The sequence below is a fragment of the Marinobacter oulmenensis genome (assembly GCF_014201735.1).
In the GTDB taxonomy this organism is placed as follows: domain Bacteria; phylum Pseudomonadota; class Gammaproteobacteria; order Pseudomonadales; family Oleiphilaceae; genus Marinobacter; species Marinobacter oulmenensis.
This window is the reverse complement of record NZ_JACHFE010000003.1, coordinates 115,003-170,794: the sequence shown is the minus strand read 5'-3', so window position 1 is coordinate 170,794 and position 55,792 is coordinate 115,003. Positions and strand designations below refer to the sequence as shown.

Genomic DNA, 55,792 nt, shown 5'->3' with positions numbered 1-55,792 from the left:
CCGATTGCCGACATTGCCGTGGTCTGGGCCAAATCCGAGGCGCACGAAGGCAAGATCCGCGGGTTCATCGTGGAGCGGGGCACGGATGGTTTCACCACGCCGAAAATCGAAGGCAAGCTGAGCCTGCGAGCCTCCATCACTGGCGAGATCGTTCTGGATGAAGCCTTTGTTCCCGAGGAAAATCTGCTGCCCAACGTCAGCGGCCTGAAAGGTCCGTTTGGCTGTCTGAACAAGGCCCGTTACGGCATCGCCTGGGGCGCACTGGGTGCTGCAGAGTTCTGCTGGCACGCCGCCCGCCAATACACCCTCGACCGCAAACAGTTCGGTCGCCCGCTGGCCGCCAATCAGCTGATCCAGCTCAAGCTGGCCAACATGCAGACTGAAATTGCCCTGGCTTTCCAGTCCACCCTGCAGGTGGGCCGACTGATGGATGAGGATAACTGGACGCCGGAGATGGTATCGCTGATCAAACGCAACAGCTGTGGCAAGGCCCTGGATGTGGCACGCCTTGCCCGTGACATGCACGGTGGTAACGGAATCTCCGATGAATTTGGTGTGATGCGCCATATGGTGAATCTGGAAACCGTGAACACCTACGAAGGCACTCACGACGTCCATGCCCTGATCCTGGGCCGGGCGCAAACCGGCCTTCAGGCGTTCTTCTGATCACGGTGCAGGAAAGCGGGGCCCCGCCCCGCCTGGAGGACCACGATGAATAAGCCATTGGCGGGCATTCGGGTGCTGGACCTGTCCCGGATCCTGGCAGGCCCCTGGTGCACCCAGCATCTGGCGGATATGGGTGCGGACGTGATCAAGGTGGAGCATCCCGAGCGGGGGGACGATACCCGTGGCTGGGGGCCTCCCTATCTCGACGGCACTCAGGATGCGGCCTATTATCTGTCGGCCAACCGGGGCAAGCGCTCCATCGCTGTGGATATCGCCCAGATGGAAGGCCAGGCCCTGATTCGCGAGCTGGTCAGCAGCTGCGATGTGGTGCTGGAGAACTTCAAGGTGGGCGGGCTGAAGCGCTACGGACTGGACTATGAGAGCCTCAAAGAGGTCAAGCCGGACCTGATCTACTGCTCCATCACCGGTTTCGGGCAGAACGGCCCCTACTCCAAGCGCGCCGGCTACGATTTCCTGCTGCAGGGCATGGGCGGGCTGATGGACATCACCGGCCGCCCGGATGGCGAGCCGGGCGCAGAGCCGATGAAAGTCGGTGTTGCCGTTGTGGATCTGTTTACCGGTATGTACGCGGCCACGTCTATTCTGTCTGCGCTGCTGGGCCGGAACCAGACCGGTGAAGGCGCCTGGATTGATATCGCGCTGATGGATGTGCAGGTCAGCATGCTGGCCAATCAGGCCATGAACTACCTCACCTCAGGCCAGTCGCCGAAGCGGATGGGCAATTCCCATCCCAATATTGTGCCGTACCAGGCGTTCGCCACCGCCGATGGCCACATCATTCTGGCGGTCGGGAACGATGGCCAGTTCCAGCGCTTCTGCGAAGTGGCAGGCGTGCCTCTGCTGGCGTCCGATGAGCGCTTTGCCACCAATCGCAGCCGGGTACAGAACCGCAAGCTTCTGGTGCCGCAACTTGAAAGGCTGCTTGCCGAAAAACCGTCAGCATACTGGCTCGAGGCGCTGGAGCGTGAAGGTGTGCCCTGTGGTCCCATCAATACCATCGAACAGGTCTTTGAGGATCCCCAGGTCCAGTTCCGGGGCATGAAGATGCAGCTGTCTCATGCAGAGGCGGGGAGCGTGGATCTGGTCAGTAACCCCATTCGCTTCAATGACCAGTCCCTGAATGCCGACGCACCACCCCCGGGGCTGGGTGAACACACCCAGGCCGTGTTGTCAGAGCTGTTTCCGGACCGGGGTGATTATCTGGAAAAGCTTAAGAAACAGGGTGTTATTCGCTAGAAGTTGTCACTTTTTCAGGATCTTCTGAAGACGCTGCTCTCGTTTGGGGGTGGCGTTTTTTTTCGCCTGAGCATCCGTCTTCGATCTCTTCGTCTGCATTGTCTGATTAATGATTCAGATTTTTGGAAATTAAAAGTTACATTAAATGTATTGAAAAAAATACATCCAAGTGTATTCTGGGATTACTACAGATATGTAGCAATGGGAAGTCAGGAGGTCTACGTACGAGGGCCCGCCTGGCCTTCGCTGGCCGACTGACCTCCTAATCCAAAAATAACGGACATCCGGCAAGGCTGCCTTGAGGAGATATCATGAAAAGAAACGCACAACGCGCGCTGACGACTTTGTCCCTTGGAACCGCCACCCTGTTGATGGCATCGACGGCGAGCGCCATCGAGTTCAAGGTCAATGACACCGACGTAGACATCTACGGCTACGCCAAACTCGACATGATTTACGATGTTGATGCCAACCTGAACAACGCCATTATCCGTGGCAACATCCGCATGGATGATGAAGACGGCTCGGATGGCCACACCACGATGAGTGCCAACCAGAGCCGCATCGGCTTCACTACCAGGACAATGGTGGGCGGCGATGTCCTGAAAACCAACATTGAAGGGGATTTCTACGGCGGTGGCGGTTTCACCGGCGGCGGCGGTGAGTTCCGTCTGCGTCACGCCTATGGTGTCTGGAACGGTGTGCTGGCCGGTCAGACCTGGTCCAACTTTGGCAACATCCTGAGCCTGTTCCCGACCGTTGATTTCAATGGTCCGCTTGGTCAGGGCGGTGGTCGTCAGTCCCAGTTGCGTTACACCACCGGCGGGTTCTCCGTTTCTGCCGAAGATCCGAGCGAGGGTGGCGGCATTGTCAATTCCGAGAGCACCACCAAGCACCGGATTCCCGACCTCACTGTGCGTTACCAGGACCAGGCCGGTCCGGTGAACTATGCGGTGGCTGGCCTTGCGCGATTCTTGGAATACGATGCCGAGGGCAGCACGGTCTCCAACCCGAACATGTCTGACGACTCCGCGACAGCCTGGGGTGTCATGCTTGAAGCCAACACCCAATTGACCGACGGAATTACGCTCCGTGGCTCTGTCACCCACGGTGACGGCATTGGTGGTTACCTTTATCTGAGCCCGGCTCAGGCGGCGTATGTCGATGGCCAGGGTAACCTCGAAACCATCGAAGCGACTGGCGGCGGTGTCAGTATCAGCGTCAACGCGGGCCCGGGTGCCGTTAACTTCGGTTATGGAATGGTGGTCGCGGATCTGGACGATGCCTTTGATGAAGGTGGTGTGGCCGGTACGGCTGACGAGAAATACGCCAGTGCGTTCCTGAACTACATCTGGTCGCCGGTTGACCATGTGACCTACGGCCTGGAAGCCGGTCATCACACCGCCGAACAGGTGGATGGCCAGGACGGTGACGCCGTTCGCCTGCAGGCGATGGTTATGTACGATTTCTGATGTCAAAACAGGAATCCATGCAGTTCTTCTATTGAGTTGTTGCTCTGTACTTTGCCCCGGACTGTGTCCGGGGCTTTTTTCTGGTGGGTCTGAAAGAAAGGTGAGCGGGTTATGAAACTGAATCTCTCCTGGCGGAAGAAATTGAATGCACTCATGGTGGCAACGCCCATTGGCCTTGCCTGCATGGTCGCAGTGGTCATCTGGGGATTATCAACGGTCTCATCCTCCAATCGCGCCACTCATCAGGCCTACGAGTACAAAGACCTGTCCAGCACGTTGTTGCTGGAATGGAGCGCCGTCGAAAATGACATGGCAGGTATCAACCGGGAGGTGGCCAGCCAGGCTCGTGAAGAGTTGGCGACGATTTCCGATATGGCCGGTGAGCTGGTCGTCCAGGCCCAAACGCTGAACGACCCCGGTGTGTTGGCCAGTGCCGAATCGATTGCCGAGAATGTGGCTTCCTACGAGCGGCTGCGTATCGAGTGGCTGGACCAGTTGCAGGCGGTGGGGTTTTCCAGGGCTTCCGGGATACGGGGTTCGCTGGAAGAGGCCTTTGCGGAATTGAGCAATCTTTCAATCAGCGTGCTGGATGAGCCGGTCGATCTGCTGGTGAGCAATGCCCGGCAGTACGTTCAGACCCGCGATCCGGAGGCAGCCGACAAAACCCGTACAGCACTGGCCAGCCTGAGTGAACTGGTGAATGACTACGGCTGGAACGACAGCGTGATTGGTGAGGCGGTTGACCACTTTCGGACGGCCTTCGGCCAGATAGAGACCAGGCTGGTGGAGATTGTCAGTCTGGAGCAGTCACTGGTGGCAACCGGCAACCTGTTGCAGGCGGCGGTGCTTGAGCAGAATGAACGACTGCAGAACGGCCTGATCCAGGAGCGGATGGCCGCGGCTGAAGATGCTGAAAGTGTGGCGAAAGCGGCCAGTATCGGCTCCGCCCTGGTGTTTGGCCCGATCCTGATGGTGGCGCTGATCCTGATGTCCCGCACGCTGGTTCGCCGGCTGAATTCCGTGGTTAATCTGCTCGCCAACGTGGCAGAAGGTGACCTGACGCAACGCCTGTCCCTGGGCCGAAACCCCAATGATGAGTTCAACCGGCTCGGTTCCGCTGCCAACCATATGATTGAAAATATGGGCGAGCTCCTGGGCGAGTCGATCCGGAGCACCGAGGCACTGCTGGAAGTGCGATCACAACTGGCCCGGACAACGCAGCGGCTGAACAGCAGCAGTGAATCCGTCGAACAGCAGACCGAGCAGGCGGCCACGGCAACCCAGCAGATCTCGGTAACGATCAACGATGTGGCCCGCCGGACGGCCGAAGTGGGCGAGTCGATGCAGAGCACGAACCAGGCGGCGGAGCACGGCGAGACGACCATTGGTCAGAGCGTCTCGACCATGCGCCGACTGTCCGACCTGATCAAGACTTCCCACCAGCACGTGCAGTCTCTGAACCGTTCAAGCGAGCAGGTCACCGGTATCATCGATGTGATTGACGGGCTCGCTGAACAGACCAACCTGCTGGCCCTGAATGCGGCGATCGAGGCCGCCAGGGCGGGCGAGGCCGGCCGGGGCTTCTCCGTGGTGGCCGATGAAGTCCGGACCCTGGCCCAGAAAACCGTCAGCGCGACCAATAACATTTCCGGCATTATCACTGAGCTGAATCAGGTGACCGGCCAGATGGACCGGCAGATGGAAGACGGTGTGAAAGCGGCAGGCGAGACCACCGAGCAGGCCAACGAGGTCTCCAGCGCCATCACCCAGATCGTGACCTCGGTGCAAAGCCTGACGGCGGAAATGGACCAGGTGGTGGTGGCCGTGGAGGAAATCTCTGTGACTACCGAGGACATCGCCCAGAAAGTGGAGCTGGTCCGGGAACAGAGCGTGGAGTCCCGCTCCATCAGCCAGGAACTGGAGAACCAGAGCGAGCTGCTGTCCGGCCACGCCGAGCGGCTGCAGTCGAGCCATCGGCGGTTTCGGATCTGAGGGCGGCAGTGCTTTCAGGCGGCACTGGGCCTCATGGCCAGAAAGGCACTCTTTATGTGGTCTGACAGAACATCCGCCTCAGGCGAGGAGGCGTTTCGTACCAGTGCGATCTGGTATTTGGCCAGCGGCGGTAGTCCCTCCTTCTCAAGTTTTTTGAGCGGTGGCCTGATCAAGCTGACCGGGAAGGGGGTCACGGCCAGATCCGCCAGCATGGCCGCCTCCTGTGCCGCGGTGTTTTCGCAGGTGTAGGCGATTCGATAGGCCCGCCCGGCCTGATCCAGCGCATCCAGTGCGGCCCGCCGCCAGATGCAGCCGTGGTTTGCCAGTGCCAGTGGGATTGGGGATTGCTCAAAGGCGATACCCCCTTCCCGGCCGGCCCACACCAGAGGCTCGGTATGGATGATTTCTCCTCGGGCTTCCTGGCCTTCATTTCCGATAATGACCAGTGCCATGTCCAGGTCGCCGGAATCCATGCGATCAAGATTCTCCCGGCTTGAAGTGATGGTTACATCGACCTGAACACCGGGAAACGACCTCGCAAACTGAGCCAGTACACCGGGCAGTATGCGGGTTCCAATGTCGTCAGTGGTGCCGAAGCTGACCCTGCCGGTGACGGATGGCGACAGAAACTGCTGGACCGCTTCCTCGTTGAGTTTCAGTAGCCGGCGACTGTAACCCAGCAGAATCTCGCCCTCGGTGGTCAGACGTACCTGCCTGGATTCCCGAAGAAACACCAGCTTTCCGATCGTCTCCTCCAGTCTCTTGATCTGCATACTGAGCGCCGCGGGCGTGCGGTGAACCTGGGAAGCTGCCCGGGTGAAGCTGCCGCACTCCGCGATCGCGACAAATGTCCTCAGGACATCGGTGTCGAGCAGGGGGAGCCCGGAGGTTCTGATGTTCATCGTGTTCTGGGTCATTTTCTCTTCCCGTTAAGAAAAGCTGAATTCATAGATTAGTATGTTTAGCTTTTGTTATCAAATGCCGGGCCTCAGGATAGGGCCATCTGCCTGAGTGACCAGGGCAGTGTGTTCTTGACGAGAAACGTGGGGAGATCCGGGAGATAACGATGCGAGAAACCAATAACTTTCGTGGCCCTTATGTAAAGCCTGATTCGGTCAGGTTTCCGGTGGAGCCAAGAGTATTGATGCCGGCCATGCCGCCGCTGAAGTTGATGGCAATTTTTGAGTTCTGGGGGAAGGTCGTCGCGCGGCGGCATCATTTCCGCAGGCTGTTTTTGCCCCTGCTTAACGAGTCGGACGATCTGTTGGACGATATTGGCTACAGGAAAGAGGAGATCCTCTGGGCGCTGCGTCTGCCACTGAAGGTCGATGCGTTAAGGGCTTTGGAGGCCTGTCGGAAGGAGCGGATGCAGCGACAGAAGGAATGAGCGGTAATCGGTCATCGCACCTGAATGCCCATGAATTTGATGAGCTGGCATTCAGTGTTGCTTTGACACTGAGCACTGAAAGTAGCCATCCTGTTCAAGGATGGCTACTGCGACCATCATAGACTTTGGTTTCTCCTGTCGCCTGCCCGCTGAATGACAGCGGTCACGCAAATCCCATGAGTCCCGGAAGCCACAGCACGATGCCTGGCATCATGATCAGAACCGCGATGGTGATGACATCTGCGACGAAAAACGGGATACAACCGCGAAACACATCCTGCACCGAGCATTCCGGGCGTACCCCGGCTACGACAAAGCAGTTCAGGCCAATCGGGGGCGTTATCAGGCAGAGTTCCGCCATTTTCACCACAATGATGCCAAACCAGATGGCGCAGCCCACATCGGAGACCCCGAACGCGGATTCGGCCGCGGTAACGCCTACGCCGCCATTCAGCGCCATCACAGCAGGGAAGACAATGGGAAGTGTGAGCAGCAGCATGCCAATGGCGTCCATGAACATACCCAGGACCGCGTAAGCGCACAGAATCATTAGCAGGGTCAGCATTGGGCTATGGTCCAGGCTGACAATCCAGTCCGAGAAGGCGCTTGGCAGGTCGGCAAAGCCCAGGAACCGCACATAAATCAGTACCCCCCAGATGATCGCAAAGATCATGGCAGAGAGCTTTGCTGTCTCCATCAGTGAGGACTTGAGCTCTGTCCATCGGCTACCGTTATAAATCGCGATGCAGAAGATGATGAATGCGCCCAGTGCGCCTGCTTCGGTTGGCGTGCCTACGCCACCATAAATGCAGATCATGATAATGGCGATGACGGCGAAGATGGGCATGGCCCCCGGAAGCGATTCAAAGCGCTGTTTCCAGGTGAACCCCGTGACGGGCGGGCCAAAGTTTTTCCGGGTTTTGGCCAGAATGATGACCAGGCCACCGTAGATAATCGCCGATACAGCACCTGGCAGGAACCCGGCCATCAACAGCGCGCCCACATCCTGCTCGACAATAATGGCGTAGATGACGAGGATCGCGGACGGCGGAATCAGGGAGGCCAAGGTACCACCAGCGGCCACCACACCTGCCGCAAATCGTTTGTCGTATCCGAGCTTGAGCATTTCGGGAACGGCAATGCGTGCGAAGACAGCGGACGTTGCGACAGACGCGCCAGACACGGCCGCAAAGCCCGCGGTGGAAAACACCGTCGCGACGCCCATGCCCCCTGGCAGCCAGCCGACCCAGCGTTTGGCGGCTTCAAAAAGGGATTTCGTCAAGCCGGCGTGGTAGGCAAGAAAGCCGATCAGGATGAACGCTGGAATGAGGGATAGCGCCAGTGAAGCCGTTTTGGAGTGGGGAATGGTTCCGGCCATTTTCAGAGCCACCATGAAACCCCTCTCGAAACCAAACTTGGCACTGAAAATCCACAGAAGGCCCGCGAAGCCCGCAATGGCCGCTGCAAAGCCGACCCGCAGTCCCAGGACCACCAGCACGAGCATCGCCCCGGTTACCCAAAGGCCGATCTGGATGGTGTCCATCTCAGCCATTGCCTGGAATAAGTCCATCATTGAGAGTCCCCCTCATCATCCTGCCGCCCGGTAACCGCCTGCGCCTCTTTAACAGCCACCGTGCGGGGGGATTCGATCAGTGGAACGGCAACGGGTTGATCGCCGCCCTGGCGGAGCGCTCTGGCATAGCCCCAAATCTGAAGTACCAGCCGAAGGGCGAGGACCGCCAGTGAAAAAGAAACCACCAGCTTGGCAGGCCAGGTTGGGAGATTGATGTCCAGTGAGGAGTCCCCGATGGAGTAAGAACGCCAGAAATGCAGGTACGAGCCGTAGATCAGCACCAGGGTTACTAACAGCATGGCGCAAGAGGTCAGCAGTTCAGTGAACCACAGCCAGCGACCTTTTAACTGACCGACCACGATATCCATTCGAATGTGCCCACCGACTCGCTGGGTATAGGCGATCCCGAGAAGCGCAATGAACGGCATGGCCTGTTCGACCCAGTCGACATAACCGCTAATCGGTGATGAGAACAGCCATCGCCCAAGAATATTGACGGTGGCCATCAATACGAGCATGAAGATTGCCAAACCACTTGCCAGGTTGAGCAAAGACTCGAGGCGGAAGAAAAATCGATCGGATCGACTCAATAGAGAGTCATCCTCCAGCACGGTTGCAGCAGACATACCAATCTCTGTTTTTGTTAGTGATCTGTTGGCGGACGGGGGCGCTATTCACATTGGAAGACCGAAGTCATCCAGTGCCAATAACACCCGTCGCGCCCTTAATGTTCAGCAAACTGTTTTGCGGTGAATTCGAAAAGAGCCTGGGAATCGAATTGGTCAGCGTGCCTGTCGATCCAGCTCTGGCGAACAGTCTCCGCGAGTTCGTCCAATTCAGCGGTTTGCTCAGGAGTGAACGTCACTTTGGTGAGCCCCTGCTTTTCGACGGCCGCCTGGTATCGTGCTGTGGTGTTCTGCTCATAGTTCTGAACATAGAACTCGAGTGCCTCGTCCACGGACCCCAACAAGGCCTCGCGATAGGCCGGCTCCAGTGCTTCCAGGGCCTGGGTGTTAACGACAACAGGGCAGTTTGCGGAACCCAGGTTCAGGTTGGTGGTGTACCACTTACCCACCTTGTAGGAGTTGGTCGCAAGGTGCGCGTGGGGGGCGAAGGACGCAGCGTCAATAACGCCGGAGTCCATGGATTGCCTGACTTCAGAAAACGGCACCCCGGTCTTGACTGCCCCCAGCTTGCCGAGCACGCCCATGATGCCGCCCGGTCCGCGAACACGAAGACCGTCGAACCCGTCCAGGGAGGTGATCGGGTCACTCTTGCTGACAATGTTGTATTGGGGCAGTGGGGTTGGCATCAGAAGGGTGGCGTTCCACCGGGCCAGATCGGCCTTAACGATGGGGTGCTCATAAACGGCTTGATAAATGTCTGAAATTCGTGAAAGCGAGACGTCTTCGGCAAAAGGCAATTCGGTCACGGTAATCGTTGGATTCTTGTCGGCGTGATAAAACGAGCAGAACTGTGCCATTGAGAAAGCGCCGAAAGAGATGCCGTCCAGGTTTTCCCGGGCTTTGGAGAGCCCGCCGTAGGAGATGTTGAGGGTGAATTCGCCGTCTGTTTTCTGCTCAACAAGCTCGGCAAGCTTTTCCACGTTTTCTGTGAATGCCCTGCGCTTCCCCCAAAGGGAGACATTCCATTCCGTCGCGGCGTGTACTTCCGAGATCGCAAAACTCAGGAGTGCGGCTGATGCAATAGCGGTATTTCTTAGCTTATTCATGGTTCGGTCCTCGATTGTTTTTGTTTTGAACAAACGTGTTCATGGTTCAGTGATGGTGCTGCAACGGGCAGGCCAATATCGTTAAGCGCACACCAATAGTTGTGGTAATGAATTGTTTTAACTTGGCTTATTGGGTTTTCGGCCGTCTTCGGAAAACGTCTCTAAACGGTTTGGTTCGGCCGGGATGAGCGAAAATCCGCCGATGGGTGGGGCCTTGTAGGCCAAAATCCGCTGCCTGGGGTGAGTTGACCGCCCGCAGAGGGTGATCAAAGATGGGCGATTGCACGGCTTCATGAATAACCGGTGAATTCCATGACGCGCTCCCTCATGCGCTTTCGAGAGCATACTGTCTTCGACTCAGTGGTCCCTGGTTTGCAGGTTGTTGCCTTTTTGGTGCTCGTTATACTGCTTGTGCTCCTGAATCCTGCGCTCATGAGGATGGAGATTGAGAGCGCGAAACAGGACGCCGTGCAAAGGCTCAGCGTTTACAAGACCTCTCTGTCTGCGACGATTGATCGTCACCTTTACCTCCCGAAAATCCTGTCTTCGGATCCGAGAATTATCAGTGCATTAAGCCCAACGTCTTTAGAAAGGCCGGATCTGTATTCGGCGCCTTACTCGAACCTTCTCAAAACCATGAATAGGCAAGCGGAATCCGACCAGATTTTCGTGATGCGCCCCAGTGGTCTGACGCTATACTCCAGCAACTACCAGTCGTCAGACAGTTTCGTCGGTGAAAACTACAGCTACCGCCCCTATTTTCAGGATGCGATGGCGGGAAGGCTTGGCCTTTACTTCGCGGTAGGCGCGACCTCAGGCATCCCGGGATTTTTTCGCTCAGCGCCGGTTTATTCGGAGACGGATGACATTTTAGGCGTCATTGTCGTCAAGATTGACCTCAGTAAATTGGAGCATAGCTGGAACCAGTCCGGTGATTCTGTCTGGGTGACCGACGAGGAAGGCATCATTTTTTTGGCGTCGGATCCGAAGTTACACTATCGCTCCCTGGCCCCCTTGTCTGACGCCTTACGATCAGAACTGGAGACAACCCGTCAATATGGCGGGGACCCCGTTCGTCCTCTTGAGAGAGCAACCCAGTGGCAGTCCGATGACTGGTCTACCTTTCACCTCGGGGAGGCCGGTGCCCAGCTCGTTTTCGAAACGGCCATTGAGGGCTACCCGTGGAAGATGCACATGCGCATACCCTTGGCCCGGGTGACGTCTCAGGTGCGTTGGAAGCAGGGTGCGATCGGTATACTGTACGCCGCGTTTGTCGCCGGTATCCTGTTTTATCGAGAGCGTCGCAGACGTACCCTGGCCCAGGATGCCCTCGCGAAAATGACGGCCGCCCGGGAGTCCCATCAGCGTGCCATTATCCAGAATACCGATGTCGGCCTGCTGAATCTGGACGCCGATTTTCATCCCCTGTTTGTCAACGAGCGGGCTCAGGCATTGTTCTGTCTGGTTGGCGATGTCGACTCCGTCAGGCCTGACAGGTTGCTGGATCCCTGGGAGCCTGGCTATGCCGGTGGTGGTTCCTGCCGCGCCGAAGGCATCCGCTCGGATGGCACCCGTTTCCCGGTGTTTTACACCCTGAACCCCATCCATGTCGGGGACAGAAAAGAGTTTATTTTGACGGTTCAGGACATCACGGAACTCACCTCGGCACAGCGTGCTTTGCAGGAAATCAATCGGGACCTGGAACATCGGGTTGAGGAGCGAACCCGGGACCTGGAAGACGCCCAGGCCGCGCTGGCCCAGAACCAGAAGCTGGCTGCTCTGGGCCGAATGTCAGCGGCGCTTGCTCATGAAATCAATCAGCCCATTACGGCGTTATCGAATTATGTCGCCAGCAGCCAGATCCTGTTGGAACGTAACCGGCTGGACGATGTACACACTAATTTCCAGAAGATCGAGGATTTGCTGGCAAGGCTTTCCAGGCTTTCTCGTCAGCTCCGGATTTTTGCCGGCAAGCGGAATTCCGGCAGTGCGCCCATCTCGATGTTGGCACCGGTTCATTACGCCATTGAGCTGCTTAAAACACGGCTCGAGGAAGAGGTTATCCGCTTTGAGCTAATAGCCCAGAATGATTGCCGGGTACAGGCAAACACCATGGTGTTGGAGCAAATCGTCGTCAATCTGCTGACCAATGCTATTGATGCGGTGTCCGGTCAGGAAGACGGCAGGATCATCGTTCGGCTGGATTGCTCGGGCGCTCAACCAGACCAGGCCGTGTTAAGTATCGAAGATAATGGTCATGGCATGACGGAGGAGCAAATGAGCCAGGTTTTCGAACCGTTCTATACCACCAAACCCATGGGAAAAGGATTGGGGTTGGGACTGGCGATCAGCTACAGCCTGGCTCTCGATCTGGGGGGTGATTTGACGGTGCATAGCCGGCTTAACGAGGGAACGCGCTTCTCTTTGAGTTTACCAATAACAAGTGCAACGGAGTCCGGAGACAGCCATGAATAACATCATGCACGCCGTCGTGATTGATGATGAGCTTTCGGTATTGGAATCGTTGGAGCAGCGCTTGATGCTTGCTGACATCAACGTGCAGACGTTTACCGATGCCAGAGACGCCTTGCCGCTGCTGACCAGTGACTTTCAGGGCGTGGTGGTGAGCGACATCCGCATGCCGGGGATGGATGGCATGAGCCTGTTGCAAACCGTTGATCCGACCATCCCGGTGATCCTGATCACCGGTCATGGCGGTATTGCCCAGGCGGTGGAGGCCATGAAACTGGGCGCATACGACTTCATGGAAAAGCCGTTCAAGCAGGAGCGGTTGGTTGAGTTGATCCAGCGAGCCTGTCGCCAGCGCCAGGCGACGTTGGCGACCACACGCCAGCAATCCGGAACCAAAGACGATGATTGGCTGTCCTCCGCGATTATCGGAGATTCTGAACCGACGCAGACCTTGAGGAAACATATCCGCGCCCTGGCTCGCGTGAATGCCGATGTGGTTATCTCGGGAGAAACGGGAACAGGCAAAGAGTTGGTGGCCCGCAGCTTACACACGCTGAGCATCCGTGGAGACCAGCCCTTTATCGCTGTCAATGTGGGCGCCATTCCGGAAGGGCTGCTGGAGAGCGAGTTGTTTGGCCATGAGGCCGGTGCATTTACCGGCGCCCAAAAGCGACGCATCGGGCTGTTTGAGGCGGCACACCAGGGGACGCTGTTTCTGGATGAGATCGAGAGCATGCCGATGTCGTTCCAGATCAAGTTACTGAGGGTACTGCAGGAACGGGAAGTGGTGCGAGTGGGCTCGCATACGCCCATTCCAATCAATGTCCGGATCATTTCAGCAACCAAGGAAGATCTGCGGGAAGCCGCCAACGAGGGGCGCTTCCGGGAGGACCTCTATTACCGGCTTATGGTGGCCGATATCCAGCTACCGGCGCTGCGCGACCGCATTGATGACGTTCCGGCCCTGTTTTCCCACTATCTGAGGGAGGCCGGGGAGAGCAACGATCTGGAGGTGCCGGAGTTGACCTACGATGACATCCTGGCGCTGGAACTTCATTCCTGGCCGGGCAATGTCCGGGAGTTGAAACACACCGCAGAGCGTTACCTGCTGGCACGCAGTATCAGCGGTATCTCGGTGACGGATCTTCTCAAGCTTGGGCAACCAGGCCCGTCCGCCTCGCTGTCGGGTGAAAGATCGCTCAGTGAGCGGCTGGAACAGGTTGAAAAAGCCCTGATCAGTTCGGAGTTGACCCAGCACAACGGAAACATCAAGCAGGTCATGGAGGTGCTGAGCCTGCCCCGTCGAACGCTGAACGAAAAGATGCAGAAATACGGGCTCAAGAGGGCGCAGTTTTTGTCTGGATCCAGTGAATGACGCTCCGCGAAGGAGCTTGGGGTAATTGGGACACAGCCAAACAAAAAAGGCCTGCGTTTTCACGCAAGCCTTTAGAATAATGGCCCGCCCGTCAGGATTCGAACCTGAGACCTCTGCCTCCGGAGGGCAGCGCTCTATCCAGCTGAGCTACGGGCGGAGAAACCGAGCACTGGGTGCGTCAATTTCGAGTGCGCAATCTTACGTGTGCCGGCTCCGTCTGTCCAGCCCCTGAGGGCAAGTCGCCGTTTCAGTTTGCGGGCAGGCGTTGCACGGGGGTGACGGTGACCAGACTCTGGTCATTACTGAAGGTCACCTGGCCATCCTGGATGGTGACCTGGAACGCCATGTTGCGCCCGGCAAGCTGTTCCAGTTCGGCGGTTTCTTCGGCTGGCAGGTCGACAACCGTCAGGTTGCCATAACGGTTCAGGCTGTTCTGGTGTTTGTCCCACCAGACGGGCACTGCCCGGCCGCCATAGGTGTAGAGCACCACCTGGCCTGACTGGTTGCAGGCCTTTCTTATTCTGTCTTCCTCGGGCAGGCCCAGCTCAATCCATACATCAATCTCGCCGGTCAGGTCTTTCTGCCAGAGCTCGGGTTCGTCATCGGTGCTCAGGCCCTTGGTGAATTCGAGGGTGTCGCTGGCGTTCAGGGCAAAGGCGAGGAGCCGGATCATTACGCGCAGGTCGGTTTCCGACGGATGCTGGGCGATGGTCAGTTGATGGTCCGCGTAGTAGTGGCGGTCCATGTCGGCGATATTGAGCGTCGCCTTGAGGATGGTTGCTTTGAGCGCCATGGGCTTCCTGCATTGGTATCGGGGTGGAGGTTTGGGCTAGTGTAATGCAATTCTTTTCCGGGTGAGTGCAGGCGCATGCCGATGTTGCGTGGATTTCTGGTTCTGGTGCTGTTCTATATTCTTGGCGAGTCTTTGCGCCTGCTTCTGGCGCTGCCGGTGAGTGGCGGTGTGCTGGGAATGGTGCTTATTACCTTCACCCAGATGGTTAAAGGCAGTGTGAGCGAAGACCTGGCACAGGCAAGCCAGGGGCTGATAGCGGTGCTCGTCTTGTTGATCATGCCGGGGGTTGTGGGGGTGTTTTTTACCGCCAATCAGTTTTCCGGGCAGTGGCTGGCGGTTGCGGTGGCGCTGCTGGCGGGCACCTTTCTGAGTGTGCTTACGACGCTGTTGTTGATGAAGGCACTGACTGCCCGGGGCGTGAGTGATGGTGAGTGAATTGTTCGCCCGCTTCCAGGCGTTGCCGGATACATTAACCGCCACCCCCATTCTCGCCATCGCTTTGACGCTTGGTGCCTTTTTTGCGGGCAACTGGCTGTTCTCCCGCATTGGCCGCCCCTTATGGTTGCCGCCGGTGGTTCTGTCGGCGTGCCTGTTGTCGGGCGTTATCGCGGTGCTGGCGATTGACTATCAGGCTTACCAGCAGGGCGCGCGCTGGCTGACGGTCCTGCTCGGGCCTGCGACGGTGGCACTGGGCATTCCGCTGTACCAGCAGATGCACCATATCCGCGCCATGTGGCGCCCGATTGTGGTTACCCTGCCTATTGCCGCCACCATGGCCGCAGTTTATGCCGTCGTGATTGGCTGGGCCCTGGGCGCGACACCCGAGGTGCTGGCCTCGCTGGCGCCCAAGTCGGTGACGGCGCCCATCGCCATCGGTATTACCGAACAACTGGGTGGTTCGGTCCCCCTGATGATGGGCGGGCTTTTGATCACCGGTGTGGTGGCAACCCTCTTCGTTGACCTGCTCGCACGGCTTTTACCGGTGAAAGACGAGCGGATTCTGGGCTTTGCCCTGGGGCTGAATGGCCATGCGATTGGCACCGCCCGGGCGTTTGAGATCAGCCATACCGCCGGCGCGTTTGCTTCCCTTGGGATGGGGCTTACCGGCGTGTTCACAGCACTTATACTGCCCCTGGTTTTTCGTCTTTAGGCGTGCCCCAAAGCAGTTCATTCACCTGGCGAATAGGGGCATGTCGTAATTTCGATTGCCGTAAGTGTTTTCCGAGACTAGCTTGTCTGCCAGTCAGCCGGCAGGGGTTTGCGCCGGCTTGTTTCGATAATCCGGATATAACAACGGAAAACACGATGAAGAAACTACTTACAGCAGTTGTGGGCTCCATGGCCCTGGCTTCGGCACCGCTGGCGGTGTCGGCGGAAGCCAACAAAGAACTGAAGATGGCGTTTGATTCTGATCCGGTCACACTGGATATTCATGAGCAACTGTCCGGCGGCATCATGCAGTTGTCGCACATGACCTTCGACCCCCTCCTGCGCTGGACCAAGGATCTTGGGTTCGAGCCGCGTCTGGCGGAAAGCTGGGAGCGCATTGATGACAAGACCATGCGCTTCAAGCTGCGCGAAGGCGTGAAGTTCCACTCCGGCAACGAGCTGACCAGCGCCGATGTGAAGTTCACCTTCGATCGCCTCAAGCAGAGCCAGGACTACAAGGCGATCTTCAAGCCGTTCAGCAGCATCAACATCATTGATGACTACACCTTTGAACTGGTCACCAGTGAGCCTTACCCGCTGCTGCTCAACACCGCCACCTACATCTTCCCGATGGACAGCGAGTTCTACTCCGGCAAGACCGAGGACGGCAAGGACAAGAGCGCCATCGTCAAACACGGCAACTCCTACGCCTCCGAACACCTGTCCGGCACCGGCCCCTACGTGGTCACCGAGCGCCAGCAGGGCGTGCGTGTGGAGTTCGAGCGCTTTGATGATTACTGGGACACCGAGTCCCCGGGTAATGTCGGCAAGATTGTGCTGACGCCGATCAAGGAGAACAACACCCGGGTGTCCGCCCTGCTGTCCGGTGGTGTGGACTTCATCGCCCCGGTGCCGCCCACCGATCTCAAGCGCATCAAGCGGGACGACAACGCCAACCTGGTCACCATGAGCGGTACCCGGATCATCCTGTTTCACATGAACCAGGACCGGGTGGAAGCCTTCAAGAACCCGAAAGTGCGTGAGGCCATCACCTACGCCATCAACCAGGAAGGCATTGCCGCCAAGATCATGAAAGGCTTTGCCACCCCGGCGGCCCAGATGTCACCGGCGGGTTATCAGGGCCATAACGAATCCCTGGAACCGCGTTTTGACGTGGCCAAGGCCCAACAGTTGATGAAAGAAGCCGGTTACGAGGACGGTTTCACCATCACCATGATGGCGCCGAACAACCGCTACGTGAACGATGACAAGATCGCTCAGGCGGTGGCTGCCATGCTGGCGCGCATCAACATCAAAGTGGATCTGAAAACCCTGCCGAAGGCCCAGTACTGGCCGGAGTATGACAACCGTGCTGCAGACATGATGATGATCGGCTGGCACGCGGATACCGAGGACTCCGCCAACTTCTACGAGTTCCTGACCTTCTGCCCGGATGAAGACACCGGCGCCGGCCAGTACAACGCGGGTAACTACTGCAATCCGGAAATCGACGCTCTGGTGGATAAAGCCAACGTCGAGACCGATCTGGACAAGCGGGCCGCCATGCTCAAGGAAGTGGAACAACGCCTGTATGACGACGCAGCCTTTGTGCCCCTGCACTGGCAGGACCTGGCCTGGGCTTCCAGGAAGGGCGTTCAGATTGAGCCTATCCTCAACGTGATGAACTTCCCGTACCTGGGCGACCTGGTCGTCGAATAAGTCACCTGTAACAGCGGCCGGCGCTGGAGTTATCCGGCGCCGGCCTTTTGTTTGTCAGTCTCAACCGGAAAATCTCCATGCTAGCGTTTTTGGTTCAGCGGATATCCCAGGCGTTGCTGGTCATGTTCGTGATCAGTGTGATCGCCTTTGCCATACAGGATGGCCTCGGGGACCCGCTTCAGGAAATGGTGGGAATGTCTGTCTCCGACGAGGAGCGGGAAGCCATTCGGGAGGAGCTGGGGCTCAATGACCCGTTCCTGGTGCAGTACTTCCGCTTTGCGGGCAATGCCCTGCAGGGCGACCTGGGGTCCTCCTACTTCTATGGTGAGCCCACACTGGATGTCATTCTTGAGCATCTGCCCGCCACGCTGGAGTTGGTCATCGGCGCCAGCCTGATCATCGTGGTGTTCTCGGTGCCTATCGGGGTGTATGCCGCCATCCGGCCACAGGCATGGTTATCCAAGTTTTTCATGGGGGTCAGCACGGTGGGGATCTCGATCCCGGTGTTTCTGACCGCCATCGTACTGATCCAGCTGTTCTCCATCGGTGTGGTGGTGGACTGGTTCCCGTCGGATACCGGCTGGGGCCGCTGGCTGAACGATCTGTTGACCACCGAAGGCGGCCTGCCGTCCTATGGCCGGGGCGATGAGCTCACTCCTCTGTTTGGCACGTGGGAGACCGGCTTCTTATCCTCCGATGGTCTGGCGCACCTGATCCTGCCGTCGGTTTCTCTGGCCTCCATCATGCTGCCGCTGTTTATCCGACTGATCCGGGCCGAGATGATGGAAGTGTTGCAGAGCGATTACATACGCTACGCCCGGGCCAAGGGCCTGAGCGCCGGTCGCATCAATTTCCTGCATGCCCTGAAAAACACCATGTTGCCGGTGATCACCGTGGGTGGTGTGCAGATTGGCATCATGGTGGCCTACACGATCCTCACGGAAACCGTGTTCCAGTGGCCGGGCGTGGGCCTGATGTTCCTTGAGGCCATTACCCGCAGTGATATTCCGCTGATTGTGGCTTACCTGATGGTGGTGGGCCTGATATTCGTAATCACCAATACGGTGGTGGATCTGGTGTATGGCCTGGTCAACCCCACCGTCAAACTGACAGGTAAGAAAGCATGACAACGGCAACGGTTTCCCGCTGGGACCGCTTCCGCGAGTCCTTTTTCTGGTACAGCTTCAAGCGCGACAAGGTGGCGATCCTCAGCACCCTGGTGCTGGTGCTGATGGTGTTCGCGGCGGTGTTCGCCCCGCTGCTGGCGCCTACTGATCCCTACGATCTGGCTCAGATCAACATCATGAATTCGGAACTGCCACCGGCAGGGCTGGACGGTTCCGACCCGGCCTTCCCGCTGGGTACGGACGCCCAGGGTCGCGACCTGCTGTCCACCATTCTGTACGGCACCCGTGTCTCCCTGTTGATCGGTTTTGGCGCCGTGGTGCTGCAGGCGGCGCTGGGTATCCTGTTTGGCCTGCTGGCCGGCTATCTGGGCGGCAAGGTGGATTCCATTCTGATGCGCATTGCCGATGTCCAGCTGTCCTTCTCCACCCTGATGGTGGCGATCATCGTGGGGGCGGTGTTCAAGGCCAGCTTCGGCAACCTGATGTTCGGTGAGATTGCCATCTACATGCTGATTTTCATCATCGGCGTGGCAGAATGGCCGCAGATTGCCCGTACCGTGCGGGCCTCCGTACTGGCGGAGAAGAAAAAAGAGTATGTGGATGCGGCGAAAGTCATGGGCTTCGGCACGCCCCGGATCATGTTCCGGCACATCCTGCCCAATACCCTTTCGCCGATCTTCGTGATCGCCACGGTCCAGATCGCCAACGCGATCATCTCCGAGGCGGCCCTGTCGTTCCTTGGGCTCGGCATGCCGGAAACCCAGCCGTCGCTGGGTTCGCTGATCAAGTCCGGCTTTGATTATATCCAGAGCGGTTCCTGGTGGATCACACTGATCCCGGGCCTGGTGCTGGTGGTGCTCGTACTGGTCATCAACCTGTTGGGTGACTGGTCGCGGGATGTCATGAACCCACGGCTGTACAAGGGGTAACACCATGGCACTGTTGGAAGTTAAAAATCTCGATGCCCGCTTTGCCGTGCGCGGCGGCGATCTGACCGCCCTGCGTGGCATCAGCTTCAGCCTGGACAAGGGCGAACGCCTGGGTCTGGTGGGTGAGTCCGGCGCCGGTAAATCGGTGGCGGCGTTTTCCATCCTCAACCTGATCGCCAAACCCGGCTATATCGCCGACGGGCAGATCCTGTTTGAAGGCCGGGACCTGGCGGCCATGAGCGAGCGTGAACTGCGGGGCATCCGCGGCAACCGCATCGCCATGATCTTTCAGGACCCGATGATGACCCTGAATCCGGTGCTCACCATCGGTACCCAGATGGTGGAAGCCATTCAGGCCCACCGCAAGATCAGCAAGAAAGAGGCGAGGGCGATCGCCCTGGACCGGCTGCAGAAGGTGCAGATCCCGTCTCCGGAAAAACGTCTGGATCAGTACCCCCATGAACTCTCCGGTGGCATGCGCCAGCGGGTGATCATTGCAATCGCACTGCTGCTGGACCCGGAAATCATCATCGCCGATGAGCCCACCACCGCACTGGATGTGACCATCCAGGCCGAGATCATGGACCTGCTGCTCAATCTCTGTGAGCAGGAGAACGTGGCGCTGATGCTGATCACCCACGATCTGGGCGTGGTGTCCCAGGTCACCCAGCGCATGCTGGTGATGTACTCGGGGCGGATCATTGAACAGGGCCCCACGCGGGAAATCATCAACGATGCCCAGCACCCCTACACCCAGGGCCTGATCAACGCCCTGCCGCAGATGGGCGAGCCGGGTGATCGGCTGTTCCAGATCCCCGGTGCCATGCCGTCCCTGAAAAATGTACCAAAGGGCTGCCCGTTCCATCCGCGCTGCCGTTTTGCCACCGAGCAGTGCAAGCACTCGATGCCGGAGTATGTGCGCTCCGGCAACGTGGACGTGGCCTGTTACGAAGTGGCCAACCTGATTGAACAGGAGAGACAGATGCAGGAGGCCGAATCATGACCTCCCCCCTGGTAAGTATCCGTGGGCTGGAAAAACGGTTTGATCTGTCCGGCAACCTGCTGGAACAGATTACCTTCGAAGGCGGCCGGTTCCGCCGCAAGCAGGAGGCCGTTCACGCCATCAATGGTGTGGACCTGGACGTGCAGCGTGGCGAGGCCCTGTGTGTGGTGGGCGAGTCCGGCTGTGGCAAATCCACGGTGGCGCGCACGGTCATGGGCCTGCTTTCGCCCAGTGGCGGTGAGATCCACTACGACGGCCAGCGCATCGACAATCTGGACGGCAAGGACGCCCTGCCGTACCGGCGCAAGATGCAGATGATCTTCCAGAACCCCTATGCCTCGCTGAATCCGCGCATGACCATCCAGCAGACGCTGGAGGAGCCGATCCGGTTTCACCACCCGGACTGGTCCGATATCGAAGTGCGCGACAAGATCCACGAAGTCATGCACTCGGTGGGGATTGATCCGGACTGGGGCAGTCGCTTCGGCCATGAATTCTCCGGTGGCCAGCGCCAGCGGATCGCCATCGCCCGCGCCCTGGCAGTGGACCCGGAGTTCATCGTGGCGGACGAACCCATCTCGGCCCTGGATGTCTCCATTCAGGCCCAGGTGCTGAATCTGCTGATGGACGCCCAGGAGAGCCGGGGGCTGACCTACCTGTTTATTACCCATGATCTGGCGGTGGTTGAGCACTTTGGTACCCGGGTGGCGGTCATGTACCTGGGGCGCGTGTGTGAGCTGGCGGATACCGCCACACTCTTCGCCACGCCCCGGCACCCCTACACCCAGGCGCTGCTGTCGGCCATTCCCAAGCTGGAGGATGACCGGCCCAATCACATCCGCCTGCAGGGTGAGGTGCCCACGCCGGTGAACCTGCCCTCGGGCTGCGTGTTCCACGGTCGTTGCCCGTATGCCAATGAGCGTTGTCGGGCCGAAGTGCCGGAGCTGATCGCAACGGATGAAGGAGCTCGCGTGGCCTGTCACGCCGTGGAGGAAGGGCGGTTGTAGCGCACGGGAGGCAATAGGCTATGATGCCTTCAGTCGACTGATAACCTTCGAATCAAGCTGCTGGAAACTCCATGGAAATACGCTGGCTGGAAGACTTCCTGGCGCTGGCACGTACGCGCCATTTCTCACGGGCTGCCGAGCAGCAGCACGTGAGCCAGCCTACGTTCAGCCGTCGCATCAAACTGCTGGAAGAGGCCATGGGCACGACGCTGATCAATCGTCAGACCCTGCCCCTGACGCTGACGCCGGCGGGTGAGCTGTTCCAGGAACTGTGTGAGCGCACCACCCGGGACGTTCGCGATACCCGTGACCGCATCACCGCCCTGGAGGCCGAGGCCTCGGCCCGTATCAGTGTGGGCTCGACCCAGGGCCTGTTTTCCCATTTCTACCAGGGCTGGGCCCGGGAGGCGGGCATAGCCGAGCGGCTGAAACTGAACCTGAACGCCACCAACTGGATTGGCGAGCAGTTTCTGGATGCACTGGAGAGCGGGGAGTGTGAGCTGGTGCTTTGCTACTGGCACCCGGACCTGCCCTGGCGCAGCCGCCTGGATGCCGGCAAGTTTGACTGGCTGGTGGTGGCCCGGGAGGCCCTCGTGCCGGTCAGCATTGCCGATGACACTGGGCAGCCGCGTTTTGGCCTGCCCGGCAATGCCGAGCAGCCGGTTCCGCTGATTGCCTACCACAGCCGTGGCTTTCTGCAATCCGCCATTGAGGGGCACCTGGGCCGGAACAACCTGGGGGCTAACCTGTTGCCCCTGAACGAGAACACCCAGTCCTCCAGTATCAAGGCCCTGGTTAAACAGGGGTTTGGGATGGGCTGGCTGCCACGGCGAATGAGTGAGAAAAGTGAACAGTTCGGCAGTCTGGTAAGGGCCGGTGATGAGCGCTGGGATGTGCCCCTGGAAATACGACTGATCCGCCTGCGGGATGCCCGCTCGCCGGATCTGCTGAATCTTTGGAAACAACTGGAAACCTGACATGTCCAACCCTTCCCTGTTGTCTTTGCAGCTCGATCACCTGGACCAGCTGCAGCAGAGGTACGAATCCGCCCTCCAGACCCACGGCTACGACAGCCTGCTGATTGCCTCCGGCGCGGCGCCTTATCGCTACGGTGATGACCAGGCCTGGCATTTTCAGGGCTATGGGCCCTTCCTGCACTGGACCGGGCTGACCGGTCGCGAGCATTGCTGGCTCTGGATCCGGGCAGGGCAGAATCCCGTTTTGTGGCTGTTCGAGCCAGTGGATTTCTGGCACGCCAACCTGGCGCTGGAGCAGGAGCCCTGGCAGAGCTTCATTGAAGTACGCAGCCAGCAGACGCCGGAGGCCCCACAACTGGAAAGTGCCGGACGCCTGGCCGTGGTCGGGGATCCGTGGGTACTGGCGGGCGTCGGTTTCGGGGAACACAATCCGCCAGGGCTTCTGGGCGCGCTGGACGAAACCCGCGTTCACAAAACCCGCTATGAAATCGAATGCCTGGCCCAGGCCAATGCTATTGCCCTGGATGGCCACCGCTCCGCTCGGGAGGCCTTCGCGGGTGGGCAGAGCGAGTTCGGTATTAATCTGGCCTATCAGCGTGCTACCGGACAGAGGGAAGCCGAGGCGCCGTATCACAGCATCATTGGCATCAACGAACACGCAGGCACCCTGCATTACCAGCATTACGGGACCCGGCGGCCTGCCCGTTCCCGCAGCCTGCTGATTGATGCCGGGGTCCGTTATCGCGGGTACTGTTCAGACATCACCCGGACCACGCCGGGGGCGGGCCAGGACCGCTTCGCCTCGCTGGTGCATGGCATGGAGTTGCTTCAGCGTCGGCTCTGTGAACAGGTAGCGCCCGGGGTGGAGTATCTTGAGATCCACCGCAAGGCTCATCAGGGAGTGGCGGCGCTGCTTTCCGCTTCCGGGCTGGTCACCGGCCTGGATGACGACACCATGGTCGCCGAGGGCATTACCCGTGCGTTCTTCCCTCACGGAATCGGGCATTTCCTGGGTATCCAGGTGCACGATGTGGCCGGAAAACCGACCCCGCCCCCGGCAGATGCGCCCTTCCTGCGGCTGACCCGGACGCTGGAGCCCGGCATGGTGGTCACTATCGAGCCGGGGCTGTATTTCATTCCGTCCCTGCTGGACCCGTTGATGTCCGGTGCCATGAAGCGCCACCTGAATTCGTCGCTCATTGATGAACTGGCAGGTTGCGGTGGCATCCGCATTGAGGACAATGTCGCGGTTACTGACACTGGCGCCCGCAATCTGACCCGGGAGAGTGAGGTCTGATCAAAAATTAAGAACAAAAAATGTGCAAAGGGGTTGCAATCCCGTCTGCAAATAACAATACTTATCACTACCATTGGTTTTGTTGATGAGATCCTCTTATGTACGTTTGCCTTTGCCAGGGTGTGACCGATCGGGAAATCCGTGAGGCTGCGGAAAACGGTGTCAGCTCCATGCGCCAGTTGGGCAAAGAGCTGGGTGTCGGCCGCCAGTGTGGTCGCTGCGCCTGCAGCGCCCGGGAAATCCTGCGGGAGTCCCGCACGCCGGACTACCTGGCCATGGCAAACATGCTGGCTCAGCCTGCCTGAGCGCCGGGTGCTCCAGGCACCCGGTTACGGTTGTTTCCATTCCCACTTGTAAGTCCTTTCCAACGGTGATTTTTTATCGCGGCCAAACCGACTATCCTTGTGAATTAACGCAATCACGGAACAAGGACAACGGTTATGAAAGGCGATAAGAAAGTCATTCAGTACCTCAACAAAGCGCTCGCCAACGAGCTGACTGCCATCAACCAGTACTTCCTGCACTCGCGCATGTACAAGGACTGGGGGATCACCAAACTGGCGGACAAGGAATACGAAGAGTCCATCGATGAAATGAAACACGCCGATCAGTTGATCGAGCGGATTCTGTTTCTTGAAGGGCTGCCCAACCTGCAGGACCTGAACAAGCTGCTGATCGGCGAAAACGTCGAAGAAATGCTGCAGTGCGACCTGAAGCTGGAAATCGGCGGCCACGCCGATTACAAGGAAGCCATCGAGTACTGTGAAGAGGTCAAGGACTACGCGACACGTGAACTGCTGCGCAGCATTCTGGCCAGCGAGGAGGAGCACATCGACTTCCTCGAAACCCAGCTTGAGATGATCTCCCAGATGGGTATCCAGAATTACATCCAGCTGCAATCCGCAGCCGAGTAAGCCTGCCTTCAAGGCCTGCCGGTCGACTGGCAGGCCTGTTTCCTTCCGGGCCTTTGGCCCCGCACTTCGTTTGTTTCCCGAAACAGGTAGAATGGTTGTTATCCCATTCCTATCGACTCCGGAGACTGAGATGGATCTTTCCTGTTTCAAGGCCTACGACCTGCGCGGTCGGGTGCCTGAGCAACTCAATGCCGAACTCGCCGAAAAGATTGGCCGGGCCTATGTGGAAATCACCGGTGCCCGCAAGGTGATCGTGGGTTACGACATTCGCCTGTCCAGCCCGGAAATTGCCGAGGCCCTGGGAACCGGGCTGATGGCAGCCGGGGCGGATGTGTTTGATATCGGGCTGAGTGGTACAGAGCAGGTGTACTTTGCCACCAGTCATTTCAACATGGATGGCGGCATCATGGTCACGGCCAGCCATAACCCCAAGGATCACAATGGCATGAAGATGGTCGGGTCCGGGTCCCGTCCGATCAGTTCGGACAATGGCCTGAACGATATCCGTGACCGGGTTCTGGAGCCATTTACCGATGCTGCTACCCAGGGGAGTTATGAATCACTGGAAGTGATGACGGACTATGTGGACCACCTGCTGGGGTACATCGATTCCGCCTCCCTGCATCCGCTGAGTATCGTCTGTAACGCCGGTAACGGCGGCGCCGGGCTGGTGATTGACGAGCTTGAACAGCACCTGCCATTTGACTTCATCAAGATCCACCATCAGCCCGATGGCCACTTCCCCAATGGCGTGCCCAACCCGATTCTGCCGGAGAACCGGTCCGCCACGGCCGATGCCGTCATTGCCCAGGGCGCGGCGATGGGCATCGCCTGGGACGGGGATTACGACCGCTGCTTTTTCTTCGACGAAAATGGCCGGTTCATCGAGGGCTATTACATTGTCGGCCTGCTGGCGGATCAGTTCCTGCGCAAGACCGGCGGTGGCAAGGTCATTCACGACCCCAGACTGACCTGGAATACCCTGGACTTGGTCAGGGCCGCCGGTGGCGAAGCCATCGAAAGCAAGACCGGTCACGCCTTTATCAAGCAGCGCATGCGGGATGAGGATGCGGTCTACGGCGGTGAAATGAGCGCCCACCACTATTTCCGGGATTTTGCCTATTGCGACAGTGGCATGATCCCCTGGCTGCTGGTGGCTGAGCGTCTGTGTCAGTCAGGCCGGACACTGTCCTCCCTGATTGATGCCCGGATTGAGGCCTATCCCGCCAGTGGTGAGATCAACCGGACCATCGACGATCCCGCCAGAGTGATTGCGGCCATTGAAGCCAGCTACGGGCCCAGCGCCAAGCAGGTGAGCCATGTGGACGGCCTGAGCGTGGAATACGACGACTGGCGCTTTAACCTGCGGATGTCCAATACCGAACCAGTGGTGCGGCTGAACGTGGAGTCCCGTGGGGACAAGGCGTTGATGGAAGAGAAAACGGAGGAACTGTTACAGGTGATGGATCGCCTGAATAAGGAATAACCGGAAGGATGGCACGGTGGAAGGGTGGTGGTACACCTTCCTGAAACTGTGCGGAGCCAGGGATGGCGGAGCCCAAGCGACACAGGGATGTGCCGCCAGGAGCGTGTTTCAGGAAGGTGTACCACCACCCTGATGGCCCGGTAGTCTTACAGCCAGTCGTTGAGCATGATGCCGATGCCCACCCTTTCGATGCGGTGGTTGTAGTCGATCAGGCTTTCGCCATAGCCGTTGTAATACTGGATAAAGCCTTTGATGGTCTCGCCCAGCGGGAAGCTGTAGCCCAGTTCCACCGATGTGCGGTTGGTGGACTGCAGGTTGTTCATCATCTTCATGGACAGAGTCTGGCCTTCGGTTGGCTCGTAGATGACGTGATAGCTGGCGTACCCCAGGTAGTCTTCAATGTCCGCGTTGTCGGCTTCATCCTTATCGTTTTCCGGCAGCTTGTACCAGGGCTTGACCATGAACAGCCAGTTGTCGGTCCGGTAGGTGGCGCTGGCCATGATCCGGTTCCAGCTCCGGGATTCGGGGTCGGACTGGCCGTTGGACTGATGGTTGAAGCCGAAAGTTACATTATCCAGTGTGCCCGGGCCGAGATCCCAATCCAGTTTCTGGCGGAAAAACAGCTCCGGTTCGTAGTTGGTTTCCCGGAACGGGGCTGAGTCCTCCTGGTTGTAGACCTGCCAGAAGGATTTCTGGGTGTAGCCGAACCAGAAGGTAGTGCCGTCCTCGAACAGGCCGGTCAGCAGCGGCACCTTGAAGCTGATCTGGTATTTGGCCTCTTCGTTTTCCAGTTCATAGCCGTAGTCGGACGTTCCCAATCCGGGGCTGACCGGGTAAGGGTTCGGGTCCCGGACCCAGGAGATGGGGAGAATGTAGTTCGGGCGGTGGCTGACAAAACCACCGGTGAAAGAAAAAATGGACTTTTCCGCCTTTTCCACGGTTTCCTGGGTTTTATCCTTTTTTGCCGTCTGAAGGTCGTAGCAGACCAGTCGCTGGGCATCGTCTTCGATTTGTGCGCAGTTTTCCGGAGACGGTGCGTCGTTTTCCCGGGCCAGGGCCTGGGAAGAAACGACCAGTCCGGTCAAACCGATAACCGCAAGGTGCGGCAGGGAAGGGCAACGTATCATTGGAAATCCTCAGGCTGCGGAATGAAGGCCGGACCAGGTGTTGGCAATACCATAGACCCAGAGGCTCAGAAGTGTGATGGTCAGCAGTGCGAATACGATTTTGTGCCGGGGGGCAGACTGTTCGCTGGACGCCACCCAGCGCAGGTACATCAGGCCCAGAAAGCTGAGGAAGACGCCAAGGCTGGCCAGGGCCGGAACCAGAAGCCAGGCGGTGGCGGCCGGTGGGGCTTCGCCGCCGGATGAGTTGCCCAGCCAGGCCATGGAGGCCAGAAGTACCGCAAGGCACGAAAACTCGCTAATCAGCAGGTATTTGCGCATAAAAAAGACCGTAAACGGAATAAAAACCGTATGGTAACCGAGAATGGTGCCTGACGCGCCCGTACCTACGAAACTGTCATTTAAATGGTTGAAATCAATTTCTGTCTGTGGCCGTTGGTTTTTTTGCGTCGGCGCAGTCGCTATAATGCTGCGCCTGAAAGATTATAACGCTCAAATGCGAGGAGCATTGTGATGATGAAGAGAGTTGCGGCTTTTGCCCTGCTGGCTTTTGGCCTGGTTGCCGGTACAGCACTGGCAAGTGTTGAAGATGAAATCAGTGAACGCATCCAGCCGGTGGGCGAAGTCTGCCAGCAGGGTGATGATTGTGGCGCCGCGGCGGCTCCCGCCCAGTCTGCCAGCTCTAGCTCTGGCCCTCGCTCAGGTGAGGACGTCTACAACGCAGCCTGTACTGCCTGCCACGCCTCTGGTGCGGCTGGTGCGCCGGTGATGGGTAACGCCGGTGACTGGGGCCCGCGTATCGACAAAGGCATGGAAACCCTGACCAATCACGCGATCAATGGATTTAACGCCATGCCGCCTCGGGGCACCTGCTCTGACTGTTCCGACGACGAAATCGTCGCGGCCATCGAATACATGGTGGAAAACAGCCAGTAATGCCTGGCCAGGCCCCGTGATTACGGGGCCTGATGCTCCCTATACGCCGAGATCCCCCAGCAGGGCACTCAGGGTGGCCTTGCCTTTTTTCTGATTGGCTTCCTGGTCCAGGTCGCCGGTTCCCTCCCAGCGAAGATCCTCTTCCGGAAACTCATCCAGAAACCGGCTGGGTATGGTTTCGATTTTCTCGCCATACTGCTTGCGTGAAGCGGCATAGGTCATCGACAGAGTCTCCCGGGCACGGGTAATGCCCACGTACATCAGCCGGCGCTCCTCCTCAATGTTGCCTTCTTCGATGCTGGCCCGGTGGGGCAGGATTTCCTCCTCCATGCCCATGATGAACACGTGGGGGAATTCCAGGCCCTTGGAGGCGTGCAGCGTCAGCATCTGGACCTTGTCGCTGTCGTCCTCCTCTTCGCGCTGCTCCATCATGTCACGCAGCACCAGCCGGGTGATGGCGTCCTCAATGCCGGTTTCGTCCGCCGTGCCCTTGCCGTCGTCGAGCATCCGCTGGATTGATTCCACCAGGTACCAGATGTTCTCCATCCGGCGTTCGGCCTGTTTCGGGGTGGCGGAGTGCTGGTGCAGCCATTCCTCGTATTCAATATCGGTGAACAGTTGCTTGATCACATGGACGGGGTTGTCAGTGTGCAGGCGTTCACAGGTGCGGTCCACCCAGTGGGCGAAGCGGCGTAATCTTTCCAGTCCGCGCTCGGCGATGTGGGATTCCGCGCCCATGTCGGCCAGCGCGCGGAACAGGCTGACCTCCCGGGATCTGGCGTAGTGGTTCAGCTGCTCCAGTGTGCGGGGGCCGATTTCCCGTCGGGGCACGTTGACCACCCGCAGAAAAGCGGCGTCGTCATCCGGATTGACCAGCAGGCGCAGGTAGGACATGGCGTCCTTGATTTCATTTTTCGAGAAAAAAGACTGGCCGCCCGACATCCGGTAGGGAATCTGGTAGGCCTGCATTTTCATTTCCAGCAGGCGTGACTGGTGATTACCCCGGTAAAGCACGGCAAAATCGCGGAATTCGAGGCCGTTTTTCAGTTTGTTGTCCAGTATCTCGGTAGCGATGCGTTCGGCTTCGGCATCCTCGTTGCGGCAGCGGATCACGCGGATCTCGTTGCCGACGGTATGCTCGCTCCAAAGGGCTTTCTCGAACACGTGAGGGTTATTGGCAATCACCGTATTGGCGCAACGCAGGATGCGGCTGGTGGAACGGTAGTTCTGTTCCAGTTTGATGATTTTCAGGCTGGGAAAGTCCTGCTTCAGTTGCGCCAGGTTTTCCGGGCGGGCACCACGCCAGGCATAGATGGACTGGTCATCGTCACCAACCACCGTGAAGGCCGCCCTTTCGGCCACCAACATCTTGACCAGTTCGTACTGACAGACGTTGGTGTCCTGATATTCGTCCACCAGCATGTACCGGATCTTGCGGCGCCACTTGGCGAGGACATCCGGGCATTCCCGAAACAGCAGCACCGGCAGCAGGATCAGGTCGTCAAAATCGACCGCGTTGTAGGCCTTGAGGTATTCGTTGTAGCGCTTGTAGATCAGCGCGATGCGCTGTTCCCGTTCATCCTCGGCCTTGCTGTACGCCTCCTCCGGGCGACGCATGGCATTTTTCCAGGATGAAATGGTCATCTGGATGTCCGACAGTTCGTCGCCTTCGTCGGCGGTGTCTTCCCGGAGCATCAGGTCCTGCAGCAGGGCCTTGGCGTCCTCGGCATCGAAGATCGAGAAGCCCGGGTAGTAGCCCAGGTGCGCATGCTCCTCACGGATCATGTTCAGGCCCAGGTTGTGGAAGGTGGAAACAATCAGCCCCCGGGATTTGCCCCGATCGACGATCCGGCCAACCCGTTCTTTCATCTCCCGGGCGGCCTTGTTGGTGAAGGTGACCGCTGCGATGTGGCGGCCCGGAATGCCTTTTTGCTCAATAAGATAGGCAATCTTCCGGGTGATCACGCTGGTTTTGCCACTGCCGGCCCCGGCCAGTACCAACAGGGGGCCGTCGGCATAGCGAACCGCTTCGTTTTGTCTGGGGTTGAGCTTGTTCACAGTATTGGAATCGGGCCGCAGCAAGGTTGGGGAATTTGACGCCGGTATATTCTACACCACGCCGGCTTACTGTACCTTGTAACGCAATACGCTATGCTTCAAAGGAAAGTGCCCTTGACCAGACAATGGATTCTGCCCGATGACGCTGCCTGAGGATACCGGATCGGACCGCCTGCGCCTGCTGGTCCTGACTCCGGAGTATGCAGACTTCCTGTGGTTTTGCGCCATGCTGTCGGGCGATCCGGAAACCCACCCGGACGCGACCTGGTGTCCGGACCTGATGGATTGCGACGACCTGATCCGCAACGCCAGTTTTGATGTACTGGTCTGGGACTGCGCCTGCCATGACAGCTCCGAGGCGGGCTTCCTGCAGTACCTGGCCGCGATCAGTGAGGAGCGCCCGATCCTTGCCCTGAGTGCCGAAACCAGCAGCGAGAAGGCGGACAGCCTGTTTGCCGCCGGCGCCTCGGATTACCTCTGCCGGCAAACCCTGGACCGCTGGAGTTTCTGTCGTGCGGTCAAATACCTGTGGTATCGGCAACAGCTTTCGGAATCGACCCACGGGCAACTCGGTCGGGAAGTGGCCAGCGGTTTTGTTAACCGGGACCTGTTCTTCGACCGCCTGCGCCAGGCGCTGCTGCGCGCTGAGCGGGGCGGGCACCGGCTGGTGTTGCTGCACCTGAACCTGGATGACTTCCGCAGTATCAACGAATCCTTTGGCTACCAGCGAAGCGACCAGTTGATTCTCTGTCTGGCCGAACGGCTGCGTTCGGCGCTACGCCGTGTGGATTCGCTGATGCGGATCGGTGGGGACGAGTTCGCCATCATCGTTGAAAAAATCGAGGACTCTGCGGATGTGAACCTGGTGATCCGCAAGGTGATTGCCGCGCTGAACGAACCGTTCAACATGGACGGCAAGAGCATCGTCATCAGTGCCAGTATCGGTGTGGCGACCTATCCGGATGCCGGGGACAATGCCGAAAACCTGCTGCGCCGTGCCAATCGGGCGATGTTCGAAGCCAAGCGGGATCCAGGCACCAGTTACCGGTTCTATGACCATCAGCTGCACGTTTCCGTCGGGCATCAGTTGCGCCTGGAGGCGGATCTCAGAAGCGCCCTGAGGGGGCGTGAGCTGGAACTGTATTACCAGCCCCGTATTGACCTGGCGACCGAAGAAGTTCGCGGTGTGGAGTGCCTGTTGCGTTGGCAGCATCCCACCCGCGGGCTGGTGGGGCCGGACGAGTTCATTCCGGCCGCCGAGCGCAGCGGTCTGATTGTCCCCATCGGCTACTGGGTGATTGAGCAGGCCTGCAAGCGCCTGAAAGAATGCCAGGACATGGGGTTCCCCGGTCTGGTGTTCGCGGTCAACCTGTCGTTCCGCCAGTTCCATGACCGGAAGATGACGGAAACCATCTTTCGCATCATCTTCAATGCCAACATCGATACCAGCCTGCTGGAGCTGGAGCTCACCGAAAGTGCCATGATGCACGACCCGGACTATGCCCAGCGCTGTCTTCGGGAACTGAACCAGTTGGGCATCAGTTTCGCCCTGGATGATTTCGGCACCGGTTTCTCATCACTCAGCAATCTGCAGCACCTGCCCATCTCACTGGTGAAGATCGACAAATCCTTCGTTCAGGCCCTCGGGGAGTCCGCCGATGCGGAGCATATCATCCGTGCCATCATCAGCCTGGCCCACAGTCTGCAGATGAGTGTTGTGGCCGAGGGCGTGGAGACCGAAGGCCAACTGGAATTCCTGCGCCAGCAGCACTGCGATGAGATCCAGGGCTTCTATTATGCCCGCCCGATGGCCTGGGAGGATCTTGTGCAATTTCTGAACCGTCGTAACCAGTCCGCTTGCCTGCAGAACTGAGCCGCTGTAAGTTTGCGCTTTGACTTGGCACATCAGACCAGACAGAGGTTGCATGAACAGTATTTCCCGGCGCATTGCTGACGAGCTCGGTATCCGTGAACAGCAGGTGAACGCTACCGTTGACCTGCTGGACGAAGGGGCCACGGTTCCCTTTATCGCCCGTTACCGTAAAGAAGTGACCGGCTCGCTGGATGACAGCCAGTTGCGGACCCTCGAAGAACGGGTTCGCTATCTGAGGGAACTGGAGGACCGGCGCGGCACCATCCTCGCCAGCATCGATGAGCAAGGCAAGCTGACCGACGAGCTGCGCACCGCAATTGAGGCGGCGGACACCAAGAACCGCCTGGAAGACCTCTACCTGCCGTACAAGCCCAAACGGCGCACCAAAGCCCAGATTGCCCGTGAGGCCGGCCTGGAGCCGCTGGCAGACAGCCTGTATGACGACCCCAGCCAGGACCCAGAAACGGTGGCTGCGGGCTACCTCAATGCCGAGGCCGGCATCGACGACACCAAGGCCGCGCTGGATGGCGCCCGCTACATCCTCATGGAGCGCTTTGCGGAGGATGCCGAGCTGCTGGGTGATCTTCGTGACTTCATCTGGCAGGAGGGCCGGCTCAAGGTCACGGTTGTCGAGGGCAAGGAAAACGAAGGCGCCAAGTTCCGCGATTATTTCGATCATGAAGAACCGCTGAAGAAAGTACCCTCCCACCGGGCCCTGGCCATCCTGCGTGGCCGCAATGAGGGCATCCTGGCCTACAGTCTGGTGGTCGGTGACGGCGAGGATGACCGCCGCCAGCCGCACCCGGCTGAACAGCGCATCGCCGCCCGCTGGCATATTCGCGATATGGGCCGGCCAGCGGACCGCTGGCTGTCCGAAGTGGTGCGCTGGACCTGGCGGGTCAAGCTGTCCACCCAGATTGAGACCGACCTGATGGCCCAGGTCCGGGAAGGGGCGGAAGCCGAGGCTATCCACGTCTTTGCGGCCAACCTCAAAGACCTTCTGCTGCTGGCTCCCGCCGGCCCGCGCCCGACCCTGGGGCTGGACCCCGGCCTGAGAACCGGCGTCAAGGTGGCCGTCATCGACGGTACCGGCCAGGTGGTGGATCACGGCGCCATTTATCCGCATGCCCCAAAGAACCAGTGGGACCAGGCCATCGAGCAGATGGCGGCCCTCAGTCGCAAATACGGCATTGAACTGGTGGCCATCGGCAACGGCACCGCCTCCCGGGAGACGGAAAAGCTGGTGGCGGATCTGTGCAAGCGTTACCCGGACCTGAAACTGGCCCGTATCGTGGTCAGCGAATCCGGCGCCTCGATCTATTCGGCTTCGGAGTTTGCCTCCCGGGAACTGCCGGATCTGGACGTGACCATCCGGGGTGCGGTGTCCATCGCCCGGCGCCTGCAGGACCCGCTGGCGGAACTGGTGAAGATCGAGCCCAAGTCCATCGGCGTCGGTCAGTACCAGCACGATGTGTCCCAGGTGCAGCTGGCGCGGAGCCTGAATGCGGTGGTCGAGGATTGCGTAAACGGCGTTGGTGTGGACCTGAATACCGCCTCAGTGCCCCTGCTGGCCCGGGTGTCCGGCCTGAACCAGACTACCGCCCAGAACATCGTGGACTTCCGCAGCCAGAACGGCGTGTTCACCAGCCGGCGCCAGCTTCTGAAAGTGGCCCGCCTGGGGGACCGCACCTTTGAGCAGGCGGCCGGCTTCCTGCGCATTGCCAGCGGCGATAATCCGCTGGACCGCTCTGCGGTCCACCCCGAGGCCTATGGTATTGTCGAAGCGATTGCCGAGCGCAACGGTCGCAAGGTTGAAAACATCATCGGCGATGCGGCCTTCCTGCGCACCCTGGACCCCAAGGATTACGTCACCGAGCAGTTCGGCCTGCCCACGGTCAAGGACATCCTGGCCGAACTGGAAAAACCGGGGCGTGACCCCCGGCCGGAATTCCGCTTTGCCAGTTTCGAGGAAGGTGTGGAAACCCTCAGCGACCTGAAGCCGGGTATGGTGCTGGAAGGTTCGGTCACCAATGTCACCAACTTTGGTGCCTTTGTGGACATCGGCGTGCACCAGGATGGCCTGGTGCATATCTCGGCGCTTTCCAATACTTTCGTGAAAGACCCGCGGGATGTGGTCAAAACCGGCGACATCGTCAAGGTGAAGGTGATGGAAGTGGACATCCCGAGAAAGCGGATTGGCCTTTCCATGCGTATGGATGACCAGCCCGGCGCAGACAGCAGTGGCAAAGGTGCCCGTTCCGGTTCCGGTAAGAACCGGGGTGATGCCTCCGGTGGCCGCAACCGGCACCAGGATAACCGGCGCGGACAGAACGCAGGTCAGGGCGCGATGGCCGGAGCCCTGGCCCAGGCCATGGCCTCCGCCCGCAAAAACGGTCGCTAGCCGACACAGAGTCAAAAGCGGTCATCCGGTGGATGGCCGCCCCAACAGGAGTTCAACATGGCACAATCCCGCCACGCCCTGTTTTACCAGTTTGCCGCCAGTGACTGGGACGGTTTTCTGAAAGGGGTGGAAAAAGAAGGCCTCCGGGCGGACGCCAGTGGCTTCATCGCCCAGACCCCGCATCCCGAAGCCCTGGGCTCAACACTGACCCATCCCCGCATCACCACCGATTATTCCGAGGCCCTGCTGGAGCTGATCACGCCGGTTTTTGACAGCACCGAAGGCATGCTGGCCTCGCTGCGGGATACGCACCGCTTTGTGCAGCATCATCTGGGCGATGAGCTGTTCTGGGCGGCCAGCATGCCCTGTGAGATCGACGGGGACGAAAGCATTCCCATCGCCCGTTATGGCACCTCCAATATCGGCCAGCTCAAGCATGTCTATCGTCAGGGGCTGGCTGTGCGCTATGGCCGGGTGATGCAGAGCATCGCCGGTGCCCATTACAACCTGTCGTTGCCCGACAGCTTCTGGCAGAAATGGCAGGGCGTGGTTGGCAATACCGATAGCCTGAAGGACTTCAAATCGGATCAGTACTTCTGGATGATCCGCAATTTTCGCCGCCGCAGCTGGCTGCTGATGCTGCTGTTCGGCGCCTCGCCGGCGCTGGATGACAGCTTCGTGGCCGGCGTGAAGCATGACCTCGAACGGCTGGATGACCGCACCTGGTATGGCCGTTACGCCACCTCGTTGCGCATGGGTGACCTGGGTTACCACAACAACGCCCAGGCTTCGCTGAACATCTGTTTCAACGAGCTCAAGACCTACACCCGCACACTGGACCGGGCCATCCACACCAACTGGCCGGCCTATGAAGCCATTGGTACCCGGCGCGGTGACGAGTTCATCCAGATCAACACCAACGTGCTGCAGATCGAGAACGAGTACTACAGCGCGATCCGCCCCAAACGCACCACCGAGGCCGGCGAAAAGCCGACTCAGGCGCTGGACGCCCGGGGTGTGGAATACATCGAAGTGCGCTGTCTCGACCTGGACCCGTTCTCACCGATCGGGATCAATCGCGAGCAGGTGGATTTCCTGGACCTGTTCCTGCTGGACTGCCTGCTGGCAGACTCGCCGCGAATTGGCGATGAGGAATGCGAACGGCTGGACGACAACTACAAGGATGTGGTCGCCTCCGGCCGGTGGCAGGACCTGACCCTGTGCCGGGCGGGTCAACGGATGCCGGTTGCTGGTGCCGCAGCGGAAATCCTGGAAGGCCTTGCGCCCCTGGCGGAACTGCTGGACAGCTGGAACGGCGAAGACCGGTACCGGTCGGCGCTGACAGCCCAGGCTGCCAAGCTTGAGGGCAGTGACTGGTCGGTACCGTCAGCAAGGGTTCTGGACGCCATGTCGGCGGCGGGGCAGGGGCACCGGGACTGGGTTATGGATATCTCCCGCCAGCATCAGGAGGCCCTGCTGGCTGACCCGCTGTCGGCACAGGAGCTGGCGGAGTACAGCGCCATTGCCGAAGCCTCCGTGGCCGAGCAGAAGGCTATGGAGCGCGAGGATACCCAGCCCTTCGCCGAGTTCCTGGACCAGTACCTGCGCTCCTGAGACGACGGATCAGCGCTGGACCACAAACTCCGTAAACAGCACGCCGGTGATGCTCTCGCCGGTCCGCTGTTCTTCCAGTACCTGATTGATACGTTTTGTCGCTTCCTCACGAAGGGCTTCCCTGCCCTCGTTGGAGGACAGTTTGTCGGCATCGGTCTGCTCGCCGAACAGCATGACCAGTTCGTGGCGCAGGCGCGGCATGTGGGCTTCCACGGCCGGCCGCGTGCTCTCGGCGGAAGCCCGGATGGTCACGGCCACTTTCAGATAGGTGACCTTGTTGCCGGGTGCGCCAATGTGGGTCACAAACGACGGTTCCATCTCAATGTAATCGGTGACTTTTTCCGTTTCGGCTTCCGCTTCCTCGTCGGACTCCTCGTCCTGGGCCAGCGCGGGCCAGGAAAGCAGGGCAGTCAGCAGGAAGATCAGGGCCGCGAGCGGTAATCTGTGGCGAATCATGGGATTGATGATGGTCATGGGTTACGATTGTTTCCTGAGTTTGGGTGGCCAGGCGGGACACTGGCCTTCATTCAGTCCACATGATGATTCCGGGGTATCGTTTTGACAAGCAGATGGGTGTTCGGTTTTGTTTTCCTGTTGTGTGCCGGCCTGCTGGCGGTGGCCTTCTATATGGAGCACGTCATGGGGCTGGAACCCTGCCCCCTGTGTTGGCTGCAGCGCTTCGGATTCATGGCCGCGGGGCTGGTCAGCCTGGTGGCGTTTCTGCACGGCCCTACGGGCAACGGTAACCGGGTCTATGGCTTCCTGATGGCGCTGGGTTCCGGCGCAGGTCTGGTGGTGGCCGGTCGCCAGCTCTGGCTGCAGAATCTGCCGGCCGATCAGGTCCCGGCCTGTGGCCCTTCGGTGGACTACATGCTGGAAGTGCTGCCCTGGTTTGATGTTCTGAAAACTGCGTTCCAGGGCAGTGGCGATTGTGCCCAGGTGGTATGGCGCTTCCTGGGGCTGAGTATTCCCGGCTGGACTGCGATCTTTTTCACGCTGGTGACTCTGCTCGGGCTGGTCATGATGTTCCGCAGCTATCGTCCGAAAAGTTGGTTGCAAAGCTGAAACAGTTGCGGCCGGGTTCCGCCTTGGGGTAAGTTGACCCTGACATAACAAGAACCGAAGATCGGAAAATGATTCGGCGGACCAATTGATAGGAGAGTCTGGCCCATGTTGGAAAATTGCCGAAATGCCAGGGAGCGCTGGGGTGGCGTCAGCGAACTTATTGACCGGTGGTTGAAGGAGCGTCAGGAACTGCTGGTCAGGTACTGTGCCCTGTCATCCCATAACGATGACCCCAGTGCCGATGAGGTGCGCGAAAAGTTCGTGGGGCTGTGTGAAGTCCTGGTGGACTATGTGTCCCTGGGCCACTTTGAGATCTATGAGCAGTTGATCCAGGAAGCCAAGGAGTTCAATGACGGGGGGCTGGAACTGGCCGCCAAACTGTATCCGCGGATCGAGCGAACCACGGAAGTGGCGCTTCAGTTCAACGACCGGCTGGACAGCCAATCTGTGGATGAACTGGATCTTGAGTCGCTGTTTGCGGAACTGTCGCAGCTCGGGGAAGTTCTCGAAAGTCGTTTCGAGGTTGAGGATTTCCTGATCGAGCACCTCCACAATGCCCACGAGAGCAAACTGGCCCCCGCCTGATCCGCGAACACAAAAAAACCGGGCCACGGCCCGGTTTTTTTAACGGCAATGGAGTGCGATCAACGGTCGTTCTCGTCCGGATTAACCGCGAGCAGTTCCACATCAAAGATCAGGGTTTCGTTGGGCCCGATCACCTGATTGCCTGCGCCACCCGGTCCGTAGGCCAGATCTGACGGTACGTAGAATTTGTAGTGGGCGCCTTCGCTCATCAGTTGCAGCCCTTCGGTCCAGCCGGGGATGACCTGGTTCAGCACGAAGGTGACCGGCTCGCCGCGCTCGCGGGAGCTGTCAAACACCTCGCCATCAATCAGAGTGCCGGTGTAATGCACTTTGACGGCGTCTTCCGCGCTCGGGCTGGCGCCATCGCCGGCTTCAACCACCTCATACTGCAGGCCGGAGTCGGTGGTTTTCACGCCATCACGCTCGGCGTTTTCCGCCAGGAAGGCCTCTCCGGCTTCCTTGTTCTTGGTGGCCAGCTCTTCGATCTGCTGTTTCTGTTTTTCCTGCATCTCCTGCTGGTAAGCCATCAGGGCTTCACGGATCTGGTCACGGGTCAGGCGGCGCTCCTGATCCTCACCGGCGTGACCGTGCTCGATGCCCTGCAGGAACTGTTGCATCTGGAGGTCGGGCAGATCCTGGGTCATGCGTTCGCCCATCACCAGGCCCATACCGTAGCTGACTTTTTCAGCGGTGGTTTCCAGTGAGGGTTGTTTCGGGGTTTCCTGGGCAGTGGAGCAACCGGCAACGAGGCCGGCCATGCTGAGTGCCAGAAGCGTCTTTTTCATGGTGTGATCCTTAGCCTGTGTATGGTCGGGGCCTGGGGCCCCTGTTTATCGCGTGTGCCCACGGTAACGGGTTCCAGGCTGCCATGCCACTGAACATGTGTTAAGGATTGATGCCCGTTAGGGGTCAGGAGCCGTTATTGGCCGGGGTTGGTTCCAGTGAAAACGGCGCACTGTAGGGCGACTGCCAGTCCGTTTCCGGGTCTGCCGGGCGATTGTTGCGGGCACCCGGGTCCGGCCGTTCGATTGCCAGGGTGTTCCACGGCCCCCGGGCCGGTGGCTGGTCGGCATAGTGCCAGTTACCGTCGTTGTCCTGCCACTTGAAGACGATGTCTGGCCCCTCGGTAGGGATGGGCGAGGGGATGAGACCTTCAAACGCCGGGATTTCCTGGAGTTTCAGCTCCGCCGAGGGCTGGGGAGCCTGTACTGGATCGCCCAGACCGAAGAACATCAGCAACAGCAGAAGACCCAGGGCCGGAAAGGCGAGACGGATGAGCCATTTCATCAACATGGTTCCAGATCCTCGGCCGGTCCGTTGGCAAGGCGTTTTGCCAGTACCGTTATGAGGTCTTCCGTATCGGCATCCACGGGCGAGCTGCTGGGAGCGGCGGCCAGCAGGTTGGTTCTTGTAGCAGCCTTGCGATCGTGCATATCACTGGCCTCCGGGTTGCGCTCTCTGAGTGTCTGCCAGGCCAGGGCCAGTTCGGTCTGCTCTGCCTCCAGTTCGACTTCTGACAGGGTATCACGCAAACCCCGGTAAAGGGGGGCATCCGCTGGAATTGATTTGCGTGCCCTGCGCAGGTTACCGGTTACATGGCTTCGCCACTCTGTTACCTTAGCGTCCTCAATGCCGGAGAAGCGCCGCCCGGATGCGCCCAGCCAGCCGGCGCAGAGAATGCGGGTCACGCTCCAGCCTTGTGCCTGCAACTGAAGACAGGCACGGGCCAGTTCCGGTTGCTGCCAGCATGCGACCGCGTAGCGCCACAGAGGCGTTTCCTTCTCCAGAGCGGGCGGCAGGTCCAGTGGCTCGGGGAACGGCATAGTCATCACGGGGCGCGTCCCTGGCAGCAATCCATCGACAGAATCAACCTATGTTAACGATAAGCGATCTCAGTTTACAACGAGGTGGCGCCTGGTTGCTAGAAGGCGTTGACCTGACCGTCCAGCCTGGCCAGCGGGTTGCCATTGTCGGCGCCAATGGTGCGGGCAAGTCCAGCCTGTTCCAGCTGTTATTGGGTCAGTTGGCCCCGGAACAGGGCGGTGTGTCGCTACCGGGCGGCTGCCGGATCGCCCACATGGCTCAGGAATTCGAAGCCTCTTCCCGGTGCGCCCGCGACTTCATCCTGGATGGCGATATTGAGCTGCGCCGTCTCGAGCGTGAGCTTTCTGAAGCGGAAGCTGAGGGAGATGATCACCGGGTGGCCCACCTGCACGGCGAGCTTGATGTGCATGAGGCCTGGTCGGCACCCCGGCGTGCGGAGCAACTGCTTCGGGGCCTGGGTTTTGCAGACGGTGATGCCGAGCGCCCGGTGTCGGATTTTTCCGGTGGCTGGCGCATCCGTCTCAACCTGGCCCAGGCGCTGATGCGGCCGTCGGATCTTCTGCTGCTGGACGAGCCCACCAACCACCTGGACCTGGACGCCTGTCTCTGGCTGGAAAACTGGCTGCGCCGTTATCCGGGCACCCTGCTGTTCATCTCTCACGACCGTGACTTCATGGACCGTGTGGCCACCCATCTGGTGCATTTCAGCCAGCGTAATCTGGAACTGTATTCGGGCAACTACTCCGCGTTTGAGCGTCAGCGCGGCGAACGCCTGGCCCAGCAGCAGGCCAACTACGAACGTCAGCAGGCCCGCATTGCCGAGATCCAGCGGTTTATCGACCGTTTTCGTGCCAAGGCCACCAAGGCCCGTCAGGCCCAGAGCCGAATAAAGTCTCTCGAACGCATGGAGCGGATTGCACCGGCCCATGTGGATTCGCCCTTCAGCTTCGAGTTTCCTGTGGCGGACAAGGTATCCAACCCTTTGATGTCGATCCGGCACGGGGTAGCGGGCCACGGTGACACGGTGATTCTCCGGGATATCAGCCTGACACTTTTGCCGGGTTCCCGGGTGGGGCTGCTGGGACCGAACGGCGCGGGCAAGTCCACGCTGATGGACGCACTGCTGGATGCCGGCACCCTGTTGTCGGGTGAGCGCACGCCCGGTGAGAACCTCGCCATTGGCTATTTTGCCCAGCATCAACTGGAGGCACTGGATCTGGATGCCAGTCCCTTCCTGCATCTGCAGCGACTGGCCCCCAGCGCCTCCGAGCAGAAAATCCGGAACTTCCTGGGGGGCTTTGATTTTCATGGCGACCAGGCACTGAGCCCCATCCGTTCGTTCTCCGGGGGTGAGAAGGCCCGGGTGGCGCTGGCGGTCATCGCATGGCAGAAACCCAACCTGCTCTTGCTGGATGAGCCGACCAACCACCTGGACCTGGAAATGCGCCAGGCACTGACCATGGCCCTGCAGAATTTTGACGGGGCGATTGTGGTGGTGTCCCACGACCGCCACCTGCTTCGCAATACTGTGGATGAATTCTGGCTGGTGGCCGACGGCACCGTCGGTGAATACGAGGGCGATCTGGAAGATTACGAACGCTGGCTGGCCGACAGGCGCAAGGACGACGAGGCTCCGCCCAGGCGGGAACCGGCGCTGGCGTCAGGCCCGGACGACAGTCCGGCGCCCGCGACACTTACGGCCGATGAACGAAAGGCGCGCAAACGCGAGGAAGCGCAGTTGCGCAAACAGCTCAGCCCGTTCCGCAAAAAGCAGACGTCGCTGGAGCAGCGGATGGAAACGCTGCAACAGGAACTGGCAGCCATTGAGCAGGACCTCGCCGACCCCGGGCTGTACGAAAATGATGGCAAGGTGCGGCTGAAAACGCTGCTGGCGGACCAGGCCAGCCACAAGCAGGCCCTGGAGGCCGCCGAGGCCGAGTGGCTGGAGGTCAGCGAACAGGTGGAAGAACTGGAGGCGGAACTGGGGCTGTAAACGCCCCGTTATTCCCGGGACCGGATGTCCAGCGTGAAGTCCTGCTTGGTCAGGTAGTCCCGTTCGTTTTTCAGGTCTGCCAGGGTCAGGGGCCGGTTTTCCAGCCACCCGGAGGGAAACTCCACGACCAGGTGGTTGTCGCCTCCCTGCAGGATGAAGTCCGGTGGGGCCTCCTGGTTGCGGGGATGCTGGATCAGCACGGCCAGTCGGACCAGCACGCAGAGATAGCGCAGACGGGGTTTGTCGCCCGGGTCGTCGATGTCTTCGAACACGGCCTGGGAAAACTTGCGCCTGTGACCCCGGACCAGCGTGGCAAGATCTTTCTGGAACTGCTGGCTGAACCCGGGCAGGTCGGAGTAGCGCAGCAGGTAGGCTCCGTGTTTGTGGTACTGGCTGTGGGAAATGGTCAGCCCGATCTCATGTAACCGGCAGGCCCACCGAAGTACGTCCTCATCGGCATCGGTGCGCAAGCCCCATTGATCCGCGACCTGTTCCCAGGCTGCAATGGCCGTTTCCTCCACCGCTCCCCCGTGAGCCTGATCCACGTGGTAGCGTTTCTGCAGGGCCGTGATTGTGCGTTCGCGGACATCCTCATGGCAGATGCGCCCGATGATGTCGTACAGCAGGCCCTCACGCAGTGCGCCATCGGCAAAGGTCATGTCCTCGATGTCCAGGGACCGGAACGCGGCCAGCAGGATAGCGAAGCCGGCCGGGAAAATGCTCTGACGTTCGGCGCGCACGCCCAGATCATCCAGCTTTTCGACCTTGCCCATGCTGATCAGGCGCTTGCGTAACTCTTCCATCGCCTCCAGGGTAATGCCGCCATCGGTCAGTTTCAGCTGCGCCAGCACGTTGGCGATGGCCTTGATGGAGCCGGAGGATCCCACAGCGCTTTTCCAGCCGACGGAGCGGTAGTGCTGGCGGATGTTGAGCAGTTCCTGCTCTGCATGGGTGATGGCCCGGTCCATCTGGCGTTTGGATATGCGGCCATCCGGGAAGTAGCGGTTGCGGAAGGACACGCAGCCCATGTGCAGGCTTTCCAGTTCTTCCGGCTCAAACCGCTCGCCAATGATGAATTCGGTGCTGCCCCCGCCGATGTCGATCACCAGGCGTTTGCCTTCATCATCGGACAGGGTGTGGGAAACACCCAGATAAATCAGACGGGCTTCCTCCCGGCCAGCGATGATCTCTACCGGGTAGCCCAGGACTTTTTCGGCTTCGGCGATGAAGTCGGGGGCATTCCGGGCGACCCGCAGGGCGTTGGTACCGACGATCTGGACGGCCTGGGGCGGCATGCCCTCCAGACGCTGGGCAAAGCGCTTGAGGCAGTCCAGGCCGCGCTGGCGGGCGTCGTCGGTCAGGCGGTTTTTCTGATCCAGGCCGGCGCCGAGCTGGACCTTTTCGCCCATTTTCTCGACGGTGCGGATTTCACCGTGAACCACGCGGGCCACGACCATGTGAAAGCTGTTCGAGCCCATGTCGATGGCTGCCAGCATTTCCGGGGACGCAGCGGGGCTGCGGGCATTGGAGGCGACCGTCACAATGGTTGGATCCTGTGTGGTATGAACTTGCCGGTACTATAAGTGAAACGCACAGTACGTGTCAGTACTGGTCGCCGGACGGGGCACCGGGCTGCGGTCTTTACTGACCCCGATCAAGGACGTTACGGATATAACCGGCTTCACATCCGGACCGGCAATCGCGTAAAGTAAAGGACTGTCTTACAGCCGGGTGGGCATTTCCGTTTTTACGGATACGGGTGCCCGCTACAGTCAATTGCGACTCCCGTGAGGCCGGCTGGCCCGGGAGCGCGTCTGAACAGGAAAAGGTAATGAGCGGAAATATCGTTAATGTCACCGACGCTTCGTTCGAGCAGGACGTACTGAACTCCGATGTTCCGGTACTGGTGGATTACTGGGCCGAGTGGTGTGGTCCGTGCAAGATGATCGCTCCGGTTCTGGAAGAAATTGCCGACGAGTACGAAGGCAAACTGAAAATCTGTAAGCTGAACATCGACGAAAACGAGCAGACCCCGCCCCGTTTCAACATTCGTGGTATCCCCACGCTGATGCTGTTCAAGAACGGCAACGTGGACGCCACCAAGGTGGGCGCCCTGTCCAAATCCCAGTTGGCAGCGTTCCTCGACAGCAACCTCTAAGCGCTGCCTGTCTGCAAGACCGCCCCTGAAGCTCGCTTCACGGGCGGTTTTTTTATGTCGATGAACCAGGGGAGGGGCAAGTGGAGTACGTTGCGCCGATCAGCAGCGCCGTCATGGCGGTGGTCTGGATCATTTATTTTCAGTTGTTCTTCATCCAGTACCGGCACAACAGCCGGCCCTATCTGGTGATTCACCACGCCCAGAATGAAAACCCGGATGCCCTGTGCCTGCTGGTTAACATGGGCAAGCAGACCGTGCATGTCCAGTGTGTCCAGGCGATTCTGTATACCCGGACCGGGGAGGAGAAAGTCATCACGGTGACCGAATACCGCCGGGTTTCTGCCGATGATACCGATGTCCACAAGGTGTTGCGCCAGGGGCCGCTTCAGCCAGGAGGCTATCTGGTGCTCGGTTCCTTCCGCAACATTATTCTGGGCCGTCGCAGCGAGGATGCCGAAAGCGACTATCTGTTCGAGGATATTACCGGCATGGAGCTGCGCGTTGCGCTGATTCACGGCCCAAGCAGCCACCCGGTGGGGGTGCGCCGCAGTTTCGGGTTGAATCACCAGGGCGGTCAGGCCATCTACCCGGCCAATATCCATACCGAGCAGATGACCCGTCGCCGGGACCGGAACGAGGTTCGCCGCTGGCTCGAACAGGAGCTTCAGCCGGAGCGGCAGGGCAGAACGGAGTCCGACAACTCCGATCAGTCGCGGTAAGGGCGGTGCCGGGTCAGAACCCGGGCTGGCGGTCCGAGGCTTTCTGTTCCACCCAGTGATCACCGTCGGTGCCCCGTTCTTTCTTCCACAGGGGCACGGACGCCTTGAGTGCATCGATCAGGTATTCGCAGGCGGCAAAGGCGTCCTTGCGATGGGCGCTGGCGACACCGACAAAGACGATTCGCTCACCCAGATCCAGATTGCCGACCCGGTGAATGACCCGGGTGCGTTGTATCTGCCAGCGCTGATGAGCCTGGTCAATCAGTGCCTGGATGGCCTGCTCGGTCATGCCCGGGTAGTGTTCCAGAAACAGTCCCGTTACGCCCTGCCGGTCACCAAAGTCCCGGACCAGGCCGGTAAAAGTGACAATGGCGCCGGTGTCCTCGCCTTCCCCTCTCAGAGCCTGGTACTCGACGTCTGGCGCAAAGTCTGCGGTCTGTATGGAAATCATGTCAGCCTCCGGTGACGGGGGGGAAGAAGGCAACCTCGTCGTCGCCTGATAAGGCGGTTCCGGGCCGGGCCATGGTCTGATTGACCGCGATCATGACCGGTTGGTCGCCTTGCAGCTGTGCCCAGCGGCCACCACGGGCTGCCAGTCGGCTCAGAACATCCCCAACCGTGTCCCCCGGCGAAACCGGCAGGGTCAGTCTGTCGGTTTCGAGCTCCTCCCGAAGCCGGGCAAAGAACAGTACAGTGACGGTGGTTTCGCTCATACTTACCCCACCAGTTGGGTGAAATCGAAATACCGAACCGGATCGCCCGGCTGGATCCGGGTGTTCTCCGGTACCACGGCAATGCCCGAGGCCCAGCACGCGGAGCTCAGCATCCCGGAACTCTGGTTCGGATAGGACTCGATCTGCACGGTGTTGTCCACCTCCACTTTCCGGACCCGGAGAAACTCCCGCCGCACGGAGGCGCTCTCAATACCGAAGCTGGCTGGCAGCCACTCACCCACGGGTAAAAGATCCTCACGGCCCTGGCATTTGCGGATGTAAGGCATCACCACCATAAGGAAGGTGACCAGTACGGCTGCCGGGTTGCCCGGCAATCCCAGTACCGGCGTGCCGGCGACTTCGCCGAATGCCAGAGGCTTGCCCGGCTTGATGGCCAGCCGCCACAGGCGCAGTTGGTGGTTTTCCTCCAGCACCGCCCGGATATGGTCTTCCTCGCCCACTGAAACGCCGCCACTGGTAATAATGACGTCGGCCCGGGCTGCTGCGTCCTCCAGCGACTCACGGGTCGCCTGGCGGGTATCAGCCAGGGTGTGGCACAGCACGACCTCGCAGTCAGCCTGGGACAACAGGCCGAGCAGGGTGTAGCGATTGGTATTGTAGATCTGCCCCGGCGCCAGTGTTGTGCCCGGTTCCACCAGTTCGTCTCCACTGGTCAACACCGCGACCCGAAGCCGTTTCTGGACGGTTACAGTGTCCACGCCCATGGACGCCAGCAGGCCCATCTCCTGTGGCCGTATGCGTGTGCCTCCGGCCAGGGCCAGAGCCCCGCGCTTCAGGTCCTGGCCCTGGCGCCGGATGTTCTGCCCGGCGCTGGCAGCCGCCAACAGTCGGATTCTGTCGCCTTCGCGCTCGACTTTTTCCTGCATGACCACGGCGGTCGCCCCCCTGGGAACCGGGGAGCCAGTAAATATCCGGGCGGCGGTGCCCGGCTTGAGTGGGCCCGGCGAAGACCCTGCGGGAATGCGATCGGAGACCGGCAGGGTTGTGGCCTCCGTTTCATGGTCCAGGGCGTAGCCGTCTACCGCACTGTTGTCGGTGGGCGGCACATCGGCGGGTACCTCCTGGTCCCGGGCGAGCACCCGCCCGAGGCAGTCGGACAGGGGCAGGGCTTCGACGGTCTGAATCCGTGGTGCATGCTCAAGGATCAGTTCCAGTGCTGTTTCCAGTGTGGTCAGCTGCTGTTCTGGCATGACGGGCTCCGGTCAGTGTTGGGCGCGGTCGCCGATGACGTCCCACAGCCGGGACATGGCCCGTTCCGGTTTGCGCAGGGCCAGTTCGGCGAAATTGCAGGGTTTGTGACGGTTGTCGAGCTGGTCCTTCAATAGCCGGGTCCAGCCCGTCCGGCAGGCGCCGGTAGAACCGGGCAGGCAGAAAATCAGGGTGTGGTTGGCCAGTCCCGCCAGTGCCCTTGACTGGATGGTGGAGCTGCCAATCTCGTCAGCCGAGATCTGCCGGAATTGCTCGCCAAAGCCGTCGATGATCTTTTCCAGCAGAGGTGTGATCGCTTCCGGGGTGCCGTCCCGCTCCTGAAAGCCGGTACCGCCGGTGATCAGGACGGCGTGGATCGCGGGGTCCGCAATCCAGAGCCCCGCCAGCGCCCGGATCAGATAGACATCATCCGGCAGCAGGCGTCTGGCCTGCACCTGATGGCCGGCAGCCACTACGCTGTCCTCCAGGTACTGGCCCGAGCTGTCGTTTTCCGGGCCGCGGGTATCGGAAACCGTCAGGATGGCGATGTTCAGTGGCGTGAAGTCTGTGGTCATGGCTGGCTCCGTTATCGGGTTATCCGGCCAGTATCTCGAAGGCGGAAAGACAAGTGAAGCGCTGTCGTAAAGACAGAAATTTGCTTACGGTCATGATTCGGGATAGAAAATTGTCTTCATTTGGGTCATAAACCTTGACATTCGCTGGCAAGGTGGTCGATGATCCTTCTTGCCCGGCGAACGGATGTTCCCATTCTACTGGCTTCAGCAAACAATTCCGGCTTCCACACACCGGCTTGCTCCACCAGGCCAGCTTCTGATTCAGCTTTACTACTTGTCCAATTCGTTCAGGGCGTCCCTGTCTATCCAACAGTCGTTTATTTCCATTCCTGAAAATCCAACACATTATGAATCTTACTGAACTCAAGCAGAAATCCATGCCCGAACTGCTCGACATCGCGCAGGAAATGGGCCTCGATAACCTGGCGCGTTCGCGCAAGCAGGACGTGATCTTCACCATTCTGAAGAAGCACGCAAAGAGCGGCGAGGACATTTACGGAGACGGTGTACTGGAGATTCTGCAGGACGGTTTCGGCTTTCTGCGCTCTGCAGATGCCTCCTATCTCGCCGGCCCTGACGACATTTACGTGTCTCCCAGCCAGATCCGCCGCTTCAACCTGCGGACGGGTGACACCATCGCCGGCAAAATCCGTCCTCCCAAAGACAGCGAGCGTTATTTCGCCCTGCTGAAAGTCGCGGAAATCAATTTCGATAAGCCGGACAACGCCCGCAACAAGATTCTTTTCGAAAACCTGACGCCGCTGTTTCCACAGGAGCGTCTGGTTCTGGAAGTGGGTAACGGCAGTACCGAGGACCTGTCATCACGGGTTCTGGACCTGGTGGCGCCCATTGGCAAGGGCCAGCGTGGCCTGATTGTCTCTCCGCCCAAGGCCGGTAAAACCCTGCTGATGCAGGGCATCGCCCAGTCGATCACCCGGAACAATCCGGAATGTCACCTGATGGTGCTGCTGATTGACGAGCGTCCGGAAGAAGTGACCGAAATGCAGCGCACCGTGCGTGGTGAAGTGGTGGCGTCCACCTTTGACGAACCGCCGGCCCGTCACGTTCAGGTTGCCGAGATGGTGATCGAAAAGGCCAAGCGCCTGGTCGAACACAAGAAAGACGTGGTGATCCTGCTGGACTCCATTACCCGCCTGGCCCGGGCCTACAACACCGTGGTTCCGTCTTCCGGCAAAGTACTGACCGGTGGTGTGGATGCCCACGCCCTGGAGAAACCCAAGCGTTTCTTCGGTGCAGCCCGGAACGTCGAAGAGGGCGGCAGCCTGACCATTCTGGCCACCTCGCTGGTTAACACTGGCTCCAAGATGGACGAGGTGATCTACGAAGAGTTCAAGGGCACCGGTAACATGGAAGTGCATCTGGACCGTCGTATCGCCGAAAAGCGTGTCTATCCGGCCATTAACATCCGCAGCTCCGGCACCCGCCGGGAAGACCTGCTGATGTCGGAAGCCGACATGCAGCGGATGTGGATCCTGAGAAAACTGCTGCATTCGATGGATGACGACACGGCAGCGCTCGAGTTCCTGCTCGACAAACTCAAGGATACCAAGACCAACGAAGAGTTCTTCCTGTCCATGAAGCGTCGTTGAGCCAGGCAAGCCCTTCAGGAACTCAGTGGGTCAGAGAATTCACCAGACGGGACACTAGATGAACTACAGTGACCTGCGAGACTTCATCACCCAGTTGGAGCGGCTGGGTGAGCTGAAACGCATCCGTGTGGAAGTGGATCCACACCTGGAAATGACGGAAATCTGTGACCGCACCCTGCGGGCGAAAGGTCCGGCACTGCTGTTTGAAAACCCCAAGGGGTATGACATGCCGGTGCTGGCCAACCTTTTCGGTACGCCCCGGCGCGTGGCCCTGGGGATGGGGCAGGACAATGTCACCGCCCTCAGGGACATCGGCAAACTGCTGGCATTTCTGAAAGAGCCGGATCCTCCCAAGGGCTTCCGGGATGCCATCGACAAGCTGCCGGTGTTCCGTCAGGTGATGCGCATGAGCCCGAAGGTGCTGCGCTCGGCTCCCTGTCAGGAGGTTGTTGTCGAGAAAGACGACGTCGACCTCTACCAGATTCCCATCCAGCAATGCTGGCCTGGTGATGCCGGGCCGCTGGTTACCTGGCCTCTGGTGATTACCCGCGGGCCTCACAAGGAACGCCAGAACCTGGGTATCTACCGTCAGCAACTGATTGGTCGCAATCGTCTGATCATGCGCTGGCTGAGCCATCGTGGCGGGGCCCTGGATTATCAGGAATTCCGGCACGCCAATCCCGACAAGCCCTATCCGGTCGCCGTCGCCCTGGGCGCCGACCCGGCCACCATTCTGGGTGCTGTGACACCGGTGCCGGATACCCTCTCGGAGTACGCGTTCGCGGGTCTGCTCAGGGGCGGCCGCACGGAACTGGTGAAAGCCGGGCTCAGTGACCTGCAGGTGCCCGCCAGTGCCGAGATCGTGCTGGAAGGCTATATCTACCCGGATGACACCGCGCCGGAGGGCCCCTTTGGCGACCACACCGGGTACTACAATGAGGTGGACGAGTTTCCGGTCTTCACCGTCGAGCGGATCACCCGCCGCCGGGATGCCATCTACCACAGTACCTATACCGGCCGGCCGCCGGATGAACCGGCGGTTCTCGGGGTTGCGCTGAACGAAGTGTTCATCCCTATCCTGCAGAAGCAGTTCCCGGAAATTGTCGATTTCTATCTGCCACCGGAAGGCTGTTCCTACCGGCTCGCCGTGGTCACCATGAAGAAGCAGTACCCCGGTCACGCCAAGCGGGTGATGATGGGGGTCTGGTCGTTCCTGCGCCAGTTCATGTACACCAAGTTTGTAATCGTGACCGATGACGACGTGGACGCCCGCAACTGGGAAGACGTGATCTGGGCCATGACCACCCGGATGGATCCGGTCAGGGACACCACGATGGTTGAAAACACGCCCATCGACTACCTGGATTTCGCATCGCCGGTCTCGGGCCTGGGCTCCAAGATGGGGATGGATGCAACCAGCAAATGGCCCGGTGAGACGGACCGGGAATGGGGCACGGCCATTGCCATGACCGAAGAGGTCAGGCAGCGGGTTGACGATATCTGGGACAGCCTGGGTATTGAAATTCCCCCCGGGCGCCCCGACTGACAAAGGCAGACACACTCATTCTTCCGGCTGGCCCCTCGCCGCGAGGCGATCACGGGCCGTCCGTTGTTTCGAACCGGAGATACCAGCCAATATGGCATCACCAAATGCTAACCCCCGGGAACACCTGGCTCACGTGGTGGATGTTCGTTCCATCAGTCATGATGTCTATCGTGTACAGCTGCAGTTGCCTGAGCGGGACACGGTCGATTTCTTTGCCGGGCAGTACCTGGCGGTGAACCTGCCGGATGCCGATCCCTGCTATTTTTCCATTGCCAGCAGCCCCTCGGCCGAATACATCGAACTTCAGATTCAGGCATCGCCTGACTGGGGCTCGGCCCGCAAAGTGATTGATGCGCTGACCTCCGGCCAGGATGTGTCGGTGCTGCTGCCGAACGGTAAAGCCTGCCTGGCCTCGGTGCCGGACAAACCCATGCTGCTGGTGGCGGCCGGAACCGGCTTCGCCCAGATGAAGAGTCTGATCGAGTATCTGGGTGAGCAGCAGTTCCAGCATCCGGTCAAGCTCTACTGGGGGGTGCGCAAGCCGGAGGATATGTACCTGAAGGATCTGGCCCAGTCCTGGCACGACGAGTGGTCCAATTTCACCTTTGTCCCCGTGGTGCGGGACGATGAGGACAACGACTGGGAAGGGCACCACCAGCCACTGGTCCGGGCGGTGCTGGCGTCCGGTGTGGACTGGCAGAATGTGGAAGTGCATGCCAGTGGCTCACCGACCATGGTTTATACCCTGATGGATGCTCTGCTGGAGCAGGGCCTGCCGGAAGCCGCTTTCTTTTCCGATGTGCTGGAGTATGCACCGCGTACCTGAGGTCGCACCGACGCTGACCAAAAAGGCCGGGGCTGTCGCCAGCCCCGGCCTTTTTTGTGCGCGGCTTCGCCCGGTCAGGCCCGGGGCATGGGCAATTCCGGCAGGCCGTGGTCGGCTTCCAGTCCCTGCATCATCAGTTTGATGCTGGCCTCTTCCTGCCCCATGTGGGCGTTCAGGCGGCTGAGTTCTGCCAGTGTCTCCCGTTTGCGGTGCAGTTTCAGGCTGGTTTCGAAGTACTCCCGGGCTTTGCCCCAGAGTTCGTTGCGCAGGCTCAGGCGGCCCAGCGCCAGCAACAGCTCGGCATTGTTGGGGCGGTCTTTCAGCCACTGTTCGGCGATCAACAGTTGCTCTTCCGGTTCGGTGCCCTGCAGTCGGCCGTAGAGGTTGATCAGCTCATCACTCCAGTGGTGCCGGAGCACCTTGCGCAGCAAGGTTTCCGCCTGGGCCTCATCGCCCAGCCGGGCCAGCAGGCGGGCGTAATCCCGGATGGTGAACTCGTCGCGCCGGACAAACCCCGGCATTTCATCCCACAGGTGTGTCAGCGTCTTGAGGGAGGCTTCCGGGTTGTCCCGCTGTTTGCGCTCGCAGTCCTCGGCGGCTTTCTCCAGCAGGTTGTGCCAGACCTGACGCTCCAGCTCGTTGAGCTCGGTTTCGGGTAGCACGTTACGCTTGCGCAGTTCCGGGATCAGCCGGGACAGTTCCCGCCAGTCTTCCAGGCGCAGGTAGGCGTTTTTCAGCAGTTTCAGGACAAACGGGTGGTGCGGCGATTCCTTGCGCAGTCGCAGCAGCGTGGCCAGCGCCTGTTCCGGCCGGTCGCCGGCCAGTTGCAACTGCGCCTGGGTCAGGCCGACCGCCATATTCGACCCCGGTGTGCTTTCGAAGCCCTTGCGCAGCAGTTCGTCCACCGCTTCATAGTCACCGGACTCGAAGGCCGCGTGAGCGGCAGCCAGGTAATTGATCAGTGGCGTATCGGCATGGGCCGCGGAGCTGGACAGCAGTTTGCGCGCGCGCGGCCAGTTGCCCTCGGCCAGCGCCAGTAGCCCCCGGGTGGTGCGGCGGCGGGCCCGGCGCTCGCCGCTGCGGGCAAACCAGCCCGAGAGCATGCCGGAACCCTGGCGCAGTCGCCGGGAGGTGTTGACCAGGAACACGCCCAGCACCACCAGCAGCAGAAACAGGCCCAGCCCGACCCAGAAATTGGTTTCGACCAGGTAATTGCCCAGACTGATGCGGATGTACCCGAGATCATAGGCCAGGCCGAGGGACAGGCCGGTCCCGAGCAGCAGGGCAACCAGCAGGATCAACAGCAGGCGAATCATTGGCTATCGCCTCCGTTGTCACTGCCTGCTTCGGCACTGCCATCCCCGGCCGCGGAACGCCCGGCCAACCGTTTCTTGAGCAGACTGATGGACTGGCTGATGTCCGGAAGCTCGGGGTCCACGTTGCGCCGGGACAGTTCATCCAGGGTTTCGGTCAGGCCGCGAATGGCCGGGTTGCTGGCGTCATACCAGTCGTTGACGGTGGTGACGGCCTTGCTCAGTGCCCGGTCATAGAGCGCCTGATTGCCTCTGAGTACGGCCAGTTCCGCTTCTTCCAGCATCAGTTGCAGGTTCAGACGGGCCCAGGCGCTCTGGTCAGGGGATAACAGGGGTTTGACCGGCTCATCCAGCCGGCGCACCACCACAATCTCGTTGAGGGTCTCCAGGAAGCGATGCCAGCCACGGACGAAGGGGTTGGTGCTTTCCGGCGTGGTGTCGCCCTGGTCCCCGGTACGGAATCCGGGCGCCTGTTCATGCACCAGCGCCTGGTCGGTCAGCTCATGGACTGACGCGATGGCCGCCTCCAGCTTCAGGTAGAGGCCGGTACGGTCGACGTTTTCGATGCCCTTGAGGGACTGGATCTCTCGCGCCAGTTGCTGGCGTACCGCGTAGACACCCACATCGTCGGATTCGGCCAGAACGTCGTCGGCGGACTGCAGTGCAGACAGCGAGCCACGGATGTCCTTCTCGATCTGAAGCCGCTGGTTGGCGATGCGTAGCAGGTATTCAGCCTCGGCGAGCAGCCAGTCGGTCCGGGTCCGGTTACCTGCCTCCAGCAGTTCCCGGGCGTTGTGATCAATCTGGCGCTGCTGGGTGGAGATCAGCTCCCGCTGCTCGGCCAGCCGATTTTCCAGCGACTGCAGGCGGTCGCCCTGCTGGCTGCCCCGATCATCGTATCGGTTTTCGAGTTGCTCGGTGTCCTGACGCAGATCGGAGATGGCCTGCTCGGTGGCCTGCCGGGTCTGCCATTGCTGCCAGTTCCAGAAAGCCAGGCCGACGGCCAGAATCAGTGAAAGAATGGCGATGAGCCAGATCGGCCAGAGCCTGGGTTGGGCGGCTCCGGGCGGTTTCACGGGGGCAGGGAGGTGCTTGGTTTCTTCAGTCACGGGCATCCTTACTCGGTTTTCCGTTGTCACTGGCCGGTGGCGCGAGGTGTCGGGCCAGGCTGGTGATCAGCTGTCCGTCTGCCAGGCCATCCGGTACAAACGGCCGCTGAAAGCCGGCGGCGCGGGCCTGTTCGGCAACCCGCTGTGCCGGAACCACCAGCAGCGATTGATATAACTCGGGCCGGTCGTCCGGGATGATCTCAACCAGATTGTTCAGGGTTTCGCCGGAAAGCGCAACAATCACCTCCGGCCGGAACTGGTCAAAAACCTCCCGGATCTGTTCTGCAGGATAGTACGGGCGATAGCGTCGGTACAGTGGCAGTATCGTAACCCTGGCCCCCCGCTGCTCCAGAGTCTGACGGATCAGTTCCCGCCCCTGTTCGCCCCGGGCCAGCAGGACCCGTTCGTGCTGCAGATGCTGCAGTGATGGCATCGCCAGCAGGGCCTCGCTGGTCCAGCCATTGACCGGTCGGCGTACGCGCAGGCCGTGGCCGGCCAGTTCGGCGGCGGTGCCGGCACCCACACCGTACCACTGGATTCGCATGGGGATCTGTGGCCACCACTGGTCGATTTCCTCGAGCAGCCGGCGGGCGGCATAGGGGCTGACCGCAATGATGTGGCTGAAGTTATCCAGTTCCTGCAGGAGTGAGCGTTGTTCGGGGGTCTCCGGCAGTGGTTCCCGGACCATCAGCGGCAGCAGACGGACATCCGCGCCTGCCGCCGTCAGGGCAGAGGCCAGGCGGCTGGCCTCGGGTTCCGGACGGCAGACCAGTACCCGGCGACCCCGGAGCTCCGGGGTCGGTTCCTGTCGATCAGGTTGGGGTGTGGCCATAGATTTCCGCCAGCACCTTGTCGGCACCCATGCCCAGCAGCTGTTCCGCCAGTTCCCGGCCGAGGCGTTCGCCTTCGGCTCTCGGGGCCCGGCCTTCCACGCGGAAGATCTGGCTGCCGTCAACGGCACCCACCAGGCCTCGCAGCCACAGGTTGTCATCCTCGAGCAGGGCATAGGCGGCAATGGGGACCTGGCAGCCGCCTTCCAGTCGACGGTTCAGCGCCCGTTCAGCGCGGACCCGATCCGCTGTGTCGGTATGGTTCAGCGGTGCAATCAGCTCCAGAAGCTCGGTGTCGCTGGTGCGGCATTCAATGCCCAGGGCACCCTGGCCAACGGCCGGCAGTGACACGGTATCGGGCAGGCAGTAGCGGATACGGTCATGAAAGCCCAGGCGCTTGAGGCCGGAGCTGGCCAATACAATGGCGTCGTATTCGCCGGCGTCCAGCTTGGCCAGACGGGTGTTCACATTGCCGCGCAGGACGTGAATTTTCAGGTCCGGGCGGTTGGCCCGCAGTTGGGATTCGCGGCGCAGGCTGGCGGTGCCGACCACTGCCCCTTCTGGCAGTTGGTCAATGTTGTCGTAGTGATTGCTGACGAAGGCGTCGGTAGGATCTTCCCGTTCGCAGATGGCCACCAGGTCCAGGCCTTCGGGGAATTCCATGGGGACATCCTTCATCGAATGCACCGCCAGGTCGGCCCGGCCGTCAAGCATGGCTTCTTCCAGTTCCTTCACGAACAGCCCCTTGCCGCCAATCTTCGCCAGCGGCACGTCCAGGATCTTGTCGCCCTGGGTCTTGATCTTCACCAGTTCGACGGTGACGTTGTCATGCAGGCGTTCAAGCTCGGCCTTGATGTGTTCCGCCTGCCACAGCGCCAGGGCGCTGCTGCGGGTTGCAATGCGAAGGGTTCGTTGTGACATGGCACTCACTGTCTGTGGTTGGATAAATGTGCCCCAAGGTTACCTTGTAGTGGCAAAAATGTCCCGTCGCGACAGTCGTTGTACCTCTTCAGTGGGAGCGCTGGTGCGCCTGCAGCCAGTGCCGTACGTCGGCAGCGTGACGTCGGCTGACCGCCAGGGTGGTGTCGCTGTCCTTCAGTGTCAGGACGGCCTGGCCATTGCTCTGTCGGTGCAGACCCTGAATGAACCGGCGACCGACCAGGGTATTGCGGTGAATTCGCAGCAGGTGCTCCGGGTAGCTCTGCTCCAGTTCCTTGAGGGTGTAGCCGCACAGGGTCTCGCCATGGCCATGATGCAGGGTGACGTATTTCTGGTCGGCCTGGCAGTAGCGCAGCTCGGCCACGTCGATGAGTTCGGTGCCGCGATGGCTGGTGACCGCCAGTTGCCCGCTTTCCGCCACCGGCGCTCCGGCGAGCTGCTGGAT

Annotated in this window: 53 protein-coding genes and 1 tRNA gene (2 of these 54 running past the window's edge); 31 read left to right on the top strand and 23 right to left on the bottom strand. The window is 59.9% G+C overall.

Annotated elements, in window-relative coordinates; genetic code table 11:
• The 4 genes from HNR38_RS07040 to HNR38_RS07025 all read left to right on the top strand — a co-directional run.
• On the top strand, positions 1 to 666 hold the 3' portion of the coding sequence (locus tag HNR38_RS07040) for an acyl-CoA dehydrogenase (protein ID WP_183701254.1). Its footprint begins 522 nt before the window's first position; only the last 666 of its 1,188 coding nucleotides appear in the window; its start codon lies beyond the left edge, outside the window; it ends in the stop codon at positions 664 to 666.
• Positions 667 to 711: 45 nt separating this feature from the next.
• The gene (locus HNR38_RS07035) at positions 712 to 1,923 is read left to right on the top strand and encodes a CaiB/BaiF CoA transferase family protein (protein ID WP_183701251.1); all 1,212 of its coding nucleotides are present in this window, start codon (positions 712 to 714) and stop codon (positions 1,921 to 1,923) included.
• A 311-nt stretch (positions 1,924 to 2,234) separates the two neighbouring features.
• On the top strand, positions 2,235 to 3,395 hold the full coding sequence (locus HNR38_RS07030) for a DcaP family trimeric outer membrane transporter (protein WP_183701247.1): 1,161 nt from the start codon (positions 2,235 to 2,237) through the stop codon (positions 3,393 to 3,395).
• Between the two features lie 111 nt (positions 3,396 to 3,506).
• On the top strand, positions 3,507 to 5,387 hold the full coding sequence (locus HNR38_RS07025; RefSeq protein ID WP_183701244.1) for a methyl-accepting chemotaxis protein: 1,881 nt from the start codon (positions 3,507 to 3,509) through the stop codon (positions 5,385 to 5,387).
• 14 nt (positions 5,388 to 5,401) lie between these two features.
• On the opposite strand, the gene HNR38_RS07020 is transcribed toward HNR38_RS07025, so the two are convergent.
• Positions 5,402 to 6,304: a LysR substrate-binding domain-containing protein gene (locus HNR38_RS07020; protein WP_183701241.1), complete on the bottom strand. Its 903-nt coding sequence runs from the start codon at positions 6,302 to 6,304 to the stop codon at positions 5,402 to 5,404.
• Between the two features lie 149 nt (positions 6,305 to 6,453).
• Between HNR38_RS07020 and HNR38_RS07015 the strand changes: the two genes are divergently transcribed.
• Complete coding sequence (locus HNR38_RS07015) at positions 6,454 to 6,774, top strand: hypothetical protein (protein WP_183701238.1); 321 nt, start codon at positions 6,454 to 6,456, stop codon at positions 6,772 to 6,774.
• Between the two features lie 163 nt (positions 6,775 to 6,937).
• On the opposite strand, the gene HNR38_RS07010 is transcribed toward HNR38_RS07015, so the two are convergent.
• The 3 genes from HNR38_RS07010 to dctP all read right to left on the bottom strand — a co-directional run bounded on the left by HNR38_RS07010 (position 6,938) and on the right by dctP (position 10,112).
• Entirely contained in the window at positions 6,938 to 8,347 is a 1,410-nt protein-coding gene (locus tag HNR38_RS07010) for a TRAP transporter large permease (protein ID WP_246362525.1), read from the bottom strand.
• Positions 8,344 to 8,973, bottom strand: a complete 630-nt coding sequence (locus HNR38_RS07005; RefSeq protein WP_183701235.1) for a TRAP transporter small permease subunit — start codon at positions 8,971 to 8,973, stop codon at positions 8,344 to 8,346. The genes HNR38_RS07010 and HNR38_RS07005 overlap by 4 nt, the downstream gene beginning before the upstream one ends.
• A 98-nt stretch (positions 8,974 to 9,071) precedes the next feature.
• Positions 9,072 to 10,112, bottom strand: coding sequence for a TRAP transporter substrate-binding protein DctP (gene dctP, locus HNR38_RS07000; protein ID WP_246362523.1), 1,041 nt, complete (start codon positions 10,110 to 10,112; stop codon positions 9,072 to 9,074).
• A gap of 279 nt (positions 10,113 to 10,391) precedes the next feature.
• Between dctP and HNR38_RS06995 the strand changes: the two genes are divergently transcribed.
• Both HNR38_RS06995 and HNR38_RS06990 read left to right on the top strand, forming a co-directional pair.
• Positions 10,392 to 12,554 (top strand): sensor histidine kinase, encoded by a 2,163-nt coding sequence (locus HNR38_RS06995; protein ID WP_343068259.1) that lies wholly within the window; start codon positions 10,392 to 10,394, stop codon positions 12,552 to 12,554.
• Positions 12,547 to 13,926 carry a sigma-54-dependent transcriptional regulator gene (locus HNR38_RS06990; protein ID WP_183701229.1) on the top strand — a complete coding sequence of 460 codons (1,380 nt, stop codon included), beginning with the start codon at positions 12,547 to 12,549 and terminating at the stop codon, positions 13,924 to 13,926. The genes HNR38_RS06995 and HNR38_RS06990 overlap by 8 nt, the downstream gene beginning before the upstream one ends.
• Positions 13,927 to 14,006: 80 nt before the next feature.
• Here the strand turns inward: HNR38_RS06990 and HNR38_RS06985 are convergent.
• Both HNR38_RS06985 and HNR38_RS06980 read right to left on the bottom strand, forming a co-directional pair.
• Positions 14,007 to 14,083, bottom strand: a tRNA-Arg gene (locus tag HNR38_RS06985).
• A 90-nt stretch (positions 14,084 to 14,173) separates the two neighbouring features.
• Positions 14,174 to 14,719, bottom strand: coding sequence for a YaeQ family protein (locus HNR38_RS06980; protein ID WP_183701226.1), 546 nt, complete (start codon positions 14,717 to 14,719; stop codon positions 14,174 to 14,176).
• 75 nt (positions 14,720 to 14,794) lie between these two features.
• Here HNR38_RS06980 and HNR38_RS06975 point away from each other — a divergent pair, with 75 nt between their 5' ends.
• The 12 genes from HNR38_RS06975 (at position 14,795) to HNR38_RS06920 (ending at position 26,327) form a co-directional block, all read left to right on the top strand.
• Positions 14,795 to 15,154, top strand: a complete 360-nt coding sequence (locus HNR38_RS06975; protein WP_183701223.1) for a CidA/LrgA family protein — start codon at positions 14,795 to 14,797, stop codon at positions 15,152 to 15,154.
• Complete coding sequence (locus tag HNR38_RS06970; RefSeq protein ID WP_183701220.1) at positions 15,144 to 15,869, top strand: LrgB family protein; 726 nt, start codon at positions 15,144 to 15,146, stop codon at positions 15,867 to 15,869. Before HNR38_RS06975 ends, HNR38_RS06970 begins: the two co-directional genes overlap by 11 nt.
• Positions 15,870 to 16,024: 155 nt before the next feature.
• On the top strand, positions 16,025 to 17,587 hold the full coding sequence (locus HNR38_RS06965) for an ABC transporter substrate-binding protein (RefSeq protein ID WP_183701217.1): 1,563 nt from the start codon (positions 16,025 to 16,027) through the stop codon (positions 17,585 to 17,587).
• A gap of 77 nt (positions 17,588 to 17,664) precedes the next feature.
• The gene (locus HNR38_RS06960) at positions 17,665 to 18,714 is read left to right on the top strand and encodes an ABC transporter permease (protein ID WP_183701214.1); all 1,050 of its coding nucleotides are present in this window, start codon (positions 17,665 to 17,667) and stop codon (positions 18,712 to 18,714) included.
• Complete coding sequence (locus HNR38_RS06955) at positions 18,711 to 19,643, top strand: ABC transporter permease (RefSeq protein ID WP_183701211.1); 933 nt, start codon at positions 18,711 to 18,713, stop codon at positions 19,641 to 19,643. Before HNR38_RS06960 ends, HNR38_RS06955 begins: the two co-directional genes overlap by 4 nt.
• Positions 19,644 to 19,647: 4 nt before the next feature.
• Positions 19,648 to 20,646 (top strand): ABC transporter ATP-binding protein, encoded by a 999-nt coding sequence (locus HNR38_RS06950; RefSeq protein WP_183701208.1) that lies wholly within the window; start codon positions 19,648 to 19,650, stop codon positions 20,644 to 20,646.
• Positions 20,643 to 21,653 (top strand): ABC transporter ATP-binding protein, encoded by a 1,011-nt coding sequence (locus HNR38_RS06945; protein WP_183701206.1) that lies wholly within the window; start codon positions 20,643 to 20,645, stop codon positions 21,651 to 21,653. Before HNR38_RS06950 ends, HNR38_RS06945 begins: the two co-directional genes overlap by 4 nt.
• A gap of 71 nt (positions 21,654 to 21,724) precedes the next feature.
• A complete protein-coding gene (locus HNR38_RS06940) occupies positions 21,725 to 22,630 on the top strand; it encodes a LysR family transcriptional regulator (protein ID WP_183701204.1) in 906 nt (301 codons plus the stop codon).
• A gap of 1 nt (position 22,631) precedes the next feature.
• Complete coding sequence (gene pepQ / locus HNR38_RS06935; RefSeq protein WP_183701202.1) at positions 22,632 to 23,927, top strand: Xaa-Pro dipeptidase; 1,296 nt, start codon at positions 22,632 to 22,634, stop codon at positions 23,925 to 23,927.
• Positions 23,928 to 24,025: 98 nt separating this feature from the next.
• Entirely contained in the window at positions 24,026 to 24,232 is a 207-nt protein-coding gene (locus HNR38_RS06930; RefSeq protein WP_183701200.1) for a bacterioferritin-associated ferredoxin, read from the top strand.
• A gap of 135 nt (positions 24,233 to 24,367) precedes the next feature.
• Positions 24,368 to 24,841 (top strand): bacterioferritin, encoded by a 474-nt coding sequence (gene bfr, locus HNR38_RS06925; protein ID WP_183701198.1) that lies wholly within the window; start codon positions 24,368 to 24,370, stop codon positions 24,839 to 24,841.
• A gap of 130 nt (positions 24,842 to 24,971) precedes the next feature.
• The gene (locus HNR38_RS06920) at positions 24,972 to 26,327 is read left to right on the top strand and encodes a phosphohexomutase domain-containing protein (RefSeq protein ID WP_183701196.1); all 1,356 of its coding nucleotides are present in this window, start codon (positions 24,972 to 24,974) and stop codon (positions 26,325 to 26,327) included.
• 146 nt (positions 26,328 to 26,473) lie between these two features.
• Here HNR38_RS06920 and HNR38_RS06915 read toward each other — a convergent pair whose 3' ends face one another.
• Both HNR38_RS06915 and HNR38_RS06910 read right to left on the bottom strand, forming a co-directional pair.
• Positions 26,474 to 27,454: a phospholipase A gene (locus HNR38_RS06915; RefSeq protein WP_183701192.1), complete on the bottom strand. Its 981-nt coding sequence runs from the start codon at positions 27,452 to 27,454 to the stop codon at positions 26,474 to 26,476.
• Positions 27,455 to 27,463: 9 nt separating this feature from the next.
• Positions 27,464 to 27,772: a hypothetical protein gene (locus HNR38_RS06910; protein ID WP_183701189.1), complete on the bottom strand. Its 309-nt coding sequence runs from the start codon at positions 27,770 to 27,772 to the stop codon at positions 27,464 to 27,466.
• A 192-nt stretch (positions 27,773 to 27,964) separates the two neighbouring features.
• On the opposite strand from HNR38_RS06910, the gene HNR38_RS06905 reads away from it, so the two are divergent.
• Complete coding sequence (locus HNR38_RS06905) at positions 27,965 to 28,387, top strand: c-type cytochrome (protein ID WP_379919072.1); 423 nt, start codon at positions 27,965 to 27,967, stop codon at positions 28,385 to 28,387.
• Positions 28,388 to 28,426: 39 nt separating this feature from the next.
• Here the strand turns inward: HNR38_RS06905 and rep are convergent, their stop codons facing one another.
• The gene (gene rep / locus HNR38_RS06900; protein WP_183701186.1) at positions 28,427 to 30,445 is read right to left on the bottom strand and encodes a DNA helicase Rep; all 2,019 of its coding nucleotides are present in this window, start codon (positions 30,443 to 30,445) and stop codon (positions 28,427 to 28,429) included.
• 139 nt (positions 30,446 to 30,584) lie between these two features.
• Here rep and HNR38_RS06895 point away from each other — a divergent pair, with 139 nt between their 5' ends.
• Genes HNR38_RS06895 through gshA form a run of 3 tightly spaced genes read left to right on the top strand, consistent with a single transcriptional unit; the run spans position 30,585 to position 36,333 of the window.
• Positions 30,585 to 32,318, top strand: a complete 1,734-nt coding sequence (locus HNR38_RS06895; RefSeq protein WP_183701183.1) for a putative bifunctional diguanylate cyclase/phosphodiesterase — start codon at positions 30,585 to 30,587, stop codon at positions 32,316 to 32,318.
• Between the two features lie 52 nt (positions 32,319 to 32,370).
• Positions 32,371 to 34,719, top strand: coding sequence for a Tex family protein (locus tag HNR38_RS06890; RefSeq protein WP_183701168.1), 2,349 nt, complete (start codon positions 32,371 to 32,373; stop codon positions 34,717 to 34,719).
• Between the two features lie 57 nt (positions 34,720 to 34,776).
• Complete coding sequence (gene gshA / locus HNR38_RS06885; RefSeq protein WP_183701165.1) at positions 34,777 to 36,333, top strand: glutamate--cysteine ligase; 1,557 nt, start codon at positions 34,777 to 34,779, stop codon at positions 36,331 to 36,333.
• Positions 36,334 to 36,342: 9 nt separating this feature from the next.
• Here the strand turns inward: gshA and HNR38_RS06880 are convergent, their stop codons facing one another.
• The gene (locus HNR38_RS06880) at positions 36,343 to 36,807 is read right to left on the bottom strand and encodes a flagellar basal body-associated FliL family protein (protein ID WP_246362520.1); all 465 of its coding nucleotides are present in this window, start codon (positions 36,805 to 36,807) and stop codon (positions 36,343 to 36,345) included.
• 84 nt (positions 36,808 to 36,891) lie between these two features.
• Between HNR38_RS06880 and HNR38_RS06875 the strand changes: the two genes are divergently transcribed.
• Positions 36,892 to 37,398 carry a disulfide bond formation protein B gene (locus HNR38_RS06875; RefSeq protein WP_183701162.1) on the top strand — a complete coding sequence of 169 codons (507 nt, stop codon included), beginning with the start codon at positions 36,892 to 36,894 and terminating at the stop codon, positions 37,396 to 37,398.
• A gap of 105 nt (positions 37,399 to 37,503) precedes the next feature.
• Positions 37,504 to 37,983 (top strand): sigma D regulator, encoded by a 480-nt coding sequence (gene rsd, locus HNR38_RS06870; RefSeq protein WP_183701159.1) that lies wholly within the window; start codon positions 37,504 to 37,506, stop codon positions 37,981 to 37,983.
• A 59-nt stretch (positions 37,984 to 38,042) separates the two neighbouring features.
• Here rsd and bamJ read toward each other — a convergent pair whose 3' ends face one another.
• The 3 genes from bamJ to HNR38_RS06855 form a co-directional block, all read right to left on the bottom strand.
• On the bottom strand, positions 38,043 to 38,768 hold the full coding sequence (gene bamJ, locus HNR38_RS06865; RefSeq protein WP_183701156.1) for a BamJ family beta-barrel-assembly machinery protein: 726 nt from the start codon (positions 38,766 to 38,768) through the stop codon (positions 38,043 to 38,045).
• Between the two features lie 124 nt (positions 38,769 to 38,892).
• On the bottom strand, positions 38,893 to 39,276 hold the full coding sequence (locus HNR38_RS06860) for a DUF4124 domain-containing protein (protein ID WP_183701153.1): 384 nt from the start codon (positions 39,274 to 39,276) through the stop codon (positions 38,893 to 38,895).
• The gene (locus tag HNR38_RS06855; protein ID WP_183701150.1) at positions 39,270 to 39,812 is read right to left on the bottom strand and encodes a DUF2390 domain-containing protein; all 543 of its coding nucleotides are present in this window, start codon (positions 39,810 to 39,812) and stop codon (positions 39,270 to 39,272) included. The genes HNR38_RS06860 and HNR38_RS06855 overlap by 7 nt, the downstream gene beginning before the upstream one ends.
• A gap of 44 nt (positions 39,813 to 39,856) precedes the next feature.
• Between HNR38_RS06855 and HNR38_RS06850 the strand changes: the two genes are divergently transcribed.
• On the top strand, positions 39,857 to 41,800 hold the full coding sequence (locus HNR38_RS06850) for an ATP-binding cassette domain-containing protein (RefSeq protein ID WP_183701147.1): 1,944 nt from the start codon (positions 39,857 to 39,859) through the stop codon (positions 41,798 to 41,800).
• A gap of 8 nt (positions 41,801 to 41,808) precedes the next feature.
• Here the strand turns inward: HNR38_RS06850 and ppx are convergent, their stop codons facing one another.
• On the bottom strand, positions 41,809 to 43,296 hold the full coding sequence (gene ppx / locus HNR38_RS06845) for an exopolyphosphatase (protein ID WP_221275728.1): 1,488 nt from the start codon (positions 43,294 to 43,296) through the stop codon (positions 41,809 to 41,811).
• Between the two features lie 335 nt (positions 43,297 to 43,631).
• On the opposite strand from ppx, the gene trxA reads away from it, so the two are divergent.
• Both trxA and HNR38_RS06835 read left to right on the top strand, forming a co-directional pair.
• On the top strand, positions 43,632 to 43,958 hold the full coding sequence (trxA, locus tag HNR38_RS06840) for a thioredoxin TrxA (RefSeq protein WP_183701139.1): 327 nt from the start codon (positions 43,632 to 43,634) through the stop codon (positions 43,956 to 43,958).
• 80 nt (positions 43,959 to 44,038) lie between these two features.
• Complete coding sequence (locus HNR38_RS06835) at positions 44,039 to 44,677, top strand: hypothetical protein (protein WP_183701135.1); 639 nt, start codon at positions 44,039 to 44,041, stop codon at positions 44,675 to 44,677.
• A gap of 13 nt (positions 44,678 to 44,690) precedes the next feature.
• Here HNR38_RS06835 and HNR38_RS06830 read toward each other — a convergent pair whose 3' ends face one another.
• From HNR38_RS06830 to moaB, 4 genes are read right to left on the bottom strand one after another with little or no spacing between them, the layout of a single operon-like run.
• A complete protein-coding gene (locus tag HNR38_RS06830; protein WP_183701131.1) occupies positions 44,691 to 45,128 on the bottom strand; it encodes a molybdenum cofactor biosynthesis protein MoaE in 438 nt (145 codons plus the stop codon).
• A gap of 1 nt (position 45,129) precedes the next feature.
• Positions 45,130 to 45,390 (bottom strand): molybdopterin converting factor subunit 1, encoded by a 261-nt coding sequence (gene moaD / locus HNR38_RS06825; RefSeq protein ID WP_183701128.1) that lies wholly within the window; start codon positions 45,388 to 45,390, stop codon positions 45,130 to 45,132.
• A gap of 2 nt (positions 45,391 to 45,392) precedes the next feature.
• On the bottom strand, positions 45,393 to 46,601 hold the full coding sequence (locus HNR38_RS06820) for a molybdopterin molybdotransferase MoeA (RefSeq protein WP_183701125.1): 1,209 nt from the start codon (positions 46,599 to 46,601) through the stop codon (positions 45,393 to 45,395).
• 12 nt (positions 46,602 to 46,613) lie between these two features.
• Complete coding sequence (moaB, locus tag HNR38_RS06815) at positions 46,614 to 47,174, bottom strand: molybdenum cofactor biosynthesis protein B (protein ID WP_183701122.1); 561 nt, start codon at positions 47,172 to 47,174, stop codon at positions 46,614 to 46,616.
• A 347-nt stretch (positions 47,175 to 47,521) separates the two neighbouring features.
• Between moaB and rho the strand changes: the two genes are divergently transcribed.
• The 3 genes from rho (at position 47,522) to HNR38_RS06800 (ending at position 51,156) form a co-directional block, all read left to right on the top strand.
• Positions 47,522 to 48,784, top strand: coding sequence for a transcription termination factor Rho (gene rho / locus HNR38_RS06810; protein ID WP_183701120.1), 1,263 nt, complete (start codon positions 47,522 to 47,524; stop codon positions 48,782 to 48,784).
• 58 nt (positions 48,785 to 48,842) lie between these two features.
• Entirely contained in the window at positions 48,843 to 50,330 is a 1,488-nt protein-coding gene (gene ubiD / locus HNR38_RS06805; protein WP_183701118.1) for a 4-hydroxy-3-polyprenylbenzoate decarboxylase, read from the top strand.
• A gap of 91 nt (positions 50,331 to 50,421) precedes the next feature.
• Entirely contained in the window at positions 50,422 to 51,156 is a 735-nt protein-coding gene (locus tag HNR38_RS06800) for an FAD-binding oxidoreductase (protein ID WP_183701116.1), read from the top strand.
• Positions 51,157 to 51,230: 74 nt separating this feature from the next.
• Here HNR38_RS06800 and HNR38_RS06795 read toward each other — a convergent pair whose 3' ends face one another.
• The 5 genes from HNR38_RS06795 to HNR38_RS06775 form a co-directional block, all read right to left on the bottom strand.
• Positions 51,231 to 52,472, bottom strand: coding sequence for a heme biosynthesis protein HemY (locus HNR38_RS06795; RefSeq protein ID WP_183701114.1), 1,242 nt, complete (start codon positions 52,470 to 52,472; stop codon positions 51,231 to 51,233).
• The gene (locus HNR38_RS06790; protein ID WP_183701112.1) at positions 52,469 to 53,584 is read right to left on the bottom strand and encodes a uroporphyrinogen-III C-methyltransferase; all 1,116 of its coding nucleotides are present in this window, start codon (positions 53,582 to 53,584) and stop codon (positions 52,469 to 52,471) included. Before HNR38_RS06790 ends, HNR38_RS06795 begins: the two co-directional genes overlap by 4 nt.
• Positions 53,571 to 54,410: a uroporphyrinogen-III synthase gene (locus HNR38_RS06785; protein ID WP_183701110.1), complete on the bottom strand. Its 840-nt coding sequence runs from the start codon at positions 54,408 to 54,410 to the stop codon at positions 53,571 to 53,573. Before HNR38_RS06785 ends, HNR38_RS06790 begins: the two co-directional genes overlap by 14 nt.
• Positions 54,391 to 55,329, bottom strand: coding sequence for a hydroxymethylbilane synthase (gene hemC / locus HNR38_RS06780; protein WP_183701108.1), 939 nt, complete (start codon positions 55,327 to 55,329; stop codon positions 54,391 to 54,393). The genes HNR38_RS06785 and hemC overlap by 20 nt, the downstream gene beginning before the upstream one ends.
• Positions 55,330 to 55,417: 88 nt before the next feature.
• Positions 55,418 to 55,792: the final stretch of a LytR/AlgR family response regulator transcription factor gene (locus HNR38_RS06775; protein WP_183701105.1), read on the bottom strand. The gene runs 381 nt beyond the window's last position; 375 of the gene's 756 nt are visible here — the last part of the coding sequence; its start codon lies off the right edge, out of view — the gene reads right to left on this strand; the stop codon is at positions 55,418 to 55,420.

Excerpts from the sequence above, each read along its gene's own strand:
- HNR38_RS06855 (WP_183701150.1), bottom strand. The coding sequence starts at position 39,812 with ATGACTATGCCGTTCCCCGAGCCACTGGACCTGCCGCCCGCTCTGGAG.
- HNR38_RS07030 (WP_183701247.1), top strand. The coding sequence starts at position 2,235 with ATGAAAAGAAACGCACAACGCGCGCTGACGACTTTGTCCCTTGGAACC.
- HNR38_RS06975 (WP_183701223.1), top strand. The coding sequence starts at position 14,795 with ATGCCGATGTTGCGTGGATTTCTGGTTCTGGTGCTGTTCTATATTCTT.
- HNR38_RS07005 (WP_183701235.1), bottom strand. The coding sequence starts at position 8,973 with ATGTCTGCTGCAACCGTGCTGGAGGATGACTCTCTATTGAGTCGATCC.
- bamJ (WP_183701156.1), bottom strand. The coding sequence starts at position 38,768 with ATGAAAAAGACGCTTCTGGCACTCAGCATGGCCGGCCTCGTTGCCGGT.
- HNR38_RS06785 (WP_183701110.1), bottom strand. The coding sequence starts at position 54,410 with ATGGCCACACCCCAACCTGATCGACAGGAACCGACCCCGGAGCTCCGG.
- trxA (WP_183701139.1), top strand. The coding sequence starts at position 43,632 with ATGAGCGGAAATATCGTTAATGTCACCGACGCTTCGTTCGAGCAGGAC.
- rsd (WP_183701159.1), top strand. The coding sequence starts at position 37,504 with ATGTTGGAAAATTGCCGAAATGCCAGGGAGCGCTGGGGTGGCGTCAGC.
- moaD (WP_183701128.1), bottom strand. The coding sequence starts at position 45,390 with ATGAGCGAAACCACCGTCACTGTACTGTTCTTTGCCCGGCTTCGGGAG.
- gshA (WP_183701165.1), top strand. The coding sequence starts at position 34,777 with ATGGCACAATCCCGCCACGCCCTGTTTTACCAGTTTGCCGCCAGTGAC.
- HNR38_RS07015 (WP_183701238.1), top strand. The coding sequence starts at position 6,454 with ATGCGAGAAACCAATAACTTTCGTGGCCCTTATGTAAAGCCTGATTCG.
- HNR38_RS06915 (WP_183701192.1), bottom strand. The coding sequence starts at position 27,454 with ATGATACGTTGCCCTTCCCTGCCGCACCTTGCGGTTATCGGTTTGACC.
- HNR38_RS06820 (WP_183701125.1), bottom strand. The coding sequence starts at position 46,601 with ATGCCAGAACAGCAGCTGACCACACTGGAAACAGCACTGGAACTGATC.
- HNR38_RS06910 (WP_183701189.1), bottom strand. The coding sequence starts at position 27,772 with ATGCGCAAATACCTGCTGATTAGCGAGTTTTCGTGCCTTGCGGTACTT.
- HNR38_RS06945 (WP_183701206.1), top strand. The coding sequence starts at position 20,643 with ATGACCTCCCCCCTGGTAAGTATCCGTGGGCTGGAAAAACGGTTTGAT.
- HNR38_RS06895 (WP_183701183.1), top strand. The coding sequence starts at position 30,585 with ATGACGCTGCCTGAGGATACCGGATCGGACCGCCTGCGCCTGCTGGTC.
- HNR38_RS06850 (WP_183701147.1), top strand. The coding sequence starts at position 39,857 with ATGTTAACGATAAGCGATCTCAGTTTACAACGAGGTGGCGCCTGGTTG.
- HNR38_RS06860 (WP_183701153.1), bottom strand. The coding sequence starts at position 39,276 with ATGTTGATGAAATGGCTCATCCGTCTCGCCTTTCCGGCCCTGGGTCTT.
- moaB (WP_183701122.1), bottom strand. The coding sequence starts at position 47,174 with ATGACCACAGACTTCACGCCACTGAACATCGCCATCCTGACGGTTTCC.
- HNR38_RS07010 (WP_246362525.1), bottom strand. The coding sequence starts at position 8,347 with ATGATGGACTTATTCCAGGCAATGGCTGAGATGGACACCATCCAGATC.
- HNR38_RS06990 (WP_183701229.1), top strand. The coding sequence starts at position 12,547 with ATGAATAACATCATGCACGCCGTCGTGATTGATGATGAGCTTTCGGTA.
- ubiD (WP_183701118.1), top strand. The coding sequence starts at position 48,843 with ATGAACTACAGTGACCTGCGAGACTTCATCACCCAGTTGGAGCGGCTG.
- HNR38_RS06905 (WP_379919072.1), top strand. The coding sequence starts at position 27,965 with ATGATGAAGAGAGTTGCGGCTTTTGCCCTGCTGGCTTTTGGCCTGGTT.
- HNR38_RS06950 (WP_183701208.1), top strand. The coding sequence starts at position 19,648 with ATGGCACTGTTGGAAGTTAAAAATCTCGATGCCCGCTTTGCCGTGCGC.
- HNR38_RS07035 (WP_183701251.1), top strand. The coding sequence starts at position 712 with ATGAATAAGCCATTGGCGGGCATTCGGGTGCTGGACCTGTCCCGGATC.
- HNR38_RS06800 (WP_183701116.1), top strand. The coding sequence starts at position 50,422 with ATGGCATCACCAAATGCTAACCCCCGGGAACACCTGGCTCACGTGGTG.
- bfr (WP_183701198.1), top strand. The coding sequence starts at position 24,368 with ATGAAAGGCGATAAGAAAGTCATTCAGTACCTCAACAAAGCGCTCGCC.
- HNR38_RS07025 (WP_183701244.1), top strand. The coding sequence starts at position 3,507 with ATGAAACTGAATCTCTCCTGGCGGAAGAAATTGAATGCACTCATGGTG.
- HNR38_RS06790 (WP_183701112.1), bottom strand. The coding sequence starts at position 53,584 with ATGCCCGTGACTGAAGAAACCAAGCACCTCCCTGCCCCCGTGAAACCG.
- rho (WP_183701120.1), top strand. The coding sequence starts at position 47,522 with ATGAATCTTACTGAACTCAAGCAGAAATCCATGCCCGAACTGCTCGAC.
- HNR38_RS06880 (WP_246362520.1), bottom strand. The coding sequence starts at position 36,807 with ATGACCATCATCAATCCCATGATTCGCCACAGATTACCGCTCGCGGCC.
- HNR38_RS06795 (WP_183701114.1), bottom strand. The coding sequence starts at position 52,472 with ATGATTCGCCTGCTGTTGATCCTGCTGGTTGCCCTGCTGCTCGGGACC.
- ppx (WP_221275728.1), bottom strand. The coding sequence starts at position 43,296 with ATGCTGGCAGCCATCGACATGGGCTCGAACAGCTTTCACATGGTCGTG.
- HNR38_RS06970 (WP_183701220.1), top strand. The coding sequence starts at position 15,144 with ATGGTGAGTGAATTGTTCGCCCGCTTCCAGGCGTTGCCGGATACATTA.
- HNR38_RS07020 (WP_183701241.1), bottom strand. The coding sequence starts at position 6,304 with ATGACCCAGAACACGATGAACATCAGAACCTCCGGGCTCCCCCTGCTC.
- HNR38_RS06920 (WP_183701196.1), top strand. The coding sequence starts at position 24,972 with ATGGATCTTTCCTGTTTCAAGGCCTACGACCTGCGCGGTCGGGTGCCT.
- hemC (WP_183701108.1), bottom strand. The coding sequence starts at position 55,329 with ATGTCACAACGAACCCTTCGCATTGCAACCCGCAGCAGCGCCCTGGCG.
- HNR38_RS06930 (WP_183701200.1), top strand. The coding sequence starts at position 24,026 with ATGTACGTTTGCCTTTGCCAGGGTGTGACCGATCGGGAAATCCGTGAG.
- HNR38_RS06955 (WP_183701211.1), top strand. The coding sequence starts at position 18,711 with ATGACAACGGCAACGGTTTCCCGCTGGGACCGCTTCCGCGAGTCCTTT.
- pepQ (WP_183701202.1), top strand. The coding sequence starts at position 22,632 with ATGTCCAACCCTTCCCTGTTGTCTTTGCAGCTCGATCACCTGGACCAG.
- HNR38_RS06830 (WP_183701131.1), bottom strand. The coding sequence starts at position 45,128 with ATGATTTCCATACAGACCGCAGACTTTGCGCCAGACGTCGAGTACCAG.
- HNR38_RS06960 (WP_183701214.1), top strand. The coding sequence starts at position 17,665 with ATGCTAGCGTTTTTGGTTCAGCGGATATCCCAGGCGTTGCTGGTCATG.
- HNR38_RS06995 (WP_343068259.1), top strand. The coding sequence starts at position 10,392 with ATGACGCGCTCCCTCATGCGCTTTCGAGAGCATACTGTCTTCGACTCA.
- HNR38_RS06965 (WP_183701217.1), top strand. The coding sequence starts at position 16,025 with ATGAAGAAACTACTTACAGCAGTTGTGGGCTCCATGGCCCTGGCTTCG.
- HNR38_RS06890 (WP_183701168.1), top strand. The coding sequence starts at position 32,371 with ATGAACAGTATTTCCCGGCGCATTGCTGACGAGCTCGGTATCCGTGAA.
- HNR38_RS06980 (WP_183701226.1), bottom strand. The coding sequence starts at position 14,719 with ATGGCGCTCAAAGCAACCATCCTCAAGGCGACGCTCAATATCGCCGAC.
- HNR38_RS06940 (WP_183701204.1), top strand. The coding sequence starts at position 21,725 with ATGGAAATACGCTGGCTGGAAGACTTCCTGGCGCTGGCACGTACGCGC.